The 53,402-nt window shown below is 28.8% G+C and carries 47 protein-coding genes; 36 read left to right on the top strand and 11 right to left on the bottom strand.

Annotation, left to right across the window (positions count from 1 at the left end):
- Window positions 1-405 precede the first annotated feature (405 nt).
- Together ACJDTP_RS21955 and ACJDTP_RS21950 are read left to right on the top strand one after the other, a co-directional pair.
- A complete protein-coding gene (locus ACJDTP_RS21955) occupies window positions 406-1,818 on the top strand; it encodes a glycoside hydrolase family 1 protein (RefSeq protein WP_023976463.1) in 1,413 nt (470 codons plus the stop codon).
- A 337-nt stretch (window positions 1,819-2,155) separates the two neighbouring features.
- A complete protein-coding gene (locus ACJDTP_RS21950) occupies window positions 2,156-2,905 on the top strand; it encodes a MurR/RpiR family transcriptional regulator (protein WP_171779526.1) in 750 nt (249 codons plus the stop codon).
- Window positions 2,906-2,961: 56 nt separating this feature from the next.
- On the opposite strand, the gene ACJDTP_RS21945 is transcribed toward ACJDTP_RS21950, so the two are convergent.
- Window positions 2,962-5,649: a sigma-54-dependent transcriptional regulator gene (locus ACJDTP_RS21945; RefSeq protein ID WP_039769869.1), complete on the bottom strand. Its 2,688-nt coding sequence runs from the start codon at window positions 5,647-5,649 to the stop codon at window positions 2,962-2,964.
- Window positions 5,650-6,202: 553 nt separating this feature from the next.
- Between ACJDTP_RS21945 and ACJDTP_RS21940 the strand changes: the two genes are divergently transcribed.
- The 7 genes from ACJDTP_RS21940 (at window position 6,203) to ACJDTP_RS21910 (ending at window position 11,693) form a co-directional block, all read left to right on the top strand.
- Window positions 6,203-6,523 (top strand): PTS lactose/cellobiose transporter subunit IIA, encoded by a 321-nt coding sequence (locus ACJDTP_RS21940; protein WP_012060795.1) that lies wholly within the window; start codon window positions 6,203-6,205, stop codon window positions 6,521-6,523.
- 151 nt (window positions 6,524-6,674) lie between these two features.
- Entirely contained in the window at window positions 6,675-6,986 is a 312-nt protein-coding gene (locus ACJDTP_RS21935) for a PTS sugar transporter subunit IIB (protein ID WP_012060794.1), read from the top strand.
- A 282-nt stretch (window positions 6,987-7,268) separates the two neighbouring features.
- The gene (locus ACJDTP_RS21930; protein WP_023976461.1) at window positions 7,269-8,609 is read left to right on the top strand and encodes a PTS sugar transporter subunit IIC; all 1,341 of its coding nucleotides are present in this window, start codon (window positions 7,269-7,271) and stop codon (window positions 8,607-8,609) included.
- A gap of 256 nt (window positions 8,610-8,865) precedes the next feature.
- A complete protein-coding gene (locus tag ACJDTP_RS21925) occupies window positions 8,866-9,090 on the top strand; it encodes a hypothetical protein (protein WP_012060792.1) in 225 nt (74 codons plus the stop codon).
- A gap of 477 nt (window positions 9,091-9,567) precedes the next feature.
- Complete coding sequence (locus tag ACJDTP_RS21920) at window positions 9,568-9,888, top strand: PTS lactose/cellobiose transporter subunit IIA (RefSeq protein ID WP_017211270.1); 321 nt, start codon at window positions 9,568-9,570, stop codon at window positions 9,886-9,888.
- An 80-nt stretch (window positions 9,889-9,968) separates the two neighbouring features.
- Window positions 9,969-10,277 carry a PTS sugar transporter subunit IIB gene (locus tag ACJDTP_RS21915; RefSeq protein WP_023976460.1) on the top strand — a complete coding sequence of 103 codons (309 nt, stop codon included), beginning with the start codon at window positions 9,969-9,971 and terminating at the stop codon, window positions 10,275-10,277.
- Between the two features lie 87 nt (window positions 10,278-10,364).
- Window positions 10,365-11,693, top strand: coding sequence for a PTS sugar transporter subunit IIC (locus tag ACJDTP_RS21910; RefSeq protein ID WP_039769878.1), 1,329 nt, complete (start codon window positions 10,365-10,367; stop codon window positions 11,691-11,693).
- A gap of 118 nt (window positions 11,694-11,811) precedes the next feature.
- Here ACJDTP_RS21910 and ACJDTP_RS21905 read toward each other — a convergent pair whose 3' ends face one another.
- Both ACJDTP_RS21905 and ACJDTP_RS21900 read right to left on the bottom strand, forming a co-directional pair.
- Window positions 11,812-13,656, bottom strand: coding sequence for an MBL fold metallo-hydrolase (locus ACJDTP_RS21905; protein WP_406762482.1), 1,845 nt, complete (start codon window positions 13,654-13,656; stop codon window positions 11,812-11,814).
- Between the two features lie 315 nt (window positions 13,657-13,971).
- Window positions 13,972-14,940, bottom strand: coding sequence for a glycosyltransferase (locus ACJDTP_RS21900; protein WP_406762481.1), 969 nt, complete (start codon window positions 14,938-14,940; stop codon window positions 13,972-13,974).
- A gap of 211 nt (window positions 14,941-15,151) precedes the next feature.
- On the opposite strand from ACJDTP_RS21900, the gene ACJDTP_RS21895 reads away from it, so the two are divergent.
- The 4 genes from ACJDTP_RS21895 to ACJDTP_RS21880 all read left to right on the top strand — a co-directional run bounded on the left by ACJDTP_RS21895 (window position 15,152) and on the right by ACJDTP_RS21880 (window position 20,940).
- On the top strand, window positions 15,152-16,000 hold the full coding sequence (locus ACJDTP_RS21895; protein ID WP_406762480.1) for a LicD family protein: 849 nt from the start codon (window positions 15,152-15,154) through the stop codon (window positions 15,998-16,000).
- A 531-nt stretch (window positions 16,001-16,531) separates the two neighbouring features.
- Window positions 16,532-17,515, top strand: coding sequence for a glycosyltransferase family 2 protein (locus ACJDTP_RS21890; RefSeq protein ID WP_406762479.1), 984 nt, complete (start codon window positions 16,532-16,534; stop codon window positions 17,513-17,515).
- A gap of 54 nt (window positions 17,516-17,569) precedes the next feature.
- Window positions 17,570-19,432, top strand: a complete 1,863-nt coding sequence (locus tag ACJDTP_RS21885; RefSeq protein ID WP_077837162.1) for a polysaccharide biosynthesis protein — start codon at window positions 17,570-17,572, stop codon at window positions 19,430-19,432.
- Window positions 19,433-19,434: 2 nt separating this feature from the next.
- Window positions 19,435-20,940: an O-antigen ligase family protein gene (locus tag ACJDTP_RS21880; RefSeq protein WP_406762478.1), complete on the top strand. Its 1,506-nt coding sequence runs from the start codon at window positions 19,435-19,437 to the stop codon at window positions 20,938-20,940.
- 154 nt (window positions 20,941-21,094) lie between these two features.
- Here the strand turns inward: ACJDTP_RS21880 and wecB are convergent, their stop codons facing one another.
- The gene (gene wecB / locus ACJDTP_RS21875; protein WP_406762477.1) at window positions 21,095-22,159 is read right to left on the bottom strand and encodes a non-hydrolyzing UDP-N-acetylglucosamine 2-epimerase; all 1,065 of its coding nucleotides are present in this window, start codon (window positions 22,157-22,159) and stop codon (window positions 21,095-21,097) included.
- A 541-nt stretch (window positions 22,160-22,700) separates the two neighbouring features.
- Here wecB and ACJDTP_RS21870 point away from each other — a divergent pair.
- The 8 genes from ACJDTP_RS21870 to tyrS all read left to right on the top strand — a co-directional run bounded on the left by ACJDTP_RS21870 (window position 22,701) and on the right by tyrS (window position 33,361).
- Complete coding sequence (locus ACJDTP_RS21870) at window positions 22,701-23,957, top strand: glycosyltransferase (RefSeq protein WP_406762476.1); 1,257 nt, start codon at window positions 22,701-22,703, stop codon at window positions 23,955-23,957.
- Window positions 23,958-24,440: 483 nt separating this feature from the next.
- Entirely contained in the window at window positions 24,441-25,658 is a 1,218-nt protein-coding gene (locus ACJDTP_RS21865; protein WP_078114391.1) for a glycosyltransferase family 4 protein, read from the top strand.
- Between the two features lie 110 nt (window positions 25,659-25,768).
- Window positions 25,769-26,374 carry a sugar transferase gene (locus ACJDTP_RS21860; RefSeq protein ID WP_077843885.1) on the top strand — a complete coding sequence of 202 codons (606 nt, stop codon included), beginning with the start codon at window positions 25,769-25,771 and terminating at the stop codon, window positions 26,372-26,374.
- Between the two features lie 249 nt (window positions 26,375-26,623).
- Entirely contained in the window at window positions 26,624-27,712 is a 1,089-nt protein-coding gene (locus ACJDTP_RS21855) for a Gfo/Idh/MocA family protein (protein ID WP_077843884.1), read from the top strand.
- A gap of 183 nt (window positions 27,713-27,895) precedes the next feature.
- Entirely contained in the window at window positions 27,896-28,771 is an 876-nt protein-coding gene (gene galU, locus ACJDTP_RS21850; protein ID WP_406762475.1) for a UTP--glucose-1-phosphate uridylyltransferase GalU, read from the top strand.
- 632 nt (window positions 28,772-29,403) lie between these two features.
- On the top strand, window positions 29,404-30,486 hold the full coding sequence (locus ACJDTP_RS21845) for a sensor domain-containing diguanylate cyclase (RefSeq protein WP_077843883.1): 1,083 nt from the start codon (window positions 29,404-29,406) through the stop codon (window positions 30,484-30,486).
- A gap of 207 nt (window positions 30,487-30,693) precedes the next feature.
- Window positions 30,694-31,842 (top strand): AlbA family DNA-binding domain-containing protein, encoded by a 1,149-nt coding sequence (locus ACJDTP_RS21840; RefSeq protein WP_406762474.1) that lies wholly within the window; start codon window positions 30,694-30,696, stop codon window positions 31,840-31,842.
- A gap of 298 nt (window positions 31,843-32,140) precedes the next feature.
- Window positions 32,141-33,361: a tyrosine--tRNA ligase gene (gene tyrS, locus ACJDTP_RS21835; protein ID WP_103699051.1), complete on the top strand. Its 1,221-nt coding sequence runs from the start codon at window positions 32,141-32,143 to the stop codon at window positions 33,359-33,361.
- A 269-nt stretch (window positions 33,362-33,630) separates the two neighbouring features.
- Here the strand turns inward: tyrS and ACJDTP_RS21830 are convergent, their stop codons facing one another.
- The 4 genes from ACJDTP_RS21830 to ACJDTP_RS21815 are packed head-to-tail and all read right to left on the bottom strand — an operon-like array spanning window position 33,631 to window position 34,725.
- Entirely contained in the window at window positions 33,631-33,921 is a 291-nt protein-coding gene (locus tag ACJDTP_RS21830; RefSeq protein ID WP_078114394.1) for a spore coat protein, read from the bottom strand.
- An 18-nt stretch (window positions 33,922-33,939) separates the two neighbouring features.
- Window positions 33,940-34,176, bottom strand: a complete 237-nt coding sequence (locus ACJDTP_RS21825; protein WP_406762473.1) for a hypothetical protein — start codon at window positions 34,174-34,176, stop codon at window positions 33,940-33,942.
- 48 nt (window positions 34,177-34,224) lie between these two features.
- Window positions 34,225-34,500, bottom strand: coding sequence for a spore coat protein (locus ACJDTP_RS21820; RefSeq protein WP_077855258.1), 276 nt, complete (start codon window positions 34,498-34,500; stop codon window positions 34,225-34,227).
- A gap of 36 nt (window positions 34,501-34,536) precedes the next feature.
- The gene (locus tag ACJDTP_RS21815; protein ID WP_012060766.1) at window positions 34,537-34,725 is read right to left on the bottom strand and encodes a hypothetical protein; all 189 of its coding nucleotides are present in this window, start codon (window positions 34,723-34,725) and stop codon (window positions 34,537-34,539) included.
- A 194-nt stretch (window positions 34,726-34,919) separates the two neighbouring features.
- Between ACJDTP_RS21815 and tlp the strand changes: the two genes are divergently transcribed.
- From tlp to ACJDTP_RS21785, 6 genes are all read left to right on the top strand, one after another.
- Complete coding sequence (gene tlp / locus ACJDTP_RS21810) at window positions 34,920-35,147, top strand: small acid-soluble spore protein Tlp (RefSeq protein WP_077837180.1); 228 nt, start codon at window positions 34,920-34,922, stop codon at window positions 35,145-35,147.
- Between the two features lie 432 nt (window positions 35,148-35,579).
- A complete protein-coding gene (buk, locus tag ACJDTP_RS21805) occupies window positions 35,580-36,650 on the top strand; it encodes a butyrate kinase (protein ID WP_406762472.1) in 1,071 nt (356 codons plus the stop codon).
- 299 nt (window positions 36,651-36,949) lie between these two features.
- On the top strand, window positions 36,950-38,833 hold the full coding sequence (locus ACJDTP_RS21800; protein ID WP_406762471.1) for a flagellar hook-length control protein FliK: 1,884 nt from the start codon (window positions 36,950-36,952) through the stop codon (window positions 38,831-38,833).
- A gap of 143 nt (window positions 38,834-38,976) precedes the next feature.
- Window positions 38,977-39,237 (top strand): EscU/YscU/HrcU family type III secretion system export apparatus switch protein, encoded by a 261-nt coding sequence (locus tag ACJDTP_RS21795; protein ID WP_012060762.1) that lies wholly within the window; start codon window positions 38,977-38,979, stop codon window positions 39,235-39,237.
- A 27-nt stretch (window positions 39,238-39,264) separates the two neighbouring features.
- Window positions 39,265-39,954 (top strand): metallophosphoesterase, encoded by a 690-nt coding sequence (locus ACJDTP_RS21790; protein WP_406762470.1) that lies wholly within the window; start codon window positions 39,265-39,267, stop codon window positions 39,952-39,954.
- Between the two features lie 189 nt (window positions 39,955-40,143).
- Window positions 40,144-41,022: an aldose 1-epimerase family protein gene (locus tag ACJDTP_RS21785; protein ID WP_406762469.1), complete on the top strand. Its 879-nt coding sequence runs from the start codon at window positions 40,144-40,146 to the stop codon at window positions 41,020-41,022.
- A gap of 88 nt (window positions 41,023-41,110) precedes the next feature.
- On the opposite strand, the gene ACJDTP_RS21780 is transcribed toward ACJDTP_RS21785, so the two are convergent.
- Together ACJDTP_RS21780 and ACJDTP_RS21775 are read right to left on the bottom strand one after the other, a co-directional pair.
- Window positions 41,111-42,064 carry a methyl-accepting chemotaxis protein gene (locus ACJDTP_RS21780; RefSeq protein ID WP_078114402.1) on the bottom strand — a complete coding sequence of 318 codons (954 nt, stop codon included), beginning with the start codon at window positions 42,062-42,064 and terminating at the stop codon, window positions 41,111-41,113.
- 39 nt (window positions 42,065-42,103) lie between these two features.
- On the bottom strand, window positions 42,104-42,784 hold the full coding sequence (locus tag ACJDTP_RS21775) for a DUF2225 domain-containing protein (protein WP_406762468.1): 681 nt from the start codon (window positions 42,782-42,784) through the stop codon (window positions 42,104-42,106).
- A gap of 194 nt (window positions 42,785-42,978) precedes the next feature.
- Here ACJDTP_RS21775 and yjbM point away from each other — a divergent pair, with 194 nt between their 5' ends.
- From yjbM to ACJDTP_RS21750, 5 genes are all read left to right on the top strand, one after another.
- Window positions 42,979-43,770: a GTP diphosphokinase gene (gene yjbM / locus ACJDTP_RS21770; RefSeq protein ID WP_023973943.1), complete on the top strand. Its 792-nt coding sequence runs from the start codon at window positions 42,979-42,981 to the stop codon at window positions 43,768-43,770.
- Between the two features lie 258 nt (window positions 43,771-44,028).
- Window positions 44,029-44,808, top strand: a complete 780-nt coding sequence (locus ACJDTP_RS21765; RefSeq protein ID WP_406762467.1) for a hypothetical protein — start codon at window positions 44,029-44,031, stop codon at window positions 44,806-44,808.
- A gap of 17 nt (window positions 44,809-44,825) precedes the next feature.
- Window positions 44,826-45,914 (top strand): ATP-binding protein, encoded by a 1,089-nt coding sequence (locus ACJDTP_RS21760; RefSeq protein WP_406762466.1) that lies wholly within the window; start codon window positions 44,826-44,828, stop codon window positions 45,912-45,914.
- 146 nt (window positions 45,915-46,060) lie between these two features.
- Entirely contained in the window at window positions 46,061-47,395 is a 1,335-nt protein-coding gene (locus ACJDTP_RS21755) for a vWA domain-containing protein (RefSeq protein WP_406762465.1), read from the top strand.
- 79 nt (window positions 47,396-47,474) lie between these two features.
- Complete coding sequence (locus ACJDTP_RS21750) at window positions 47,475-48,146, top strand: hypothetical protein (protein ID WP_039769897.1); 672 nt, start codon at window positions 47,475-47,477, stop codon at window positions 48,144-48,146.
- Window positions 48,147-48,272: 126 nt separating this feature from the next.
- Here ACJDTP_RS21750 and ACJDTP_RS21745 read toward each other — a convergent pair whose 3' ends face one another.
- A complete protein-coding gene (locus ACJDTP_RS21745; protein WP_017211242.1) occupies window positions 48,273-48,602 on the bottom strand; it encodes a HesB-like protein in 330 nt (109 codons plus the stop codon).
- A gap of 253 nt (window positions 48,603-48,855) precedes the next feature.
- On the opposite strand from ACJDTP_RS21745, the gene ACJDTP_RS21740 reads away from it, so the two are divergent.
- From ACJDTP_RS21740 to ltrA, 4 genes are all read left to right on the top strand, one after another.
- Window positions 48,856-49,599, top strand: a complete 744-nt coding sequence (locus ACJDTP_RS21740) for a hypothetical protein (protein WP_017211241.1) — start codon at window positions 48,856-48,858, stop codon at window positions 49,597-49,599.
- Between the two features lie 115 nt (window positions 49,600-49,714).
- Window positions 49,715-50,236 carry a dCTP deaminase gene (gene dcd, locus ACJDTP_RS21735; protein ID WP_023973939.1) on the top strand — a complete coding sequence of 174 codons (522 nt, stop codon included), beginning with the start codon at window positions 49,715-49,717 and terminating at the stop codon, window positions 50,234-50,236.
- Between the two features lie 522 nt (window positions 50,237-50,758).
- A complete protein-coding gene (locus ACJDTP_RS21730; RefSeq protein WP_039769901.1) occupies window positions 50,759-51,703 on the top strand; it encodes a 2-hydroxyacid dehydrogenase in 945 nt (314 codons plus the stop codon).
- A gap of 530 nt (window positions 51,704-52,233) precedes the next feature.
- Window positions 52,234-53,402, top strand: a 1,169-nt coding sequence (ltrA, locus tag ACJDTP_RS21725) for a group II intron reverse transcriptase/maturase (protein WP_406762464.1), incomplete at its 3' end; no start/stop codon positions are given.

Below are 53,402 nucleotides of genomic sequence, written 5' to 3'. Positions count from 1 at the left end.
TCCTATTCGAGAAATTTGGATTCACTGTAGAAAATGTTGTTGAAAAGGCTATTAATGTAGCAAAGAAATAGATGTTAAAGTAATCAAATCTACGATACAGTGTAAGCTAAGCGTTCAAATAAGACTATAATGTAAAAAATATTATGAGAAATATATAAGAAAATTTAAGGATATTATTAATGAAGCTGCTACTGGTAAAAAAAGAATTTTTGCCTGTAGCAGTTTTTTTAAAACAACTTGTTTTCTAAAAAAACAAATACCTAAAAAGTAGTATGTGTTCCTAAATTATAAAAAATATATAAAGTGGTTACAGTATATGATATATTGAATTCATAGTAATCAACTTATTTTGATTAAAAAATTTATGTTAATAATAAAAAGATAATGTGCAATGGAGGGTTTTATATGTTTCATAAGAAATTAAAAGATTTCCCAAAGAATTTTTTATGGGGAGCTTCAACATCAGCTTATCAAGTAGAAGGTGCTTATAATGAAGATGGAAAGGGATTATCCGTTCAAGATACAAAGGAACCATTTCCAGGAACACCAGATTTTAAGGTGTCTAGTGATCACTATCACCATTACAAAGAAGATGTAGCATTATTTGCAGAAATGGGATTTAAGACTTATCGTTTTTCAATTGCATGGACTAGAATAATACCAAATGGAGTAGGGGATGTAAATCCAAAAGGAATTGAATTTTATAACAATTTAATCAATGAACTATTATCACACGGAATAGAACCGCTAGTTACTATGTATCATTTTGATTTACCTGATGCTCTTCAAAGAGAAGGTGGTTGGTCAAATAGAAAGACTGCTGATGCATTTGTAAATTATGCAAAAGTATTGTTTGAAAACTTCGGTGATAGGGTTAAATATTGGCTTACAATAAATGAGCAGAATATGATGATACTTCATGGAGGGGCAATTGGAACTGTAAATGATGGAGTAGAAAATGTTGAAAAAGAATTATATAAACAAAATCATCATATGATGCTTGCACAAGCGCAAACAATGAAGTTATGCCATAATATGTGCCCAAAAGCGAAAATAGGGCCTGCACCTAATATAAGTTCAATATATCCAGCAAGTTCAAGACCAGAAGATATATTAGCGGCTAGTAACCAATCATCTATAAGGAATTGGTTATACTTAGATATGGCTGTACATGGTAGGTACAATCCAATAGCGTGGAGCTATATGGTTGAAAAAGGAATCGAGCCAACTATTGAAGATGGAGATATGGAAATATTAAAAGGTGGAAATCCAGATTTCATAGCATTTAATTATTATTGTACAGGAACAGCAGAGGAAAGTAAGATTGATGATAAAGAAGTTTCTACTCAAGGTGGAGATCAACAAATTGCTGTAGGAGATCTAGGGGTTTACAAAGGAGCTTCTAATCCGAACTTGGAGAAAACTCAATTTGGATGGGAGATTGATCCTATAGGATTTAGAAATACTTTAAGGGAAGTTTATGAAAGATATAATTTACCTATAATAATTACTGAAAATGGATTAGGTGCTTATGATAATGTTGAAGAAAATGATACTATAAATGATGATTATAGAATTGATTATTTAAGAAAACATATTGAACAGGCTAGACTTGCTATAACTGATGGAGTAGATTTGATTGGATATTGTCCATGGTCAGCTATAGATCTTATAAGTACTCACCAAGGTTTCAAGAAAAGATATGGCTTTATATATGTAAATAGAGATGAATTTGATCTTAAGGATTTAAGAAGAATAAGAAAGAAGAGTTTCTTCTGGTATAAAAAAGTCATCGAAACTAATGGAGAAGAAATTTAGTCAAAGATAATTAATATAATATTAGAATAATAGTATTAAAAAATAGATACTAATATAAATGAAATATACCAAAGTGTAAGAAATTTCACTTTGGTATATTTTGCTTTTATAATATAGCTGTAAGGAATTTTTATAAACATAGCCTTAAAAGTTTTTTTCAAATACTGTATACTTAAATTAAAAGAACTTTGATTGATAATATAATGAAGATAAATTATAGTATCCACAAAGTCATAAAATGCTAACTAGTATAGTGTTTTAAATTTTAAGACAACAATATATTTAAGTATGTGTGAATGTAAAAAAGCTAGTTATAAAGGAAGAGGTTGATTAAATTATGTTTAATTATGAAATTATCCAGAGTTTAAACGATTTAGAGTTGTCTCTATACAGATATATAATGAAGAATATTGAAAAAGTTGCCTATATGAGAATTAGAGAATTAGCTGATGAAGCACACGTCTCAACAACTACTATATTAAGGTTTTGTAAAAAGTTGAACTGTGAAGGATATTCGGAATTTAAAGTGAAATTAAAATTGTATCTTGAAGAAAATGAAAGTACTAAAGTAAATAATGATACATCTATAATAGTCGATTTTTTCAAAAAATTAGATAATAGCGAGCTTGATAGAAAATTAAATGTACTTTGCGATTTAATAAAGAAAGCAAGCAATGTAGTATTTATAGGAACGGGAACATCCGGAATACTGTGTAAATATGCAGCTAGATATTTTTCATCAATTGGTAAGTTTTCTATGTACATCGATGATCCGTATTTTCCAAGAAATTATAAGTTATATGAAGATTCAATAATAATAGCAATGTCAGTTTCAGGTGAAACACGTACGGTTATTGATTATATAAGTAATATAAAAAGAGAGAATACTACGCTTGTAAGCATAACAAATAGTGAAAATTGTACAATATCGAAAATATCAGATCTTAATATATCGTATTATGTCCAACAAGAAAGACTAGGAATTAGTGATATAACAACACAAATACCTGTATTATATATTATTGAAAGTATGGGAAAAAGGCTACATAATAAGTTTATAGTAGATTCTTCTGATTATTCTAAGTAAAACTTTAATATCCCTATAAAAGAATGTGTTTATTCTTTTATAGGGATATATTGGTATTAAAGTTTACTTTGCAATTCAGGAGCTGAATTTGATAAAAGATTCATCAAATAGCATATTTCATCATCTGATATTTCTACTTTATATTTGCTAGTTATAAAGTTCAAATTTTCTTTTATTATATTATATAGATTTATATTTTCTTCTAGATAGTTCTCTTTTTGAGGATAAACAGCTGGATTATCTTCATTTCTTAATCGTCCTATTACAAATGATAAATGGAGAATAACGCCAACCATATTTTCATCAGATAATTTAATTAAGAGTTTCTCTTGTAATATATTCAAAAATAGAGTCACATCTTTATAAAGTTCAACACCATCTATATTATATATATTTTCCTTTATAATTTTAGGTAGATTAATCATAGTTAATTTTGAATCAATTATACTTTGTAATTCTTTTAATACATTCATGTTAAATACTTCGTACATTGTATATTGTTTTATAGGTGAATCTACAGGAAAAGATGAAACTATAAAAAGTACCTCATTTTTTTCTTGAAGATTAATTATTTTTTGCTTGAAGTATTTTTTATCTAAGCAGTTTAGACAAACGACTTCAAAATAATCTTTATCTAATCTAAGATTACTTAGTAAGAAGTTTTTAATTGCAATAGCAGCTCCCTCACCAGTTAAGCATGCAGTTACTATTAAAACTTTATCAGAATCGCTAGAAGGATTACTTATATTTTTATGTATTTCTACATAAGAATTTACCATAAGAACATCATTATATATTTCGTCTAGTGATGATCCAATTAGTGCTTTTCGTGCTGCTTCTAAAACGTGTAAAGTTGAAACAAGAGATATCACTTTAATGTCTACTTGAAATTCCTTTTTTATAACATCTGCAAAAGTTGTTAAAGACCCCATATCTACCAATAAGAGATAACCAGCAGAAGTTGGATTGTCCTGAATACCAATCTTAAGGCTTTCTAATACTTTTGATGGAGCAACATCTATTGGAGCGTTTATTGGAATTATATAGTTTTCTCCAAGTAGTCTGTTAGAAACATCAGCCATTGAAGTTGCAGTTGATTCACCATGAGCAATTAGGATAACTTTTACTTTATCTTGAGATTTATCGTTAAAAGTATTATCTGGTATCAAGAATAATGTTAAGTATCCAGCTTCATCTATTGGAATTGATTTATTAATAGTGTTTTCTATGATCTCCTTAATCTCTAGTGCAACAGCAAATTCAGAAGGATAAAGATCTTTTATTCTATTTAAATTAGTGTTTATTATTATCTTGTCGCTGTTTATTCTATTAATTAATGTGTTTATATGCAGAGCAAAAGCCGTATATAAATTACTATCAAAAATTACAGGAAGCTTTCGAGTTATATGACTTACTATACTATCAATACATTTTAATGTATCTTCATCAATAATGGTTAATAAGTTTTGTTTGCTTGTTTCTTCGGAAACTTCAGAGTTATTTTTATTGAAATGTTTGGCTATATCTTTCTCAAGAATGTTCTCAATATCAATATCTGAAATTTCTAGAGACTTAAGCTTTTCAAGTTTACTTTCTATAAAATCGTAAATAGTATTATCTCCATTATTAAATATAGTGTTTGTATCTTCATTAGAACCATTAAATCTGAAATATTCAATTTCTTCACTCATAAGTTTATTCCATAAAACTCTATGTTCTTTCTCTTTATAAAGACCTTCTTTAATATAAGGAGGCAGTATTTTACTATGGATTCTTACGTCGCGTCGTATATTAGTTAAGTATTCAGAGTATGCTTTTGCACAAAGTAGCTGAACGTCGCTTTTCAACTGACCAATATTATTAGGACAATCATAAGAAAGTAATGCTCTAAGAGAGTTTAAAGATACATAAATCTCTTTATTTAAACGGATACTTTCATATTTGAAGAAACTTTTAATTAAAAATAATCTTTCATCTAAAGTTCTTTCTTTAAGAGAAGGAATATTAATAACAAGAGGAATTCTTCTTGTAAATGTGTTTAATAAAGCAGAATTTGGGTCTTCTGTTGTAGCTGAAATTATTAATACATCTGATTTTCTGGTTTCTGAATCCCCAATACGTCTAAAAGTACCTGTATCTAAAAATATGAATAGAGCTTCCTGCCCTTCAGGTGGCAATCTGTGAATCTCATCTAAAAATAAAATACCACCATCAGCCTGTTCTATTAATCCGACTTTGTCAGATTCAGCTCCAGTATACGCACCTTTTTTTACACCAAAAAGTTGAGAAGTTAATAGTTGTGGGTTATTAGTATAATCTGCACAGTTAAACACTATAAAAGGAGAATCTTCTGTTTTTACCTTCATTTCCAATGCATAATTGTGCATAAGAGATGCGAACATAGACTTTCCTACACCAGTAGCACCTAATATTAAACAATTCATACCTTTAGGTGGATATAGTATAGCTGCTTTAGCCTGTTCCACAGAATCTTTAAGAGAAATATTATTTTTAGCTAACAAATCTAACTGAGATTCATTGCTTTGAATCTTATTTTCAGCAAGAAAAAATAATACTGGTCTACCTGATGATTTATACAATTTACCTTCCTTACAAAGTTCATTTAGTTCATGGCTTAAATTAGCTCTAGTCATATTAACTAGAGGCGCTAGTGTTTTAGTATCTATTCCATCTGGAGAATTTAGCTGGAGAAGTTTTTGGTAAATCAAATCTTTTTTAGCCATTATATGTCCTCCTATATAACTAAAAATATTATAGCTACTATAAATAGATTAAGCATTTTCATACACTATGCTGAAAACACTATAGTAAGTAGACTATTATAGTAAAATTATTTATTATCAAACATTGTTTATTTAGTGTTTACATACAGTTTTAAAATTAATCAAACACTATATATAATTATAAAACACTAAGTGTATTAAGTAAACACATATCATAAAATAAATAAAATATATAACTTTTATTATAAAAATGATATAACTTTTGTGTAAAATTATATTGTCTATTTTTATTATAAGTGTTGATATATAGGAACGATCCGATAGTATGTAAAATTTAAACAGCAAAAAAATTAGAAAAAAATTTAAATATTTAATAGTGTTTGGCACAGGTATTGCTATATATATTGGCATGAAGCAATAAAGCATCAAGTAAAACTTTATTCAGTGGGAGTTTAATATATCTTCTGAATTTTAGTTTAACTTATCCAGAAGTATGTAGCCGTTAACTATATTACGGATACTATCTATTGGATAAATTGGAGGAGGAGTACAAATGGATCAATTAGAAATGGCAATAATGAATATTATAATCAATGCAGGAGATTGTAAAAATCATGCTTATATGGCTCTTAGTTTAGTAAACGAAGGTAAGTATGAAGAAGCTGAAAATGAAATGCAACTAGCAAATGATGCGTTAGGAAAAGCGCATGATGCACAAACAGAAATGCTTCAAAAAGAAGCTTCTGGAGAAAAAGTAGAGTTATCAGTTTTATTTGTTCATGCACAAGATCATTTAATGACATCTATATCAGAAAAGAATCTTATTGAACAAATTATAGAATTAAGAAAAATTGTAAACACTTTAGTAAAATAAAAAATTGAAGCTTGGAAAAGTAAATAGACAAGCTATATTTTGTAAATACTATAAAAATAAAATTCGCAAGTAACTTTAAAATTAACACAAAACTATATAAAGGTATAGAACATATTAAAATTTATAAAAGTTAAATCAAGGAGGAAAAAATATGGTTACAATCAAATTATTCTGTGCATCAGGAATGTCAACAAGTGTTTTAGTTAATAAGATGAAGGAGGCAGCTAAAGCTAAAGGTGTTGATGCAGAAATTATAGCATTTCCAGAATCTCAAATGGATAGACATTTAGATAGTATGGATGTTGCATTACTTGGGCCACAAGTAGGATATACTTTAGGAAAAGCAAAGAAACTTTGTGAACCACATGGCATTCCAGTAGAAGTAATACCAATGGTTGATTATGGAATGATGAATGGAGCTAAAGTTTTAGATCTAGCATTAAATCTTGCAAAAAATAAATAATTGAAAAATTAATTATTTTTATAAACTTAACGAATAAGAAATAATTTGCAAAAATAAACAGCATTTGTAGTTTTACATGATTAAGTAAAAATACAAATGCACATATAAAGATATATCTAATCGATTAACTTATATTCATATGTTATATGAGGAAAGAAAACCTTTAACAACAATTATAGGAAAATCAAAATAAATATGTAAGTTTATAAGTAATAATAGCAAATTTTTATTTGTAATTATTCATATTATAATCACAATTTAGTTATAAGGGGGAAATTTATTATGTCACTCAATCAAACACTGAACGAAAAAGTAGTGCCAGCGGTAATGAAATTCGTTAATCTTAAAGGTGTTCAAGCATTAAAAGATGGTATGTTATTTACTTTACCATTAAATATTGTTGGATCTATATTCTTATTAATTGCTTGCTTCCCAGTAAAAGCATTTACAGATGGTATGGCTAGCGCTTTTGGACCAGGTTGGAATGATCCGTTATTTAAATTACAGCATTCAACAATGGGTATTATGGCAGTGGTAGCTGTTATAGGTATGACTTATGTATACTGTAAAAATGAAGGTCTTGAACCTTTTTCACCAGCAGTAATTGCTTTAAGTGTATTCTTAACTGTAACAAATGATTTTGTTATGTTTAAAGCTACACCTGATGCAACTCCAATTCAAGTTGGTGGAGTTATTCCACAAGACTGGACTGGTGGATCAGGTATGATTACTGCAATTATTGTAAGTTTAGTTGTTTCATTTGTTTATTGCGCAATGGTAAAGAAAAATATTACAATCAAGATGCCAGAAGGTGTACCTCAAGGTGTTGTTAATGCATTCTCAGCATTAATTCCAGCTACAGTTATATTTATAGGTGCAACTGTTGTATATGCGGTATGTAAGTTTGGATTCAATACTTCTTTTGTAGAAATTATATATAAAGTTGTTCAAACACCATTACAAGCTGCATCAGATTCACTTCCAGGAGCTATACTTATTGCTTTTGCTGTTCCATTCTTATGGTTCTTCGGAATTCATGGAGGTATGACAGTATCAGGTATGGTAGGTGCTTTATTAACTGCTAATACTGCAGCTAATGCTAAATTACAAGAAGCAGGGACTTTAGATCTTGCTCACGGAGCTCATATAGTAACTCAACAATTCTATGATAACTTCATTAACTTAGCAGGTAGTGGTCAAACACTTGGATTTACTATATTATTATTAGTACTTGCAAAATCTGCTCAATATAAACAATTAGGTAGATTAGCACTTCCAGCTAACTTATTTAATATTAATGAACCTGTATTATTTGGTACTCCAGTAGTAATGAACCCAATAATGGGTGTACCATTCATACTTACTCCAGTAGTAAATGCAATATTACTTTATTTTGCAATTGCAACAGGAATACTTGCACCAATGGGTGGAGCATTACCACCTTGGACAGTTCCAGCTGTATTCTCAGGATTAATAATTGGTGGTCCTAGTTATGCTATAGCTCAATTAGTATTCCTACTTGTTGGAATGGCAATATACTTCCCATTCTTTAAGAAAGTTGATGCTATGTCATATGCTGATGAATTAGCAGCACAAAAACACGAAAATAGCGCTCAAGCGTAAATCAAATTAATTAGCCCTATTATTAACAATTTAAAATAAATCTAAAAACTCTAACATTTTTAATTATTGAAATTATGATTTCTGCAGTAGCAGAAGCGCAATGAGAGAATAATTGAAATGTTAGAGTTTACTCAGTATAACTTTGAAAAATAAATGATATAATATGTTAATAATCAAAGTATAAGAAAGAATTACTAAAAATTAAATTAAGATAAAGTTATTTTTTCAAAAGATTAAATAGGAGTGAGGTAGAAAGATGATATTAATAAACTGTGCATTAAGACAAGACGATATAATAAATATAGTAGAAAATATTGAAGTTGAGAATGAGAAAGTATTTAAATTTGTTAGAAAAGAAGGGATTAAGATACTTTTTGAGTGCAGCCTTAGTGATCAACAAAATGCTGCTGCAATTGCAAAACAATCAATAAAAGATACTGAACTTGGAAAAGTATTATATTTTGGAGTTAGTGTACAATAAAAATTAGATATAGTTTAATTATTTATATTGTAGATAAAAAGCATTTTCTTATAGTTAAGAAGATGCTTTTTATTAGTTCTATATAATTTGCTTAATTTCGAGTTGGTGAAATTATTTTTTGATAATTAAAATAAATTTAGTGATTAAACAGTTCTTGGAAGTGTTCAAACACTAATCACAATTATATACTTTCATCTAAACACTGGACAATGTTACCAAAACTCTAATAAGAATAATCAAACTCTTATATTAGATATTGATTATATTAAGTAAACATATAAAATGTTAATTATAATTTGAATGCATAAAATCTCTTGTAAACGTTTTTAAAAATCTAAGGTTAGGATTAATATAGATAATATTAATATATTTAAAATAATGTCTACTAAAAAGCAGAATAGTGTTTGGCACAATTTATGCTATGCAATAGAATAAAAGGAAAAATATTCTAAAAGACATTGAATGGGGGAGTGTAGAGTGGAAGAGTTAGAAATGGCAATCATGAACATTATAATAAACGCTGGAGATTGTAAAAATCATGCGTATATGGCACTTAACAATGTAAATGAAGGAAAATACGAAGAAGCTGATAAGGAAATGCAATTAGCAAATGATGCATTAGCAAAAGCACATGATGGGCAAACAATGTTCCTTCATAAAGAAGCAAATGGTGAAAAGATTGACATGTCAGTTTTGTTTGTGCATGCACAAGATCATCTAATGACAGCAATAACAGAGAAAAACTTAATTGAACAAATAATCGAACTAAGAAAAGTGGTAAATACATTGGTTAAATAATTAACAAAGAGATTAAAATTTCATAAGTACATTTATTCAAAGTTTATATAAATAAATTTATATTTCAGGAGGAATGAACCATGGTAATAATTAGATTATTTTGTGCAGCAGGAATGTCAACAAGTCTTTTAGTAAACAAAATGAAGGAGGCGGCTAAGAATAAAGGGATAGATGTAGATATTGAAGCTTTTCCAGAAAGTCAAATGGATAAAAATATAGAGGGAGTTGATGTTGCATTATTGGGTCCGCAAGTTGGATATACATTAAACAAAGCAAAAAGGATATGCGAACCTAAAGGAATACCTGTGGATGTTATACCAATGGTTGACTATGGAATGATGAATGGGCAAAAAGTTTTAGACTTTGCCTTAAAGCTAGCAGGAAAATAGTTAAAAAGTTTTTACAATATCATTTTTTATAAATTATCTAATAGACCTTGTTAATTTATATTTATTAATTTTTAAGGAGGAATTATTATGTCATCATCTGGGACAACTTTAAACGAAAAAGTATTGCCAATAGTTATGAAGTTTGTTGGTTTAAAGGGAGTTGTTGCATTAAAAGACGGTATTTTATTCACTTTACCATTAACTTTGGTAGGATCGGTATTTTTATTGCTAGCGCAATTGCCATACCAACCGTTAAATGATTGGCTAAATGTTACATTAGGTGCAGGGTGGACTGACCCGCTGTTTAAAGCAAATGGGGCAACTTTTAACATGATAGCACTTGTTGCAACAATAGGAATAGCATACACTTATGCTAAAAATGAAGGTCATGAACCTTTATCAGCAGGAATAATATCATTTGTAGTATTTATATTAACAACTAGCTCTTCAGTAACTACTAAAAGTGGAGAAACAGTAGGTGATGTCATACCAACAGCATGGTGTGGTGGAAAGGGAATGGTTACAGCAATTATAATAGGATTAATAGTTGGAGCGGTTTATTCATGGTTTATGGCAAATAAGATTACAATAAAGATGCCTGATGGCGTACCACAGGGAGTTGTAAATTCGTTTGCAGCATTAATACCAGCAGCAGTTATAGTGCTTGGAGCAACAATAGTTTATATGATATTTAAATGGGGATTACAAACAACATTTATTGAATGGATATATAAAGTACTTCAAACACCATTACAAGGTATGACAGACTCATTAGGTGGAGTTTTAGTCATGGGATTTTTAATTCCATTCTTATGGTGGTTTGGTGTTCATGGAGCAACAATAGTAAGCGGTGTAATGTCAGGAATATTACAATCAAATACCTTAGATAATGCAGCTATAGTTACAAGTGGAAAAGAATTAACAATAGCAAATGGAGCTCATATAGTAACACAGCAATTTCTTGATCAATTTATGACAGTAACAGGATCTGGTATGACAATAGGTTTAGTAATATGTATGTTATTTTTTGCAAAATCGGCACAATGCAAACAATTAGGAAAACTCGCAATAGTACCAGGAATATTTAATATAAATGAACCAATTACATTTGGAACACCAATAGTAATGAATCCATTTATGGCAATTCCATTTATAATTACTCCAATGCTATCAGGCACAATACTTTATTTTGCAATAGCAACAGGAATAGTTCCACCATTTGGAGGGGTAATGGTTCCATGGACAACTCCGGCGCCAATATCAGGACTTTTGACAGGTGGAGTTAGAACAGCAATATTACAGTTATTAGTATTAGCAATGTCATTCTTCGTTTACCTTCCATTCTTTAAGAGACAAGATAGTATAAATCTAAAAAATGAATTGGCAGCTCAACATGGTGATAATATTCAGGCATAAGAATTATTAAATAATATTATTATGACAAGGAAAGATTAAAACTTTAGGTAATTAGAATTTAAGCTTATCATTTGTAAAAAAATACAAATGATAAGCTTTTTTAAAATTTGAGTTAATATTAAGATTTACTAGCTGCTGGTTCTACATTCCAATTATCTTTAGTAGAATATACTGAAATTCCATCAGGATTATTGCTTGTCTCATATATGTTGACACCACATGTAGTTAGAACATTGTAAGATTCATTAGTAGTGCTAATAGATTCTTTAGCTCTAGAAATTATTCCTACAATTGGGTTAACATATCCGATAAATGGATACGATGAAGATGTTGGATTTCCATGATGAGGAACTTTTAATACATCAACTTCTTTTCCATCTAAGGCTTTTCTACTAAGAAAGTCGTTTTCTGCGCCCCATTCAATATCTGCAGCAAATAATTCTTGAAGATCATGATAATTCAAATAAACAAGAGCAGAGTTATTGTTTAGCAATGTATATTCTTGGTAAGGGTTAGCTGCTTCAAAGCTTGGATAATCCTTATCAGCATGAACAAATTGTAAAATATTTTCGCTATCAATATATGATTTTGGTTCAGCTGTAACTAAAGGTACTCCGCTTTTCTTTATAGCATTCATTGTTTCTGTATATACTTCATAATCATGTTTCATAATTTCTTTTTCACTGGCACTAGAAGTAGTATCATTTATACTTGTAAAGTCTTTCATTTCAAAGTATTTAGGAACCAATATTTTTCCGACATTAAAGTTTTTTAGCAAATCAATCACTCCACCAATGTGATCTGAGTGAGGATGTGTAAGCACTACGTAATCTACAACTCCTTTTCCATTAGAAGTTTTGCTAGTGTTAGATTCAGTAGCTTGTACACTACTACTAGTAGTAGTAGATTTGAAAAAATCTTTTTTTAGGTTTTGACTATTTAAAAAGTCTATTAATGTTTCGCTAGTTGTTGTATCACCAGTATCTATTAAGACAGTTTCTCCATTAGGTAATCTTATAAATGCACAGTCAGCATTGCCTACATTTAAATGGCGTACAAATAAATAGTCTTTATCATCTTTATCTGAACCTTGGTAGTAACCATTTGAATTAAAATCTTCCATAGTTCCGTTTAAATAAAGCTTTCCAGTGGCAACAGAACCATCGGATTTTATGTAATATTTGTGATTTCTAGAATTAACCCAAGTATTTACAACCATTATTCCTTTGTCATCAGAATAATATTCTTTATTTTTATAATAATAAAGACCTTTTTGAAGTTGTCCATCATCGTTAAAGAAATACCAATTATTATCTATTAATGTTTTATGAGTAGCCATGTGGCCATATTGATCAAAATAATAAGTATCCCCATTTATTTTTTGCCATCCAGTTTGCATGGCACCATCTTTATCCGTATAGTAGATATTATTATCATAAACCCATCCAGTTTGCATTATTCCATCTTTATTGAAGTAATACCAGGTTCCGTCTATCTCTTTCCAGCCAATTACTACTGAAAAATCACTATCTAGATAATATTTATCATCATAGCTGTTATCTTTAGAGGTTATATCAGGATTAACATCTTTCTCCATGAACCATCCAGTTTTTGCGAGAACTTTATCATTAACTATATAGTATTTTTTAGAATCAATAGTTTTCCATCCATATGGAATAGACACTTCTTCCTGCTTATTCGGTACAGAAGTTGCATTGTTATTATTATCTGTATCTTTTTTTGAATCTTTCTCTGATTCGTTGTTTGAAATGCTTGTACTAATATCTTTGTCAGTATTTTTTGAAGAATCTTCGTTTGTTGAATTATGTAAAGTTGATTCATTTGTTTTTTGAGAAATTTCATTTGTTTGCTGTTCAGCATATACTATTGTTTCTGTAAAAAGATGAAAAGATAAACAGATTAGAAAGAATAGTATAAAACTTTTAAAATATTTTGTCATCATTATCTTTTAACACTCCTTAAATTCAATACAAAATATTATAACACATAATCAAGCAAATTTTAAGCCAAGTATCGGGATTTATTCCGCATTATGTAAAATTAAGAAAAAATTTTTAGAGGTAATAGAAAAATAACAAGTCAATATGTTAGCTTATTTTACCTAGTGTTTCGCACAGATATTAACCTAGTAGTTTTCTATGGGATTAATATCATTCACTGTGTAACACAAAATATACATCGCATTTTGGACTTGTTATTTTTAAAAATATTTATTTACTAAAACAAAATATGAATAAAATAATTCTCTTGTTATTTTTTAACCTCTTAATATTATTTTATATAATTTAGGATTGATTTTAAATATAGAAAACAAAATTATCCAGTGAAGTTGTTTTTTATCGCTTTGAATATAAGACTTATATGTTTCCGATACTTTTTGGTTAATCAAGGTTAAATATTCAGTATTATTTTCAATATTATTAGAACATTCAAAATAACAATTTATAAGCTTAAATAAATACCATTTTAATGTTTTTGAATAGATTTCTTCATTATTTATATTTTTAATGAACTTAACTTTTTCATCGTAAACATCTATTATATCTAACCTTTTTTTATTAAACTTGCTTGTAGTTATACTGTTAGGAGTGATCCTATAATAGTACAAAGGCCTATTAGTATAAGTGATTTTATTAGCTTTATAATATAATTTATATGTAGTGCCTTCATCCTCATGAATTTTGCCTACAGGATAAGAAATATCTTTAAAGAGTTCTCGTTTATAGAGTTTATTCCAAGCTACTACTGTTTGAGTATATAAGCCATTATAGAAGTTATTTAGGCTTTCGATATTATTGTAAGAATTAATAATATCATTATCTATATGAGGTATTGAGTCATTGCTATTAGCTGTTTTAAAAAAATCGCAACATGAAATATCAGAATTATTTTCCTTTAGCAATTTTAACAAAACTTCATACATAGTTTTATCTAACCAGTCATCGCTGTCTACGAAACCAATATAATTTCCTCTAGCTATCTCAAGGCCAGCATTTCTGGCAGAACTTAGACCATTATTTTTCTTATGTATAACAATTATTCTATCATCCTTTTTAGAGAATTCATCACATATCTTTCCGGAATTATCCAATGAACCATCATCAACTAAAATAATTTCAAGATTTTTTTCAGTTTGATTTAAAATGCTATCTATACATTGAGGTAAATATTTCTCAACATTATAAACAGGCACAATAACACTAATTAAATCTTTAGTATTTTCCATAATATATTCTCCAATCTTTTACTCAGGTTAAAATTTGCTCTATAGATGGTTAAGCTGTAATAAATTATAACATATTAAGGCATAATTTAGAATTAATAATCTGTAGAAGGTATTGTAATAGAAAATTAAAAGTCAATATTTAATATGTATTATTGAGTTTTATGACTACATTGATATAATAAAAGGTAGATATGTATTAAAGGAGAAAAAGATGAACAATAATACTAATTATTCAAATTATGAAGACTTACAGCTAAGAGATGCGCAGCTAATAATGGCAAGCATTTTAAAAGATGTAAAAAAAATTTGTGACAAGCATAATATTAGATATTTTTTAGATGCTGGAACGCTTATAGGAGCGGTAAGACATAAAGGATTTATACCATGGGATGACGATATTGACATTGGAATGCTTAGAGAAGATTATAATAAATTTTTAAGTGTAGTTAAGAATGAACTACCTGATCATTTATTTTTGCAGACTCATGAAAATGATCCTAATTATGATATCTATCAAGTTCCATGCAAAATAAGATATAATAATACACTTTTTATTGAAGATAAGATTGCAGAAAATGAAAAGATGCATAATGGTTTATTTATAGATATTATACCTTATGATAGTCTTCCTAAAAAAAGATGGGTATACAATATTCAAAGAAAAATAAGCAATTTTGTATTAAGAAGTTTCATAAGAATTAGAGAAAAACCTGAAAAGCTTACATTAAAAAATAAAATTACATATTTTATTTATAATATTGTATCAAGTATTTTTACAACAAAAAGAAGACAGAAATTATTTGACGTTTTAGTTAAATGGAATGATAGAAATTCAGAATATATGGGATATGGATTGGATACAGTATGGAGTCAGTACATATATAGAAAAGAAGATTTTTTTGATTTGATAAAGGTTGAATTCGAAGGAGATTATTTTAATGCGCCTAGGAATTATGATGCTGTTTTAACACAATTGTATGGAGATTATATGACACTTCCGAAAGAAGAAGATAGAGTATGGCATGCCAGAATAATAAAAAAGTTAAAAAATACTAAATAGGCATTTTCATTTTAATGGTACAAGAATGTAGCTTTATTTATAGTAGTAAAACTATTTCTCTAAATGAGAGTATTTTTACTTAGCTACAATGAATGAAAATGAAAATTTACTTAAGAAAATGGCTTAATATTGCATATGGGCATCAATACTAGTATAATTCAAGTAGTGTTGAAAAGTTTAAAGTTATTTGACGGTACAGTATTTAAATATAAAGGTAGTTTTATATTTTTAAAATTATAGATAAATCAACTATAATCTATACTTATGCGTATACCTCACCGAAATGAATAATATACTTTTGCTCCAGTTTCTGGTTGGAATATATTTCATGGGCTAAGTATAGTTTGTTATTGGGATATCCACAATTGATGTAAAAAATGATAATTTTAACATATATATTCTTTAAAACAAAAGAATATATATGTTCATAATGTCTATTAGTCCAATATTATAGTAAGTTATGGCATTAAATAGGCCAGTATGCTGACTTATTGTTTTCTGAATATGATTAAATAAAAGGAGCGAATAGTTTTGGTAAAAGTATCTATCATTACTCCTGTTTATAATGTAGAAGAATGTATTGAAAGAAGTATTAAATCTGTTATGAATCAAACTTGCAAGGATTTTGAACTTTTACTTATAGATGATGGATCAAAGGATAAAAGTATCGATATAGCAAGAGGATTACTTGAAAATTCAAGTACAAATTATAAAATCATAACTCAAAAAAATTCGGGTGTTAGTGCGGCAAGAAACAGAGGAATAAAAGAAGCTAGTGGAGAGTATATAACTTTTTTAGATTCAGATGATTATATTGATCATAAATTTGTTGAGCGTATGTATGAAAAAGCTGAAGAAACTAAGTGTGAGATAGTTTTCTGTGATTATAGTGAGGTTGACGCTAAAGGAAATGTGCTAGTTCAAAATAGAACTAACTATTTAAATGATTTCATTAGCGGAAAAGAAGCTGCTCTTATGCAGTTAAAAGATGATATAACAATAGGAATGAGAAGTGCTATATATAAATCTTCCATTATACAAGATAATAATCTTTTATTTGATACTAAAAGAAAATATGGAGAAGATATGGTCTTTGTTGTAAAGGCACTGCTATATGCAAAAAAAGTTATAAGTGTAAATGAAGTATTGGCTTTTTATGTTATATGGGGAAATTCTGTGACTCAAAATGTATCGCTGAAGCATTTGGATTGCTATTATTCATATATTGACCTATTAAATGATATAAAAGATGATGAAAGCCTAAAGAAAATAAAAAGTTTTTTAGTTGAATTTAAAATACCTTATTCAATATCACATGTTTTTTCAGTATTAGGTAAGGATTCAAATTTCCATGAGGAACTTTTTAAGTTTTTAAATAAGGATGATGTAAGAAAATATTTAAAGAATTATAAAATGCAAAAATTGGATAAGAATAATATTAGATATTCTATTCAATGTAAGGGAATGCTGTCTTGTCCTAAATTATTAATAAAAGTTTTAGATAAAGTAAGATAATACTTTAAATTAGGACATTTTAGTGAGAATCTCTGAAGTAGGAGGGGAAGTATAGTGAAGAATTGGAAGACTTTTATAGTTATGATAATCGATATGTTTATGGTTAATATGGCATATCTTTTCTCAATAAATATAACACAAAGTGGAACTTTTACAGAAATCGCGAAAATATATACTCACGATTGTATAGCTTTGAGTCTGATATATTTAGTGTGTTTTTACTTATTTAAAATGTATGAAAGTCTATGGCATTTAACTGGTACTGACGAGTTTTTGTTAGGTGTTGGTGGAAATATTTTAGCAGGGATAATATCAATAGGGTATACTAGAATTTTAGGTAATACAATTCCGCTAAATGTTTCTGTTGTCGGAATACTTTTAAGTATTTTCTTTGTGTTGGGATATAGAATACTGTATAGAGTATATAGAAGAACGCTTTTGTACATACCATTTAAATACTCATCAGACCAAAGAAGAGTAATGATAGTTGGAGCAGGTTCGGCTGGAACTATGCTTATTAATGAAATGATGGCAAGAAGGGAACTAAAGTATAATCCAATAGTTCTTATAGATGATGATAAAAGTAAACTTGGAAAAAGAATATCAGGCGTAAAAATAGAAGGAAACAGATACGATATACCTTATATAGTTGGAGAGCAGGAAATAGATTTAATATTAATTGCAATTCCATCTCTTGATGCTAAAAATAAAGCAGAAATAATTGAAATCTGTAAGAATACCAATTGCAAACTTCAAATAATACCTGGAATGTACGAAATATTAAGTGGAGATGCTACAGTTAGTAGAATAAAAGATGTTGATTTGGAAGATTTACTTGGAAGAGATCCTATTCAACTTGATAATAAAGGAATTTCAGATTATATAGAAGGAAAGACTATATTAGTAACTGGAGGGGGAGGATCAATAGGTTCGGAACTTTGCAGGCAAATTTCCATATATAATCCTAAAAGGCTTATAATATTTGATATTTACGAAAACAATGTATATGATATACAAAATGAGCTTAGAGAAGAGTTCCCAGACATGAATCTTACTGTATTAATAGGTTCAGTTAGGGATAGAAAGAGACTTCATGAAATATTCACAAAATATAAAGTAAATGTTGTATTCCATGCAGCAGCACATAAGCATGTGCCTTTAATGGAAGATAGTCCTAAAGAGGCTATAAAAAACAATGTTTTTGGAACCTTAAATTTAGCAATAGAAGCAAGTGATGCTAATGTAGAAAGATTCGTTATGATTTCAACAGATAAAGCTGTTAATCCAACTAATATTATGGGCGCAACAAAAAGATTATGTGAAATGATTATTCAAGCCATGGATAAGCAGTCTAGGACAGAATTTGTTGCGGTTAGATTTGGAAATGTACTTGGAAGTAATGGATCAGTAATACCATTATTCAAAAGACAAATTGCTAATGGTGGCCCTGTGACTGTAACTCATAAAAAAATTATTAGATACTTTATGCTAATTCCAGAAGCAGCGCAGTTAGTGCTTCAAGCTGGTGCGTTTGCAAGAGGCGGAGAAGTTTTTGTATTAGATATGGGAAAACCAGTTAAAATTTATGATTTAGCATGCGATTTAATAAGACTTTCGGGACTTGAACCAAATAGAGATATAAAAATTGTAGTTACAGGTCTTAGACCAGGAGAAAAGCTATACGAAGAACTTTTAATGAGTGAAGAAGGCTTAGAAAATACAGTTCACAATAAAATATATGTAGGTAAACCAACATTTGAAGATATGAATAGCTTAACAATTAAGCTGGAACAATTACAAAAGTTATTGGAGCTTAATGATATATCAGAGATTAAGCATCAAATGCAAAAGATAGTTCCAACATATCACTATAAAAACGAAGATGAAGTGGCTGCAGAAAATGCGGATAAGGAGTAATAATGACGAGAGAAGATGTAATTAGAAATATATTTTTAGCTATTATATTTGCTATTAGTGGATTTTTAGGAATAGCAAATGGAAGTTATATAGTATCTATAATGTACATATTGACAGTAGTAATATTAGTAGTTTTTATTCTTAAAGATAAAGATTTATATAATATGTTCTATACACTACTTTTAATTTCTGCATTTTATGACTATACATTGTATGTACCAAGAGTGCAAAGTGTATATTTATTTCATATAGTTTTGGGAATATTTACACTTATGTCATTGTTTAGAATATTTAAAGACAGACAGATTTTAATGGACTTGGATAGAAAAGTATTAGCAATATATGTACTTTGGTTTATATATATGTGTGTTAGTATAATATGGTCGTTAAACAAAAGCTTATCAATAAAATATATAGCTATCTACTTGATGATGTTTGCGTTTATTGTAAATATGATGGTATATAACATTAATAGGGAAAGAATTAAAAAAACAATTACTATATTATTGTCGCTACTTTTACTTATAATATTAATTGGTTTTATAGAAGTTATTCTTGGAAGACAATTGCCAGTTAAACATTATGCTGATGCATTTATTGAGTTCTTGCCAAAAGATCAACAAAATCTAATAAATGCAAGACCAATAGTATTTTCATTTAATCCAAATAATTTATCTGCTACACTTGCAATGTTGTTACCAATTGGGTTTTATGCAATATACAAAGTTGAGAATATATTTTTCAAGATAGTTTGTATAATTGCTTCAATTATTGCTTTTTCGCTAATTTCAATAATAACATCAAGAACAGGTTTTGCAGCAGCTATATTTGGAGTTGTAGTTTATTTGATTTACTCAATTATAAATATAAAAAGGATAGGATTGAAGGGGATATTATGCCCATTGATTTTGGCTATTTCTCTTTTTGGAGCATTTAAATATAGTTATATGATAATGAATATTGCACAAACAGAATCTGGTCAAGAGCAAAAGAAAAATGGTCTCGCGGATAAGGTTAATGCTTTAGAAGATTCCGAAATTCAAGAAGGTGGAGAAGGATCTCTTAATGTTAGAGCGACAATAATTAAGGACGTATTAAGAGGTACAATAAAGGAAAAGCATTATCTAGGTTATGGTGTAGGAAATGTTGAACAATATATTAAGGATCAAGGAAATACGGGAAATATATATAGTCCACATTGCTATCCGGTAGAGATACTTGGTGATTTTGGATTACCAGGGTTAACACTTTATGGTATATACTATTTATATTTATTGATTCAAAATATAATTATTGGGATAAAGAAAAAAAGTGCCATGTGCTTTGCAGCTGCAACCGGGCTTATAGCATTTGCACCAGCAAGTTTTGGGCCTAGTTCCATAACATATGTATTTTCATATTGGATGCTTATGGGGTTTGCAGTAGCATGTATACAAGTTTACAAAAAGGAAAGTAGTGAGTATAAACCAACATCGTCATCCTCAATGAAGGAATATAGAATAGGATAATAGAGAGCACGAGTATTTATAAGTTAAAATATAATATAATTCAGATATTAATATATTATCAAATAAAAAATGGAAGGAATACCTTCCATTTTTTTGTTGTTTTTTAGTTGTTAAAGTCTTATATTTCAAATGTTTAGAATATGTTGATTTATACTTATCCTAAATATTTCTCAATAATTTCTGTGATTATTGAAGAACTGTCTCCACTTCCAAATGCAGAAGCAGGAGTACCAGTTGGATTGAAGTTTTCTATAGCCTCCATTATCTTATCAGAATTACTTCCAACTATAACGTTCCAACCGTTAGTTACAGTTTCAACCCATTCAGTTTCATCTCTCATAGTTATACATGGTTTCTTTAAGAAGTATGCTTCTTTTTGAACTCCGCCACTATCTGTAACTATCTTTTGAGAATTTTCCTGAAGAGAAATCATATCTAAATATCCCACAGGATCAATAATTCTTATATTTTCTCCAACATGCAAATCATAAGTTTCAATAAATTTCTTTGTTCTAGGATGTAGTGGAAGTATGATTCTCTTACCAGAGTTATTTAAAGCAGTAATGATTGAAGATAATCTTTCAATACTGTTAGTGTTTTCAGCACGATGTATTGTTGAAAGTATATAACTATTTGGTGCTAAATCAAGTTTGTCAAGTATTGTTGAGATATCTTTAGCTCTTTCTTTAAAGAGATTTATTGCATCATACATTACATCGCCGACATTATGAACACCTTTTGTAATATTTTCATCCTTTAAGTTATTTAAAGCAGTTAAAGTAGGTGTGAAAAGTAAATCGGATATATGGTCTGTTAATATTCTATTTTGCTCTTCAGGCATAGCCTTATTGAAACTTCTAAGACCAGCTTCAACGTGCGCTACAGGAATTAATAACTTGCTTGCACATAGGCTACCTGCAAGGGTTGAATTTGTATCGCCATAAACTAAAACCATATCTGGTTTTTCTTTTAAGTATATATCTTCAAGAGATATTAACATGCTACCAGTTTGATGTCCATGATTAGATGAACCAATATTTAGATTATAATCTGGCTTTGGAATTCCAAGCTCCTCAAAGAATATATCAGACATATTATTATCATAATGCTGTCCAGTGTGTACTAAAATTTCACTGTTTCCATTTCTTCTAATTTTATTAGATACTGTCGCGGCTTTAATGAACTGTGGTCTTGCACCTATAACAGTTAATACTTTCATATAATAGGCCTCCTTAAATTTTAGGTATTTATTTGTGAATTATTTATATTTACGTATAAATAAATATCAAGTGAAATTTATTTGATATGAGAATTATCTCAATCTGAATATTAGTTAAACTTATAAAAAATAATTACCACAATGTCTAGGTGTATGAAAAGTGATATTACGCTACGCAGAATTAAAAATTGATTTAGTGTAACTCGTCTAAGCGAACCTCTCAAAAGCGAATTCCTAAAGTTTATATTTTAGAAGCATAAGCTTTCGCTTTTGAGTTTTTATGTTCTATCCTTGGCCATCTCCTTGCGAGTATCTTGGCTTATTGCTATATAAAATCACTCAGCTGACTTTTAAAATAGGGCTCTCCCATAAAGAGTAAGTGCTATATCGGCTAGACATCAGATAACGTTATTTTATCATATAAAATTCATAAATGAAATAATATGGGCGATATTATAAAGTAAAAGCTTATATTCATATTGTTGAAATCAAGTATTTCATATGTTATTCTTATACTGATTATAACTCTGGAGGGAAAAAGATGAAAAACTGTTTAGTACTTTTAACTAAAGTTTTTCCTTTTGATAAAGGAGAAGAATTTATAGAAGGCGAAATAAAAATGCTTTCTGAAGCTTTTGAAAAAGTAATAGTGATAGCAACTAGTGTGGCTGATGATGCGGTACAAACAAGAAATATTCCTAGTAACTTTGAAGTACATAAAATTAAGGCTTCAAAAATAAAGCATAGTTTACCAATTAGTGCTGTGAAGCTATTTCCATTTTATAATTATAATGGATGTGTGGATAAAGAAGAACGTAATGCTATTAGTGGTTCCATAAAAAAGAAAGCTTATTTAACATATTTTACAGCAAAAGCAAACAGTGTTTTAAAAGAAGTTTTGGAAATCATTAAAAAATATAATATGGATGAGTATAGAGGGATAACTTTATATAGTTATTGGTTATATGATATTGCTTTTGTGGCAATAAAACTTAAAGAACTTTATGGTAAAAAGATTACAAGAGTAGTAAGTAGAACACATAGATATGATCTTTATGCTAATGAAAACTCGATGAATTATATACCACTTAGACATTATTTCCTAAGAAATTTAGACGCGGTATATCCGTGTTCTGACGATGGAAGTAATTATCTAAAGAAGCTTTATCCAGATTACTCAGCTAAAATTAAAACTGCATATCTTGGGACAAAAGATTATGGAACTTCGCAAGGATCAAAAGACTCAACATATAGAATTGTGAGTTGTTGCCATGTTTCTCCAGTAAAGCGTATAGATTTATTGGCAAAGTCACTGGCAACATTGAAAGATTCGGGATTAAATCTAAAATGGACACATTTTGGAGCAGGAGATGGTTTGGATCAAATTAAGGAGTATGCAAGAGAAAATCTTGATTTTATGGAGACAATTTTTCCAGGGAGTGTCAAGAATTCTGAGTTAATGGAGTATTATAAAAATGAATCAGTTGATTTATTCATAAATACAAGCAGCTCAGAAGGATTACCGGTTAGTATCATGGAAGCATGTTCTTTTTCAATTCCAACTATTGCTACTAATGTAGGCGGTACGGCTGAGATTGTTAAAGAAGGTGAAACTGGATTGTTATTGGATAAAGATTTCGATCCTGAGGAGCTTAGAAATAAAATTAAATATATGGCGGAAATATCAGAGGAAGAAAAACAAAAATTCCGTGATAGATGCCGTTCACTTTGGACTGAAAATTTTTGTGCAGATAGTAATTTTAGAAAATTTGCACATGAAATTAGAGCGGTTCAATAAAATTAATAAAAAAGTTCTGAGATATCTTTATCAGAACTTTTTGGTATATACTAATTATAGATTATCTAAGAAGAGTGTGGTAGAAAGTTTTATCTAAGATGATTGCGGATAGGTTAGATTTTAGCATTCACTTTCCAGACTCATATTTGTTCATTGAGTAAGTTCACACAGCAAAATCATAAAATGATTGGTAGAAAGTTTTATCTAAGACAATTAATAATAGGTTAAGTTTGTGGCTTTCACTTACCCGACTCACATTCGTTCGCTGGATAAGTTTGACTAGCAAAATCATAAAATAGATAATTGTGGTAGAGAGTATGAAAAGAGTATTTTGGGCAACTCTTAAGATATTTTTCAGAGGAAACTCGACTCACATACGCTCGCTGAGTAAGTTCACATAGCAAAATCATAGATTTTGATGTTCACTTATGTTATAATCTATAGCGTTAATTAACATTATAATGCAAAAAAGGAGCAATTAAGATGAATATCTTACTTATAAATCATTACGCAGGGTCTGATTATCATGGAATGGAATTTAGACCGTATTATATGGGGCGAGAATGGGTTGATATGGGACATAAAGTAGTCATACTTGGTGCTGATTTTTCACATTTACGAAAGAAAAACCCACAAATAAAAGAGGATTTCGAAGAAGAAATTATAGATGGAATTACATATGTATGGGTTAAGACTCCAGAATATCAGGGAAATGGAGTTGGAAGAATTAAAAATATATCAACATTCATGTTCAAATTGAGAATGAATTATAAGAAACTTGCTGATAAATATAGACCAGATGCAGTAATAGCATCTTCGACTTACCCTTTAGATATATATCCAGCTCATAGGATTGCAAAGAGGAGTAATGCTAAACTGTTTTTTGAGATACATGACTTATGGCCTTTAACTCCAATGGAAATAGGGGGGTATTCTAAGAATAATCCAGCTATAGTTATGCTTCAAAGAGCAGAGGATTTTGCTTTTAAAAATTGTGATAAAATTATCTCAATTTTACCTAATGCAGATAGGCATATGAAAGATAGGGGATTTAGTGCGGATAATTATGTTCATGTTCCAAATGGAATAATTGTTGGAGAAAAGAAGAATGCTCCTATGGAAAAAACTATTGAAAGATTGCAAGAACTAAAAGATGAAGGGTATTTCTTAGTTGGATACACAGGAAATCACTCACCAGCTAATGTATTAGATACTATGATTGATGCTGCGAAGAAAACTACAGATGAAAAAATAAAGTATGTATTAGTTGGAAATGGAAACGTGAAAAATGAATTAATACAATATGCTAAAACTAATAATGTAACAAATGTAGAGTTTCTAGATCCTGTACTTAAAGATAATATGGATAATGTACTAAGATTATTAGACATATGTTATATAGGATTAAAAAAGCAAAATTTATTTAATTATGGCGTAAGTCCAAATAAATTATTTGACTATATGATGGCAGCAAGACCAGTAATATATGCAGTTGAGGCTTCAAATGATCCAGTGAAAGATTCAAATTGTGGTATTACAGTACCAGCAGAAAATCCAGATGCTGTTGTGAAAGCAGTTATGAAAATTAGAAACTTAAGCGAAGATGAAAAAAATAACTTGGGCCAAAATGGTAAGGATTATGTATTGGAAAATCATACTTATCGCGGGCTTGCAGAGAAATTTTTAGATGCACTAAAATAACTTAAAAATTTATGAAGAAATTCAATAATATGAGCTGAATTGACTAAAAAGTTGTAAAATAGTTAATATAATATTATATGTTCTGAAATAAATAAATTAGGAGTAAATAGATGAATACATTCAATAAAGTAGTTAAAAGAATATTTGATTTGATATGTTCTACTTTAGGACTTATAGTTTTAAGTCCGATTTTGATAGTTATTGCCATCAGAATAAAAACAGATTCTGATGGACCTGTATTTTTTAAACAAATAAGAATTGGTGAAAAAAATAAAGAATTTGAGATTTTAAAGTTTAGAACTATGGTTGTGGATGCAGAAAAGTTAGGAAGGCAAATTACTGTAGGAAATGATAGCAGAATTACTAAAATAGGTGCTTTCTTAAGAAAATATAAACTTGATGAACTTCCACAATTAATAAATGTATTTAAAGGGGACATGAGCCTAGTAGGACCTAGACCAGAAGTTCCTAGATATGTAAATATGTATAATGAGGAACAGAGAAGGGTTTTAGAAGTTAAACCAGGGATAACAGATTTAGCATCAATTAGATATAGAGATGAAAATGATTTACTTGGAGAAGCAGAAAATCCTGACGATTTTTACATAAACACAATTATGCCAGATAAACTCGCATTAAATTTAGAATATATAAATAAAAATAATATATTTTTAGATATTTATATAATACTTAAAACAATAGTAAAATGCCTTTAATCAAAGAAAAATATAGATTTATAATTATCTCAGACAGAATTCGAAATTATTAAATAAAAAAATCAAAGAAAATTATTTCGATAGCTAATGAAGTTAAAATACTACTATTTAAAATTAGTGTCTTAACTTCTGATCTTAGCTTATGTATTTAAAATGTTGTTCTTAATACATTAGTAAAACTAACTTTAGAGGAAATTATGAACTATTGAATTTGACTAAAAGTATTTAATTTGAGAGAGGTAGATTAATATGAAAAAATTAAAATTTGCTATTATTGGTTGTGGAAGAATCTCATATAAGCATGTTGAAGCGTTAGCTAAAAATGTAGAAGAAGCGGAACTTGTAGCGACTTGTGATGTGGTTTTAGAAAAAGCGGAAGCAAAGAAAGTTGAATACATAGAAAAAACTGGAGCAGCTGAAGATTCTGTGCATGTCTATACAGATTATAAAGAAATGTTAGAAAAAGAAGATATAGATGTGGTTACAATAGCAACAGAAAGTGGTTATCATGCTGAAATTGCCATTTATAGCATGAAAAAAGGAGCTAGTGCATTAGTAGAAAAGCCAATGGCTATGTCCATTGAAGATGCTAATGAAATGATTAAGGTTGCTAAAGAAAACGATGTTAAGCTTGGAGTTTGCCATCAAAATAGATTTAATAAGCCTATACAGAAATTAAGAGAAGCTATAGAAAGCAAAAAGTTTGGAAAATTAGTTAATGGTACAGCTAGAATACTTTGGAATAGGAATATGGGATATTATGAACAAGCACCTTGGAGAGGAACTTGGGCACTAGATGGTGGTACACTTATGAACCAGTGTATACATAATATAGATTTACTTCAATGGATGATGGGTGGAGAAATCGAAAGAGTTTATGCTGAATGTGATACGTATCTAAGAGATATTGAAGCTGAAGATTTTGGTGCTGTAATAATAAGATTCAAAAATGGGGCTATTGGAATAGTTGAGGGATCAGCTTGTGTCTATCCTAAAAATCTAGAAGAAACATTAAGTATATTTGGAGAAACAGGAGCAGTATCAATTGGTGGTCTTGCAGTTAATGAGCTTGAAACATGGAGATTTGAAGGAGAAGATGAAGAAGCGGTTAAGAAGTCTGTAAATGTTAAAATAGACAATGTATATGGAGAAGGACACACACCATTATTTAAGGATGTAATAGATGCTATAAATGAAAATAGAGATCCACTAGTATCAGGAGAAGAAGGTAAGAAGGCAATGTCTATAATACTTGCAGCATATAAATCAAGAAAAACAGGAATGCCAGTAAAATTTCCATTAACAGATTTTAAAACATTAGATATGAAAGAGAATTAGCAAAGATTTTAGTTTAAATGTATTAAGTTATTGAATGCATTTAAACTATTATTTCATAAATATGTAAAAAGTATATATAAAATAGGAATACTTAAAAAATGTGTTGGGCAAAATTAATTAGAATTGTTTATTATGGCTTAATATATTTAAATTACCAATAATAAGATGAGAGGATGATATATCGTGAAAGTAAAAAAAGCTATTATACCAGCCGCAGGTCTTGGAACAAGATTTTTACCTGCAACTAAGGCACAACCAAAGGAGATGCTTCCAGTAGTTGATAAACCAACAATTCAATACATAGTTGAAGAAGCAATCGCTTCTGGAATTGAAGAAATCTTAATTATTACAGGTAGAAACAAAAAATCTATAGAAGATCATTTTGATAAATCAGTAGAATTAGAATTAGAATTAGATAAGTCTGGAAAATCAGAATTACTTGAATTAGTAAGAGATATATCTGACATGGTTGATATACATTACATAAGACAAAAAGAACCAAGAGGCTTAGGTCATGCAATTCATTGTGCAAAGACTTTTGTTGGAAATGAACCATTTGCTGTTTTGCTAGGTGATGATATTGTTGATAGTGAAAAACCATGCTTAAAACAATTAATAGACTGTTATAGCGAATATAAAACTACTATCCTAGGAGTTCAAACAGTAGCTAAAGAAAATGTTTCCAAGTACGGTATAGTAGACGGAATACATGTTGAAGATAGAGTTTATAAGGTGAAAGATTTAGTTGAAAAGCCTAATACTGAAGAAGCACCAAGTAATGTTGCCATACTTGGAAGATATATTATAACACCAGAAATATTTAATATATTAGAAAATACTAAGCCAGGAAAAGGTGGAGAGATTCAATTAACAGACGCGTTAAAGACTTTAATTGGAACTGAGGCTATGTATGCATATAACTTTGAAGGTAAAAGATATGATGTGGGAGATAAACTTGGATTCTTGCAAGCAACAATAGAATTTGCTTTAAAGAAAGATGAATTAAGAGAAGAATTTATAGATTATTTAAGTTCTAAGCCATGGGAAAATAATTATTAGAAAATAAATTAATAGTAATTAAATTAATAAATCCTAAAGTGTATTTTAGGATTTATTAATTTATAAAATATACATAACTATAGTATTTTTGATATGTATATAAAAATCTAATATCAGAAATTAAACTTTTAGAAACTAATAACGATTGGTATACTTTTGAATTAAAAATCTTATACCAAATATAATTAGTGAAATAAGTAATACAATATTTAATACCGAATTACCAAATTGTATAAATAGTGTACATATCAATAAAAATATAAATACACCTAAAAGCCATTGTATAAATCTCATTATTTTGTCTCCTCGTAAAATTAATTTTGTAATATTAGTTTATCCTAAATTGAAAGATGCAATTCATGAAAATTTTCCTAGTAATTGAAGAGAGATGAAGAATATAGTAAAAATCGTTATAAAAAAACTAATTATAATTAACCTTATTATGATTTTTTATGGCGTGTACATGCTGGACATATGCAATTTAAAGATATAGTAAAATTTACAAACAGCTTGAAGTAATTGTATTCAATTATTTTGTTACTTGTAGTATAATTGTATTAAGTATAAAATAATGGTAAATTTAAGTTGTTATATAATCATGGAGTTCGTATGATTAGAGGATGGTGGGACAAATGCAGGATTATGAGAAGCTGTATAAATCGCTAAAGATAGAATATGAAACATATCAGAAGTTTTCAGAACAACATATACAAGAACTAAATGAGAAAAACGTAAGACTAGAAAAGAGTATAGATTCTTTATCTAATATAATAGAAGTAAGCAAATATATAAATACATTTTTTAGCAGTGATAATTTAATATCTCTAATTAATGACATGATTCTTGGAATACTAGGAGTTACATATTCAACCATATTTATGATAGAAAATGGTGAGTTGATAGTTAAGGCGAGCAATATTGAGAATATGAATATAAATCTAACTTCTAAGGAATTTGTGCATATAAACAAGGGAGAGGAATTCTTAGTTAATTCTAGAAAGCCTTTGAAGCAGACTGGAGAACATAAAATAGACATACACTCAATCATGGGATCGCCAATAAAGTTGAGAGAAAAATTTATTGGATATATAGTAGTAGAACATAATCTCTATAAATTTATGAACATAGAGCTTAAACTTTTCCTTAGGTCGATTGCAAACCAGATTGCAATTGCAATAGAAAATTCTTTGCTATATAAAGAATTAGAAAAAATAAATCAAAGAGACCCTCTACTTGGAATATATAATAGGAAATACTTTTTTGAATTTTTAGAAAAGAATGAGAATAGAAAATTAAACGATAAATTTGCCATAGTAATGATAGATATAGATGATTTTAAGAAGGTAAATGATACATATGGTCATCAATTTGGTGATAAGATTTTGATTAACACAGCTAATATTGTTAAATATGGAATAGATAAAAATGATATCTTCGCCAGATATGGAGGGGAAGAATTTATTCTATATATTTCAGATTTTACTAGTGAGGATAATGTATATAGCAAAATTGAAGCTATACGACGTACAATTGAAGGTAGTAAAATTAATTTTAACGGTAGAGATGAGTCTATAACAGCAAGTTTTGGAATTTCATTTTTTCCTTTAAATGGTACAGATTTAAATGAACTTATAAGTAAGGCTGATGATTTATTATATAAAGCTAAAAAAAGTGGTAAGAATAGAGTTCTGAGTGGAAATATATTTAAAATCTAATAATAATATTATAAAGCAAACTTATTTATATTAATAAGAATGCTTTTTTATTATTTAGGCTAATAATATTTTATAGTGGATAAGTAAAAAAATTATTATTAAATTAAAAAGTGGTTATTGGCTAAATTTATATACATCTTTAAAGTATCCGGTAAAATATTTTGTAACTTGTGGTATTTATTAATAAATATATAAGGAGGGTATATTATGGATAGTAAAAAGTTACTATCTTTGATAAAAAGAGAAGAAGGAACAAAGTTAGATTTTAAATTGAAACTAGAACTTTTCTGCGAGACAGGTAAGAAAGAATTAACTAAAGATATATGTGCCATAGCCAATTCAAGTGGGGGAAGAGGATATATAATTGTTGGAGTTGAAGATAAAACTAAGAATATTATAGGCATACAAGAAAATGACATGTTTAAAGAAGAGCAGATACAGCAAATAATAACGACAAGATGTGAGCCTCCAATACCAATAGAAGTTGATTTCGTAGAGATTAAAAATAAGAAAATAGGCGTAATATCAATTTATGATGGGGGTCAAAAGCCATATCAAGTTAGAGACAATGGAGCTTTTTATATAAGGAGAGGTTCTACTACAGATGTAATGAGAAAGCAAGAATTAATTGTGCTACTGGAGGAAAATCTAAGTTTAACCATTGAAACTTGCCCTCTTATAAAAAGTAGCATTGATATTTTAAATATGGAATTAGTTAATAGATATTTCAGTAAAAAAGGTATAGAAATTAATGAAGAAAATAAGAGATTTTTACTGTTAAGTGCAGGAATAGCCTTTGAACATAAAGAAGGCGCACCTCTTAAATGCACATATGGAGGATTGCTTGTATTTTCTGATAAGAATTATATATATATTCCTAACAATATGATAAAAATCATTAATAAGTTAGAAAAAGCCAATGGAGAATTGCACATAATTCAAGGAAATCTTTTATCTATGATAGATAGTGCAGAAGAAAAAATAAAAGATATATTACCAAAGAATTATCCAATGCAAGCAATAATTGAAGCAATAAAGAATGCAGTTCTATATAGGGAGTACTTTGATTTGAATAAAATAATCGAAATAATTATAGATAGGAATAAGATTATTATTTCAAGTCCTGGTGAGTTCATAGATGAGAATGTAAAAGGGCAAAGAACTAACTATAATAAAAGAAATATTTGGTTATATGAAAAACTAATTTCTTTAGATGAGAAAAGAAGATTTTTAAATAGCGGAAGAGGATTCACAATTATTAAAAATTCTTTTAAAGGGAAAGGCAGAGTTAAATTTATTAATTCACGAGCAGAACATAGTTTTAAGGTGATATTGCCAGGCGTTGAGATTAAATGACATGGAGTTTTAATCTAAATAAGTGTATATAAAATATGAATTATTGCCAAAATTTAAGGTTGAGGATATACTATAATAAGTAATTCTAATATGAAATTTAGAATAATCTTACTCTATTAACCTGAAATGCAGTATAAGTTAAAAACTTAGGTAACAAAAAGTTATGATAAAAAGTTTAATAAATTTATGAAGCTAAAATATATTTTTTTGAGAAATACGTATAGTTTTTATAACCTGGACTTGTAATCTGCAATTAGTTTATATTAACTCAAATAAGAAAATTTTAGGAGGTACTATAATGGCAAATGTATTAGATGAGCTATTAGAGAGAGGATACATAAAACAATTTACACATGAAGAAGAAACAAGAAAATTATTAGAGAATGAAAAAATAACTTTCTATATAGGTTTTGATCCAACAGCAGATAGCTTACATGTAGGGCACTTTATAGCAATGATGTTTATGGCTCATATGCAAAGAGCAGGACATAGACCGATAGCTTTAATTGGTGGTGGAACTGCTATGGTTGGAGATCCAAGTGGTAAAACTGACATGAGAAAAATGCTTACTAAAGAAGATATTCAGCATAATGTAGATTCTATTAAGAAACAAATGGAGAGATTTATAGATTTTTCTGATGGTAAGGCAATATTAGCAAACAATGCTGATTGGCTTTTAAATCTTAATTATGTTGATTTCTTAAGAGAAGTAGGAGTTCACTTTTCTGTAAATAGAATGTTAACAGCAGAATGCTTTAAACAAAGATTAGAAAAAGGATTATCATTCTTAGAATTTAACTATATGTTAATGCAAGGATACGATTTTTATGAATTAAACCAAAAATACAACTGTAAAATGCAGCTTGGTGGAGATGATCAATGGTCTAATATGATAGCTGGAGTTGAACTTGTAAGAAGAAAAGCTCAAGGGGAAGCTATGGCTATGACTTGTACTTTACTTACAAATAGTCAAGGACAAAAAATGGGTAAAACTGTTGGAGGAGCGTTATGGTTAGATCCAGCAAAAACTTCACCATATGATTTTTATCAATATTGGAGAAATGTAGATGATGCAGATGTTGAAAAATGCTTGGCATTATTAACATTCTTACCAATGGATGAAGTGAGGAGATTAGGTGCGCTTGAAGGAGCTGAGATAAATGGGGCTAAGAAAGTTCTTGCGTATGAGATAACTAAACTTGTTCATGGAGAAGAAGAAGCTAAGAAGGCAGAAGAAGCAGCAACAGCATTATTTGCTGGTGGAGCTGATATGTCAAATGTTCCAACTGTTACTATAGCTAAAGAAGAAATTGGTTTACCTATATTAGATGTAATGGCAAGTACTAAAATTATTCCATCAAAAAAAGAAGGTAGAAGATTAATTGAGCAAGGCGGCTTGTCTGTTAATGGGGTCAAAGTTGAAGAAGTTAATAGAATTTTAACTGAGGAAGACTTCCAGGATGGTGCTGTATTAATTAAAAGAGGAAAGAAAAATTATAATAAGATAGAAATTAAATAATTTTATCATATAAAATATGTTGTTAATTGAAGGTATAAAAACTTTTAGTTAACAACTTTTTATTTTTTCTATTACTAGATAAAAGGCTAAAAGTTCTCGAATATTTATATCAAATGAGTATAAATAGTATATATGACAATATTATTTATAATACATACAAATATATTAATCATATTTTATAATGATGTATCGGCAAGTCAGATTAATATTGTGTTCAATGGAACAGCATTTATCTTCTTGCCTGACACAAAAATTCACTATATATTTTGTTAGCTCAAATTTTGAGAGTTTTCGTACTCATTTCTAAGCTGTTCCATAGGTGCCTCTTCAGCTGAATACCAACCCTTGTCTACAGCTATATCAGATAATTCAAAATGCTCAGCTACAGCTTTATCTAATTGCCCTCTTAACATTTCTCTTAATTCTGGATTTACTGCTTCAGTAGCAGCAGCAGCTAAAGAAGTCACAGCAAATTTAGAATCCTTAAGCATGTCTTGAGCAATATCTCTAGCTGCTAGAGTTGAATCATCAGTTCCTAGTAACTTATCTAAAAAAGACATATTAACTACCTCCTATTTTTATTGCATATTTAATTTATTTTCAATAAAATCTTGCATTGAATTTATATTTTCTTTTTTACTATCTAGGCATTTTTCCATGAAAGATTTTAATTCATCATCATCTACCATAGCCATGCTGGCTTGTATTTTCTTAGCACCTATAATATTAGTATCCATTAATTCTCTTAGTTCAATCATTTCGTGTGGAGCTAATCCGCTATTATTATTATTATTATTATTATTATTATTTGACATAATTTCACCTCCAAGCTAAATTAAAATCTTGAATATAATTAAGTAATATTATTGAGTTATTGAACCTATAGATGATAATTCTTTTTGAAGTTGTTGTTGAGGATCTTGATTAGCATTATACCAACCTTTATTTACTGCTATGTCTGATAATCTATAGTGGGAATTAACACAAGCAGTTAATTGACCTTTAAGTGTATCTCGTAGCTCTGAATTTGTTGTTTCTGTTAATACTTTTGCTAAAGTTGTTATTGTTGCTTTTGAACTTGTTATTAAGTCAAGAGCAATGTCTTTTTCTGATAATGAGTTATTCTTATTTTGATCCATTTAAATTTCTCTCCTTTCTATATGTAATAAACTTGCTTATGATAATACAGATTGTATATTTTTTAGAGCAGTTTTTTTAGCGGCTAAGGAATCCTTCATAAAGTTTTTTAGTTCATTATCATCTACCATATTCATGCTAGCGTTAATTTTCTTTATTCCTAGCATTTCTTGGCTTATGAGTTCTCTAACTTCTATAGCTTCATGTGGCGCTAATTGAGCTTTCATATAATCACCTCCTGACTATAATAGTATTGCACCACTAAATTCATTAATGTGTGGAAAATAAATGTATTAATATTTATATTTTTTATAGGCATCATATGTTTGTACATAATAAATTATTATCTTGTAAATAATAAAAAATGAAAATTACTTGAAGATAAGTAATTCCAATATTTAAACAAAGGAGAGATGCAATTATGAAAAACAAACCAGATAACAGAAAAGATAATGTAGATAGAATTCAATATAACATTGATAGAACTATTTTGAATTGCGAACTTGCAGATGAAATGATAGAAAAAACTGATGATCCTAAAATGCAACAAACATTAAAAGAGAAGAATGATAGAAGAGAAGAAGCACTTCGAGGCATGAGAGAAGAAATTAGAGATGAAGCATTGGATAAAGAAAGAGGATATAAGTAGAAAAAATAAGTATAATTTTAATAGCATTTAACAAAAAAATAAAGTATAAAGCATATTATTAATATATAGTATACTTTATTCCAATATATTAAGTTACTAAGTGTAAATAAAAATCACTTGTGAATTACTAATTAGTCACAAGTGATTTTTTATTTAAAAACTTATTAAATATCCTAATTATACGAAAAAAGTATTTGTTAATTAATATAGTTTCAGGTTATAATAGTAAAGTGATGAAAAGGTTTAAATTATATAGTAATTATTTCTTGTAATAATCCAATATACAGTATATAATATTATCGCCAATATAATTGTATTTTCTACAAAATTTTCATTAATGGCAGTAGCAATTAATATTTTGAATTACTATAAAATTTAATTTTACAGGTCATGTGGGAATATTGAAAATAAAATCTTAAGGGAGGAAAAAGTGTGAACTATAAATTGTTAATAATAAACCCAGGTTCTACGTCAACAAAAATATCTGTATTTGAGGATGAAAAGGAAGTATTTGGAGAAACTATAAGACATTCTTCAGAAGAGATAGGAAAATTTAAACACATCTCTGATCAACAAAACTTTAGAACAGAAGTTATATTGAAGATATTGAAAGATAATAAAATAGATATAAAAGAATTGGATGCAGTAGTAGGTAGGGGAGGACTTTTAAAGCCAATCCTAAGTGGGACATATAAGGTAAATGATAATATGTTAAGAGATTTAAAGGAAAGTGTTAAAGGAGAGCATGCATCTAATTTAGGAGCTATAATAGCAAATGAAATTTCAAAAACAATCGGTAAATCTGCATTCATAGTAGATCCAGTGGTAGTAGATGAAATGGAAGAAATAGCTAGATTATCGGGTGTTCCAGAACTTCCTAGAAAGAGTATTTTTCATGCACTAAATCAAAAGGCAGTAGCTAAAAGATACGCTAGAGAGAACTCTAAAAATTATGAAGATGTAAATGTTATCGTAGCACATATGGGCGGTGGTGTTTCTGTAGGAGCTCATAAAAAAGGAAAAATAGTAGATGTTAATAATGCTCTTGACGGTGAAGGGGCCTTCTCTCCAGAAAGAAGTGGAGGAGTTCCATCAGGTGATTTAGCTAGAATGTGTTTTAGTGGAAAATATACATTGGAAGAAATTTTAAAGAAAATAACAGGAAAAGGTGGCTTTGTAGCTTATCTTGACACAAATGATGCTAGGGTTGTAGAAAGTGCTGCACTAGATGGAGATCCAAAGTCTAAGATTGTACACGATGCTATGGGATATCAAGTTTCAAAGGAGATAGGCGCGGCAGCAACAGTACTTAATGGTAATGTTGACGCTATAATTTTAACTGGGGGAATGGCATATGGAAAGCCAATGGTTAATTTAATAAGAGAACGAGTAGGGTTTATAGCACCTGTAGTGATCTATCCTGGTGAAGATGAAATGCTTGCTTTAGCACAAGGAGTAATTAGAGTACTTAACGGAGAAGAAGAAGTTAAAGAATATAAATAGATTATTAAGTAAATTTAATAAGATAATGATAGAGGTGAGGGTTCTTTAAAACGGAAGCTTCACCTTATTTTTTATAATATTAAAATTTGAAAGTATAAATGCTATAATGTTATGTCGAATAAGAAAATACTCGGATAATATTATAATAGATTGATCATGCTGAATATTTAAATATAAATAATCAGATTGTAATTAATAACATTTTATTTTTTAGTTAACTTATGCTATGTTCATACGATAAGTATAATAGAGTAATCGATCGGGAAAGTACGAATGAAATTAGTAGGGGAGAAGATAATATGCCAGGAATTTGGAATATAAATAATGGATATAATATAAATACAAAGAAAATTTCTAGCAAGTTAACTTTTGAAGTAGGGGAACGCTTTACAGGAAGAGTAGTTGCAAAGGGAGATGGAAAAGATATTACAGTCAAGTTATCAGATGGATGGCAGTTTATTGCTGAGCTTGAAGGAAATATTAATTTGGATGATCTTAAGTTAGTTAAGTTCCAAGTAAACGGATTTGAAAATGGAAAGTTAAAATTAAAACTAGTTGATGATTCTGTAGATGAAAAATCAACTGGCGATGAAAGCTTTCAGGAAATAATTGATAAGGAAGGTCTTTCAAAGGAAGATATTGATATTTTAAAACAAATGGTTAAACGTAATCTTCCTCTAACTAGAGATAATATTAATTTGATTAAAGGATTAATTCAATTTAATGGAAAGATAAGTTCCAATCCAAAGGAAATAGATGCATTTATTCAAACGTATCTTCAAAGTAAGAATATATCTGGTAATAGTGAGGAAGGTCAAGCAGTTAAAGAGATGCTTACCAAGTTCTTGAATGAATTTAAGAATATGACACAAGATGATATACTTACATTTATAGAAAACAACTTGGATTTTTCAGAAGAAAGTATAGATAGTTTTAATAAGTTGTTTAAAGGAAATTCATCAATAGAGCAAATACTAAAAAAAATGAATGAGTCATTAAATTTTATAGAATCACCAAATAATAACTTTGAGACTGTAGTTAAAAATAAAACTATAGACAAAGAACTTGATCTAATGAAGAATAATACAGATACAACTAAAGCAATAGCATCGAAGTTGTATAATGAGAATGATCCTTCGAATAGGAAAATAAATGTTCTAGACGTATTGAAAACATTAGCAGGAAGTGAAGATAGTGAACTAAATATAGCTCAAAAGCTTGCTGATAATGAAAAGAATAATTTAAATACTCAAAAAGTAAATCTTCCATCCTCATTAATTGAGAAATTAAATAATAAAGAAATAGTTGATCTAATAAAGGAAACAATTGGTAATGGAATGACAACTAATAATGAGCCCAAGACACAAGCACAAAGTCTTATAGAATCATCAAATAAAAATAAATTAGAAATATTATTGAGTAATATTGAAGGTAGAGAAGTCAAACTTACTGATAGTGAATATAAAGAATTCAATAAATTATTGAATAATAGAATTGAAGGAAAAGATCACTATGAGGAAACAGGATCTAATGATAAAGGTGGAAATATACAGCCTAAGGAATTATCGACATCCTCTAAGGAAAACTTTGCTGATCTAAAAAATGAGGATTTACTATTAAGAAGTAATTTAGATAGCAAAGAAGCTATAAAAGCAGATATGAAATTTAAAATAGATGGAGTAAGAGATATAGTTAAGAACTTAATAGCGCATGTGGATTTAAAGGATGCTGGATATGAAAAAATAATGGATTTAATAAAAAATAATATAAATGATATTAAGGTATTCAATTCTATAAGCAATGAGTATTATTATTTAAATATTCCTATAAATGCAAATAGTCAAGAATATCCATGTAAGCTTATAATAAAAGATAATAGAAAAGATGGCAAAAAAATAGATAAAACTAATGCTAAAATGGTTGTTAGTGTTAAAACAGCTAATTTGGGAGAGGTTGATGGATATTTGACATTAAGAGATAATAGAATTGATGTGAATTTAAAATGTGAAAGCCATTTTACATCTATTTTAAACAATAATAAATCTAAGTTAGTAGATGGATTATCAACACTTGGGCTATTTGTTAATATAAGTGTATCTATGAAGGAAAAGCCTGTAGACTTAGTAAGTTGTAGAAATTTCTTTAACGATTTAACTATTTCTGCTATCGATATTAAGGTATAATAATTAGTGTATTCATTTAAAATATGCAGTTAATGTGCAATAAAGGAGCCTTAATTATAATTACTTTTAGATTCAGAAGGAATTTTAGCTTTAATTGTACATTTTAGAACTATTGAAAATATCGGTTAGGAGTGTACAGGAATATGAATCAGAGGAAGAAGGCCGCAGCATTAAAATATGAATTTAATAGCGATGCACCAGTAGTTACAGCAGCTGGAATGGGGCATATTGCAGATAAAATAATAGAAAAAGCAACACAAAATGAAGTACCAATAGTATACAATAAAGAACTAACTGATTTATTGTGTAATGTAGATGTTGGAGATGAAATTCCTACGGAATTATATGAAGCAGTAGCTCATGTAATTGCTTTTCTTACTGATTTAGATAAGAAAAGACTATAGACAGAAGAAACACGGAAGGTGAGAAAAATGGCACTTTATACTATTTCAGATTTACACTTAGGTTTTAATGTTGAAAAGCCAATGGACATTTTTGGAGACAAGTGGAAAGCGCATTCTGATAAAATAAAAGAAAATTGGCTTAAAAAGATAACTGAAAAAGATATGGTGCTTATAGCTGGAGATATATCTTGGTCTTTGAAAGAGAATGATAGTAAATATGATTTAGATTGGATAAACGAATTACCAGGTAAAAAGATTATAAGCAAAGGAAACCATGATTATTGGTGGGGAAGCATATCGAAATTAAATAAGATGTATGAAAATACCAAGTTTCTCCAAAATAATTTTTATACTTATGAAGATTATGCTATATGTGGGACTAGAGGATGGATGTGCCCAGGCGGAGATAAATATACTAGCAAGGATGAAAAAATATATACCAGAGAACAGATAAGGTTGAAACTTTCGTTAGATGCTGCGAAAAATAGTGGATTTGAAAAGATAATTGTTATGCTTCATTATCCTCCTACAAATGATAAATTTGAGGAATCTGAATTTACACGAATGATTAAAGAATACAAAGTAGAAAAAGTTATATATGGCCATTTGCATGGTCCAGTACTACTTGGAAAAGTATTAAATGGATATTTAGATGGAGTAGAATATATACTAACATCAGCAGATTACTTGAATTTTGATCCCAAAAAGATATTATGAGGCAGATAAATATAGAATAAAATTTATTCAACAAATATAAATAGAAAATTTGTTTGAGCCTAAAATTAATCTGAATAATATTAATAATAAGCAATTAGGTAATTGTATTTACATATTATTATAGATATAACTGGGATAAGTAGGTTATATCTCTTTACATAATTATAATAAGATTTGGAGTGACGTTTTATGATTTATTCCTTAGAAAATGAAAAAATTAAAATTACTGCTAGTGAGAATGGCGCTGAGCTACACTCTATAACAGGCAAGAAGGAAGGCACTGAATATCTTTGGAATGGCAATCCGGAATATTGGAAATACCACGCACCGCATTTATTTCCTATAATAGGAAAGTTAAAGGATTCTAAGTATAGAGTTGATGGAAAGGAATATGAACTACCATCTCATGGGTTAGCAAGAATTTCTCAATTTACCTTGCTAAGTCAAAGCAATGAATCTATTACTTTTGAGTTAAAGTTCTCGGATAAAAGTCTTGAAGTATATCCATATAAGTTTTCTTTGCAAGTTACTTATACTATTAAAGAAAATAGTGTAAAGGTAAGTTATAAAGTTATCAACTTGGATGATAAAAAAATCTATTTTTCAATTGGAGCTCATCCAGCATTTATGTGTCCAATTGAAAAAACAGAGATATTAGAGGATTATTATCTTAAGTTTAATGAGATAGAGAATAGCTCAATTATGTGTTTTGATAAGAATACATATTTTACCCATGAAAAAAAAGATTATCTAATTAATAGTGATATTATTGAACTTAAAAAAGATATATTTAAAGATGACGCATTAGTATTTGATAATTTAAAATCAAATAAAATTACAATAAAATCAAAGAATCATAATAAGTCTTTAAGTGTGGAGTTTGATGGATTTCCTTACATGGGAATATGGGCTCCAGTTGATGGCGCTCCATTTGTATGTATAGAACCTTGGTTTGGTCATGCTGATTATGGAGATTTTAATGAAGAATTTAAGGATAAAGAAGGAATAATGTCATTAGAAGAAGGAAAAGAATTTAACTGTAGCTACATCATTTCTATTGAAGAATAAAATTATAGTATAATTGAAATAACAAAAGCTATCTAATTGAAAATATTAGATAGCTTTCTATTATTTATTAATAAATAGATTTTAAAATCTATGATAAATGTTCTATTGAATTACTCATCTTTTTAATAGCATCTTCTTGGTTATTAAGATCTGTAATAATTTCTTTTGATAAAGATTCATGTTCTTTGAAAAGAACGCTTATGTTATCAATAGAATTAATAACAGTATCTTTTGCTTCAGAAGCAGTAGTCAAATTCTCTATGCAAGTGCTAATTTCTTCAGTGGCATCTTCTATAGAAGTTTTAATATCAGAAAAACTAGTTTTAGCTTCTTGTAGTGAGTTATGTTGAGTTGTTAATGCTGAATTACCAGAATTCATTGCATTAGAAGCTTTTAATATGTCCACTTTAATTTCTTCAAGTATACTAGTTATACTTTGAACAGCAAGTTTTGAGTTCTCTGCAAGCTTTCTAACTTCACCTGCGACAACAGAAAATCCTTTACCAGCTTCACCAGCTCTTGCTGCCTCTATAGCCGCGTTTAATGATAGAAGATTAGTTTGGCTTGCGATTTGGCTTATGGAATCAGTTATACTATTTACAGACTCTAGTTTTGATACTAAAGCATTTACTGTTGAAGTTGATATTGTGAAAGCGTCTTCAAGCTCATTTAGAGATGTATCTAAATTTCCTATTGTATTTAATCCTGTATCAGCCAATTTATCAGTATCTAACACTTTAATGTGAACATTAGTAATGTTAATTGCTAAGTCTTCCATATTAGCACGAAAACCTGATAAAATATTCTTTACATTGCTTATTTCTCTATTTTGAGCTTCAGCAGAAGATACTAATTCTGATGCAGTAGATGAAGCGCTCTTTATAGAATTATCAATTAAAGAAGCTTTTTCTCTTAAATCATTGATGTTGGTTAAATTTTTTTGACTAGCGTTAGTATTGTTTTCCCCACTGTTAGAAACATCTGATACAATAGTTTCTGTCATAGTAGTATTTTTATTACTGTTTTTGTTAAAAAATCCCATGTTATATTCCCCCTTGAAATGATAAATAAAAATATATTTTTATGTGTTGGCAGTTTTAATTAAATCTTTTCCAACGCGAGCCATCTCTTTAATTTTATAAGAAGAATTTGTATTAACAATAGTTTTAGAGTACCATTGTAATGCATCTTGATTATTTCCTAATCTTCGGTTTAATTCTCCCAAAAGATACATTAAAGAATCTCTTTGTAAGCCATATATAGGAAAAATCTCAGTCATATAAGCAGTATTGAATCCTTCGAGAGCTTGTTTTAAAAATAAAGTTTCTTGAATACTATTATCCAATAATCTATACATCCAAGCAATTTTTAGAGAAATCATCCCTTTTGTACTGTCTGGTAAATCAATAAGCATGGCATTTAATAAGGCCAATTTATAGCGTTCAATTGCTAATTTTTCATCTAAGATATGTGGATATTCTCTCGGTTTCCATTTTGGTGTTACGTTGCTTAAAACAAGTTCTTTTTTATGCAATTTTAGTTTTTCGAAATCTGATCTCATTGCAGCGTAGCCGCACGAATTACATATTAATACATCATAAAAATACGGATTTACTACAGAGTATCTTATAAAGAAATCTGAATCCTTAGAAATAACTCGTGGTGACTTAGATTTAACTGTTTTAGCTTTAAAATGTGAATTACAAACAGGACAGATTATCTGTTTGTCAAAAAGATGATTTAATATACTCGTATCACTCATTTTCAGTCACCCCATCAAAAATACAATCTAGAATAAAATTCTATATTATACATTGATTATAACATATTAAACGCATTCATATGAATATTTTTTAAATAGTTTATTTATTATTAATTACACTTAATTTAAAGTTTTTGATATAATAGATAAGGATGAAATTGAGAAATGATAGTAATGTATTAAAGGGTGATATAATGGCAATGAATGATTGGAAGGTTTTCTTAATGCCTTATGAGCAAGCAGTAGATGAACTGAAAGTTAAGTTAAAATCAATTAGAAAAGAATATAGAAAAAAAAATGAATATTCACCTATAGAGTTTGTAACAGGAAGAGTAAAAGAAGTATCAAGTATGTTAGAAAAAGCTAACAAATTTGAAATACCAATAGATAGGATTAGATATGAACTTGAGGATATTGCAGGTATAAGAATAATGTGTCAGTTTGTTGATGATATAGACACAGTTGTGCAGATATTAAGAGAACGTAAAGATATGCAAATACTTTATGAGAAGGATTATGTAAGGAATGTCAAAGAAAGTGGTTATAGAAGTTATCATATGATAATAAAATATCCTGTAAATATGGCAGAAGGATTAGTTGAAATTTTAGCTGAATTTCAAATAAGGACATTAGCAATGAATTTCTGGGCAACTATAGAACATTCTCTTAATTACAAATATAAGCAACATATACCAGAACAATTAAAGGAAAAACTTAAAAGATCTGCGGATGCAGCATTTAGATTAGATGAAGAAATGTTAGAAATCAAAGATGAAATTAAAGATGCGCAAAAGTTGTTTGAGGTTAAATCGCATTTAATTTCAAATATAATGAATTTACTATTAACTTTAATTTCACTAGGTAAGGAAACAGAGGCAGCCAGATTCCAAAAAACTTTAAATAAGTTAATAGAAGATGGCGAAGTTTGGGAGCTAAATAGTTTATTGTTTTCTGTTAAAAGAGAAATTGAAAAATATACAGATTAAGAATTTTTGTATATTTAGTTCATAAGGAAAATTATGTTTTATTGTTCAAATAACTTAAAATATAGCTGTAGATTTTCAATATTTAAAAGAAATATCTGCAGCTATATTTTTTTATAGAATATTAAATATTTATTAAGTACCAGCGAAGTAGACTGTGTTTATTAATCAAGCATAGTGAATATGTCGGCAATATCAAGTATAATGTTTTATATAGAAATAACATAATATGAAATTAATATATATAATAAGGAGATAAAAATGGATAGAGATCAACTATTATTGAGATTGAAAAACAATCCTGAATATATTCAGGAACTAGACAAAGTTGATGAGGAATTAGAATTATTTATTGTTAAGAATAATGGTAACAATATTAGATATATCAAGAACCCTAGCAGAGATGTACAAAAACAAGCTGTTGCAAATACTCCATTGTCAGTAAAATATATTAAAGACGTTAATGAAGAAATCGCTATAATGTGTGTTAAAAGCTTGTGGAACTCTTTAGAGTTAATAAATAATCCTACTGAAAAGGTGATAAAGGAAGCTATTAAGACTAAAGGATGGGCTATACAATTTGTAGAGAATCCTAGCGAGGAACTTCAATTATTAGCTGTTAGTAGGGACTATGATGCAATTAAATATATAGAGAATCCTTCTGAAGAAATTCAGCTTAAAGCTATAGAAAACTACTATGTAGCAATTAGATTTATAAAAAATCCAAGCCTTAGGGCGAAAATAAAAGCTATAGAACTAAATGGGGAAGCTATAAATTATATTTCTAACTATGATTTAGATGAAATAAAAAAATTTATATATAAAAATATAAATGTAGTTAAGTATATTTATGAAAGCATAGATGTAGAACTAGTAGTTGAGGTGCTTCAAGAAAAAATTAGACAAGATAATATTAGTAAGAAATACATTGAAGATTTTCTAGAGTTAGAGGTTTTGGAGATGGATAAAATTAATTTTGTTAGAGAATATGGAAGCACCAACGCTAAAAAGTTTCTAGTAGATTATAAATTATCTATATAAGAGTGGAGGCGAAAAGATTGAATTATTCAGAGTGTTTAAACACAGTAGATTTAATAGTTGCATCAAATGATGTACCTTTAATTATAGGAGAAAGTGGAGTTGGAAAGACTTCATTAGTTAAGCGCATAGCAAAAGAAAATGGGCATTACCTTGTTACAATAGATGCTAACTTACTAAAAGAAGGGGAAATAGGAGGACTTCCTGTAGTTGAAAATAGAACGACTATATATGCAACACATAGTAAGCTTATTGAAATCAAAAAAGCATTAGATGAAGACACAAACAGAAATGTCATTTTATTTATAGATGAATTGAATAGATGCGATCATGCTGTAGCACAAGAACTTATGAATCTTATATTAAATAGAGAGATTAATGGATATATATTAGATGAAAGAGTTAAAGTAATAGCTGCAATGAATCCTTCTAATAAAAATGATGGATTTAATAGTAGTCAATATGATGTTGTTGATATGGATCCAGCTCAAGAAGATAGATTTGTTTGGGTAAGGCTTGATTCTGACATTAAAGAATGGATTAAGTGGGGAATGAGTAAGGATGGAAATATTGACGAACATATAATAGAATTTTTGTCTACATTTCCAGAATATCTACATACTCCTGATTCAGAAGAAACAATAAAAGCTACTCCAAGAAGCTGGGAGAGAGTATCAAAAGCATATAAAATATTTGTGAAGAATAAGGGGAAATACTCTTTAGATACTTTACTGAATGTTGTAAAAGGAAATGTTGGAATTAGTATTGCAAATGATTTTGGAAATTTTTTAATCAATCTAAAAACACCTTTAGTAAAGGTTGAAGATATATTCAGCAATGATATTTTAAATTTTGAGCTAAAGGAAAAAATAGAAAAGGAAAATCATTCTAGATTATATATATTGTCAAAAAATTCGTTAAGATATTTAGAGAATATTTCTATAGAAAGAAATTTAAGGCTATTTTCAGAACTTCTAAACTTATATCCAAGAGATTTGAGGCTTGGTATCATGAAGGAAATAAAAAGAGATTATACGGAAAATGGATTATATGAAAAGCTACTGGCTACTGAAGAGTTTTTAGATACATTTTTTAATATATTTAAGTGAGAATTCAAATCTATGATTTGGTTTATCGAACTTACTCAGCGAACGAATGTGAGTCGAGTTTCCTTTAAAAAGTAAAGTTACACCTAAAAATTGCTATTACAAATTAAGTTTATTGCAAGCAATCAATAAAAGAGGGGGAGGAGAGTATGGATTTTGAAGAAAAAAGACAGCAACTTTTAAAAGAAGCCTATCAATTGAGTGAAGATGATAAATTTAGTGATAATTATAAAAGAAATTTCTTTGAGCTAGTAGAGGATATTATATTATATTTGTTGCAAACTCAAGATGTTTTTTTTGGGCAATTCATGCTTAGAGTTCAACGGAAAATAAATACTACCTTAACAGCGCCAATATCAACTATTCCAAAGCGTGATAGATTCGAGATGTATTTTAATCCATTTTTATTTTTGGATTGTAATAGAAAAGAAATGGCAGCATTATTTAAACATGAAATATATCATATAATGAATTCTCATTTTGAAAGAGAAAGAAAATTGAAGGATAGATTTAGTAAAGAAGCGGTAAATGTTGCTTTAGATATTTCAATTAATCAGTATATAAAAGATTTACCACCCTTTAGCAAAAGGCTTTATGCAGTTAACATGGAATATAATTTATCACTTGAGGAAAATAGAAGTGTCGAGGAATATGCAGAAGAAATTCATAAATCAATTAAGTCTAGAATAAAGCAAGATAAAGTTGATAAAGATGATGATTCGAAATATGAAGTGGATATGTCAAAAGTCCATGATTTGTGGGAAAGTGCTCAAATAAGTGATGAAGATATTAGTAATTTGACTAAGAAAACGGCTCTAAGTGCTTATAATGAAAACACTCCAAAAGGATTAGAAAACATAATTTTAGCGTACAAAGAAAAGGCAGAAATACCTTGGCAACTTGTTCTTAAAAATATACTCCCAAGTGTGAAATCAGGATATAAGAGGACAATAACAAGAAGGGATAGAAGACAGCCGGAAAGATTAGATTTAAGAGGGAGGTTACCTAAGAGTCAAACTGAATTAATTGTAGCAATAGATATAAGTGCTAGCATGAAGGACAGTGATATGCATAAGATACTAGTGGAGATATTGTCTATAACTTCAAATATTAAGAATAAAATCACAATTATCGAATGTGATAGTGAGATTAGAAAAGTATATGACTTAAGAAATGAGAATGACATAAGAAAGAGAAGCAAAGATAATGGATCTACGAAATTTACACCTGTATTTAGGTATATAAATGAAAATAATTTAAGAAGTGCTGTATTAATATATTTTACAGATGGTGTTGGAGAAAGAGAGCTTGAAGTAAAGCCAATTAACAAAAAAACTATATGGGTTGTATCTGGAAATGAAGAATTATCATTAAAAAATCCTTATGGAGAGATTAAAAGAATAAATACTGAAAAGAAGGAAAGCTCAGGTGGGAATATCGGATTGGAAATGGTAAATGAAGCTATACACGACTGGGCTAGATAGGGAAATTATTAACCAATTTTAAATAGGCAAATATAAGGTAATATGTTAAAATAAATTACAGTATAGAGGAGTGATATTCTTGACCCAAGGAATGAAAATTACAGATTATACAAGGTTTTTATCTATACTTCTTGTAGTAAGTATAATACTTAATATATATGTAGTATTTAAATTAAATAATTATAAATATAAACTAGGTCAGGAATCCTATACTAAGATAGAGGATTTTAAGCAAAGAAATGAAAGCAATATGGATATATTGTCTAAAGGAATTGAAGAGAATAGTTTAAAAAATGAAGATTTAGTAAAGCTTTATAAGAATTATGATGAAATGTCTAATGACATAATAGAATTATGGCAACAGTATAGAGCATACACTCAAAATGCAATACCGTTTTTCTCTAAGGTAATTAAAACTGATAAGATAATGGAAAATAATATAAATGAAAAGATAAAGGAGTATATGTTGTCTACTGTAAGTAAAGAGATGAAAAATGAATCAAATAAAATAAGGCTAGAAAGTGAAGATTTACAATCTTTTAAATATATGTATGAGATTTCTTCAAAAACATACGAATACTTTAATGAATTTAATGAAGAAAATTTAAATGGAGCTACAGGTGAAGATAAGGAAAGTAAGGTTATAAAAAATCATTATTGGATAGATCTTTTGGAAGGTATATATAAAATAAGTGATGACTATGGGAATGTGCAGTGGAAAATAGAGTCGGTTGATAGTACAAATAAGTAAAGTGATTAACTGTAGAGTAAGAATTAAGCTTTTTGTAAGGGGAATGTTAGATGGTATAAGAACTCAGAACAACAAAAAAATGTAGAATAAATATTCTTCATTTATTCTACATTTTTTATTATGATTTTAGTGGCATCCTGAGCAAGAACCACCACATCCGCCTTCAGGCGCTATAACAGGCTTTAAACTTAAGCCATTACCTTCATTTTCATCAGAAGAAAGTATTATAAATCCACCAAATTGTTCTATTAGGGATTTTTCGTATATAAATGAAATATCATTCATTTTTTCAACCTCGTCGGCATCAGTAGCTTCTGAAAGAGATATGTTAAAAACTGGACCGCTACATGCATAACCAGCAAAATTTATTCTAATATTGAAATCAGTTATTTTATTTTCTTCTAAAAAAGCTTTAAATTCATTATAAGCTTCTTCACTTATATTAACATTTTTCATATATAAACACCTACTTTATGAAATATTAATGATATTAAATCATTAAAGTAAGTATAGCATATATATATTAAAATAAAAAGTTAATATTAATAGTTATATTATGTCTAAGAATGTGCTATTATATTATGGTTTATTGAATATATAATGTTAATAAATAAATTATACAATATTATACATAAATTGGAAAATGTGCTATAATAATATAGAACTATTAAAGATTTTGCATTAAATATTGTAAGAAGGGGAATTAACTATGAAACCATATAATAAAAGTTTTGTGTTCCAAGAGATAAAGCGATATAGTGACTTAATTAATCAAGGAACTTGTGGCGACTATAAAATAGTTAAAGATACCATAATAAAGCAAGAATTACAAGGTTATATGTATGAAAATGAAGAAGAATATGATATAGATATAATTCAATTATATAAAAATGGCAGTGATTTAATGAAACTAACACCAGAGACAGTTGAAAGTTCATATGGAGCAATTTCTTTTGCTCACGGAAAAGTTGGTGTAATTGGACTTGGCATTGGATATGTAGTTCAAGAAATTGCAAAAAAAAATAGTGTAGAAGAAGTAATTGTATATGAAATTAGTGAAGAAATAATAAAATTATATAATAATAATTTTCCTAAAAATAAAAAAATACGGATAATAAAAGGGGATGCCTTTAAAGCAAAAAAAAATAAATTTGATTTCTTCTATGTAGACATATATAAATGTGAGTTAAGTTCTAAAATAGTTAAGGATTATAAGATTCTAAATGAGCTTCACGAAATTGAAGAATATGCATTTAGAGGATTAGAACATTTTTTATTAAGTTGTAAATATGAGGATATAGTGTGGATTTATATACCTGAAAATTGGATTTCAATGAGTAAGAAAGCATATGAAGCTCTTGATGCTTCAGGATATTTAAATAGCTATAAGCCTTTAGATGAAGAGAATGTTAAAAAAGTATTGTTTGAGTTTAAAGAAATCTTAAATGCATAAATTTTCTTATATATTGTGATATTATTGGTTAGGCATTTAGAATTTATTAGATTTAATACATTAAAATAATACATTATGAACTATTTATTAAAGTATATAGCTTGGAGGAGAACTAATGATATTATCAGGAAAAGAAATATTAAAAAATATTGGTAGTAATATAATAATTGAACCTTTTGATGAGGAAAAAATAAATCCTAATAGTTATAATTTGTCTTTGCATAATGAATTATTAGTTTATGAAAATGATATTTTAGATATGAAAACTCCAAATCCAACAAAAGTTATAAAAATTCCGGAGTATGGATTATTATTAGAACCAGGTAAATTATACTTAGGTAGAACAAATGAATTTACGAGTACTAGTAAATATGTCCCTATGCTTGAAGGACGCTCTTCAACAGGTAGATTAGGGTTATTTATTCATGTTACAGCTGGATTCGGAGATATTGGATTTTCAGGCTACTGGACGTTAGAAATTTTTTGCGTTCAGCCAATAAAAGTTTATCCTAACGTAGAAATATGTCAAATATATTATCATGATATCCATGGAGAATATGATTTATATAGCAGTGGAAAATATCAGAATAATAAAGGAATACAGCCAAGTTTAATGTATAAAGATTTTGAAAGATAGTTGTATTTATGAGCAATACGTTCTAAAAATTTTAAGCATCAAAATCTGTATTAAGTCATCAGGCAATGCAAGGTAAGCACTCTTATAACGAATGAATTATATTGCTCAAAATCTATACATTGTTATTTTAAAACTAAGTTCGTAAATATGTTCAACTTACTAAGTCTTATTTATAATAATAAAATTGAGATTTATTAAGTTGAAACAACAAATACGATATGCAAATATTATCTGCAAATTCATGTAGTTCATCATATACTGATATTTCAATTTTATTTCCGAAATTGCATTCAGAAATATCACTTATATGTTGGTTAATATGAAAAAAGGTTCGGATGTTTTTTTAGATACTCTAGAAGAAAATATCCGAATCTTTTTTTATCTGAGGATAATTAAAATAAAAAATTTCACATATATCTATTCAAAAGATTCTGATGGGGATGTATCATATATAATATAGATAAAGCGCTTTTAACAAATCATTTTTAAATATAAATTAATATATAAAGGAGAATGAAGTAAATGAAATTAGTGATATTAGAGCCATTAGGTGTAAATAAGGATAAGTTATTGGGAATGGCAAAGAATAGTTTAGGAAATGAAGTAGACATAATATATTATGATACAAGAGTAGAAGATACCGAAACATTAATAGAAAGAAGCAAAGATGCTGATGCTGTAGTAATATCCAATCTTCCATATAAAAAAGAGGTAATAGAAAACTGTCCAAATTTGAAAATGATTTGTGTTGCGTTTACAGGAGTAGACCATGTTGCAATGGATTACTGTAAGGAAAGAGACATTTTAGTATGCAATTGTGCTGGATACTCAACTGCTGCAGTTGCAGACTTAGTATTTGGTATGGTTATTTCTCTATATAGAAATATTATACCATGTGATAAGGTGACTAGAGAAGGTGGAACGAAGAATGGGCTTGTGGGATTTGAACTCGCAGGAAAGAAGTTTGGAGTAGTAGGGGCAGGAGCTATAGGTATGAGAACTGCCGCAATTGCTAAAGCATTTGGATGTGATGTATACGCTTATAGCAGGACTAAAAAAGATGTTGAAGGAATCGAATTTGTAGATTTAGATACATTAATGGCTACTTGTGATATAGTATCGCTTCATGTTCCACTAAATGAAAGCACTAAAGGATTAATAAATAATGAAAAATTATCATTAATGAAAGAAAGTGCAATTTTAATAAATACAGCACGAGGTCCTGTTTTAGATAGTTCAGCACTTGCGGAAGCTTTAAATAATGGCAAAATTGCCGGTGCGGGAGTAGATGTATTTGAAATTGAGCCACCAATTCCTACAGATCATGTATTGTTTGGAGCAAATAATTTAATAGTTACTCCTCATGTTGCATTTGCAACAGCGGAAGCTTTCGAAAAGAGAGCAGTTATTGTTTTTGATAATATAAAAAAATGGTTAAAAGGTACTCCGCAAAATGTAATTAAATAAGTCAATTTATATATGTTAATTTAGAATTAGAAACCTGGGAAGAAAAGCCTTGATGCTTTTCTTAGATAGTATAAATAGAAATCCCTTTTGAGGGATTTTTATTTTTTTAGTGTGCCCAGCATGGGCACGTACTAATCGGTGAAAGTCCGTAATGGGGGCTGATAGTGCCAACCATTTAGCTAACGGCAAGGGTGTCCATCGTGAGGTGGAATCTGAAGGAAGCCAAAAGCAAAACCTTGGTCTGAGGTACACGAATCACATATGAGGCTCAAAGCTATGGGCAAACTTGCTAGACAAAGTAAAGCCCCATAACTATCCGAAATAGCTAGAGTAAATGTGGCAGATAGATGAGGTGAAAGTGCGTGCTCTTACCTGGGGAGGTCTGATAGATGCGTACCAAATGAATTAAATTTCTAGGATACAACCTATATAGTGATATATAGCTGAACTATCAGAAGTCAGCAGAAGTCATAGTAACTCCGCTAATCGCGATAGCGGATGAAGGACTGAACGTTAGGAGGTTTACAACTTTGGATAAATCAAAGAATTTGCAAAGAAAGCAGAAAACTCAATATAGAGACCAATTGATGGAAGTAGAAGTGGAACTTCAAGGTAAATCAAAGGTGCCGAGTAATTCTATGGTTTTACCAAATAGAGAAAGCGTAAACGGTGGAGCATTTGATAATAGTAGATTACTTGAAGAAGTTCTAGAAAGAAATAATATGATTTTAGCGCTTAAAAGAGTAATTAGCAATAAAGGGAGCCACGGTGTTGATGGAATGAAGACCGATGAACTTCGTGAGCATATCAAGAAACACTGGGAAACAATTAAAGCTAAGCTACTAGAAAATAAGTATAATCCGTCACCTGTAAGGAGAAAAGAAATATCCAAACCAGATGGTGGAGTTAGACTTTTAGGGATACCAACTGTACAAGATAGATTGATTCAACAGGCTATTGCTCAAGTATTATCTAAAATATATGAACCACTATTTTCAGAGAATAGTTTCGGATTCCGTCCTCGCAGAGGAGCAAAGGATGCTATAACGAAATCAAAACAATATATAAATCAAGGCAATAGATGGGTTGTAGATATGGATTTAGAGAAATTCTTTGATAAAGTTAATCATGATATTCTCATGAGTAAACTTGAAAAGAAAATACAAGACAAAAGATTGTTATCATTAATAAGAAAGTATCTTAAAAGCGGAATTCTTATTAACGGCATCTCGATAACGAGTGAAGAAGGAACACCACAGGGTGGTCCATTAAGTCCATTATTAGCAAACATAATTCTAGACGAACTGGATAAAGAACTTGAAAAACGAGGTCATAAATTTTGCAGATATGCAGATGATGATAATGTATATGTCAAAAGTAAAAGAGCAGGGCTTAGAGTAATGAAATCTATGACAAATATAATTGAAAATAAACTAAAACTTAAAGTAAATAAGGATAAAAGTGCAGTGGACTTTGTATCTAAAAGAAAATTCTTAGGATTTTCTTTTTACTTTTCGAAAAGCGGAGCAGAAATAAGAATCCATGAGAAATCTATAAAGAGATTTAAGGAAAAGATTAAATTCTATACTAACAGAAACAAAGGAAGTAGTATGGAATATAGGCTACTAAAATTAAATCAAATCACAAGAGGATGGATTAATTATTATGGAATTGCTAACGCACGCGGAAAGCTAATTGA

It is taken from the genome of Candidatus Clostridium helianthi (assembly GCF_045310795.1).
Lineage (GTDB): Bacteria > Bacillota > Clostridia > Clostridiales > Clostridiaceae > Clostridium > Clostridium helianthi.
The sequence above is the reverse complement of the archived record's forward strand: the minus strand, read 5'-3'. Positions and strand labels throughout refer to the sequence as shown.

What these genes read in the sequence shown, in the direction of transcription:
- ACJDTP_RS21950 (WP_171779526.1), top strand. Translation starts at nt 2,156, where the DNA reads ATGTTTAATTATGAAATTATCCAGAGTTTAAACGATTTAGAGTTGTCT.
- yjbM (WP_023973943.1), top strand. Translation starts at nt 42,979, where the DNA reads ATGGCAATGAATGATTGGAAGGTTTTCTTAATGCCTTATGAGCAAGCA.
- tlp (WP_077837180.1), top strand. Translation starts at nt 34,920, where the DNA reads ATGAAAAACAAACCAGATAACAGAAAAGATAATGTAGATAGAATTCAA.
- ACJDTP_RS21780 (WP_078114402.1), bottom strand. Translation starts at nt 42,064, where the DNA reads ATGGGATTTTTTAACAAAAACAGTAATAAAAATACTACTATGACAGAA.
- ACJDTP_RS21945 (WP_039769869.1), bottom strand. Translation starts at nt 5,649, where the DNA reads ATGGCTAAAAAAGATTTGATTTACCAAAAACTTCTCCAGCTAAATTCT.
- ACJDTP_RS21915 (WP_023976460.1), top strand. Translation starts at nt 9,969, where the DNA reads ATGGTAATAATTAGATTATTTTGTGCAGCAGGAATGTCAACAAGTCTT.
- ACJDTP_RS21910 (WP_039769878.1), top strand. Translation starts at nt 10,365, where the DNA reads ATGTCATCATCTGGGACAACTTTAAACGAAAAAGTATTGCCAATAGTT.
- ACJDTP_RS21845 (WP_077843883.1), top strand. Translation starts at nt 29,404, where the DNA reads ATGCAGGATTATGAGAAGCTGTATAAATCGCTAAAGATAGAATATGAA.
- ACJDTP_RS21895 (WP_406762480.1), top strand. Translation starts at nt 15,152, where the DNA reads ATGAACAATAATACTAATTATTCAAATTATGAAGACTTACAGCTAAGA.
- tyrS (WP_103699051.1), top strand. Translation starts at nt 32,141, where the DNA reads ATGGCAAATGTATTAGATGAGCTATTAGAGAGAGGATACATAAAACAA.
- ACJDTP_RS21905 (WP_406762482.1), bottom strand. Translation starts at nt 13,656, where the DNA reads ATGATGACAAAATATTTTAAAAGTTTTATACTATTCTTTCTAATCTGT.
- ACJDTP_RS21775 (WP_406762468.1), bottom strand. Translation starts at nt 42,784, where the DNA reads ATGAGTGATACGAGTATATTAAATCATCTTTTTGACAAACAGATAATC.
- dcd (WP_023973939.1), top strand. Translation starts at nt 49,715, where the DNA reads ATGATATTATCAGGAAAAGAAATATTAAAAAATATTGGTAGTAATATA.
- ACJDTP_RS21815 (WP_012060766.1), bottom strand. Translation starts at nt 34,725, where the DNA reads ATGAAAGCTCAATTAGCGCCACATGAAGCTATAGAAGTTAGAGAACTC.
- ACJDTP_RS21855 (WP_077843884.1), top strand. Translation starts at nt 26,624, where the DNA reads ATGAAAAAATTAAAATTTGCTATTATTGGTTGTGGAAGAATCTCATAT.
- ACJDTP_RS21795 (WP_012060762.1), top strand. Translation starts at nt 38,977, where the DNA reads ATGAATCAGAGGAAGAAGGCCGCAGCATTAAAATATGAATTTAATAGC.
- wecB (WP_406762477.1), bottom strand. Translation starts at nt 22,159, where the DNA reads ATGAAAGTATTAACTGTTATAGGTGCAAGACCACAGTTCATTAAAGCC.
- ACJDTP_RS21755 (WP_406762465.1), top strand. Translation starts at nt 46,061, where the DNA reads ATGGATTTTGAAGAAAAAAGACAGCAACTTTTAAAAGAAGCCTATCAA.
- ACJDTP_RS21790 (WP_406762470.1), top strand. Translation starts at nt 39,265, where the DNA reads ATGGCACTTTATACTATTTCAGATTTACACTTAGGTTTTAATGTTGAA.
- ACJDTP_RS21865 (WP_078114391.1), top strand. Translation starts at nt 24,441, where the DNA reads ATGAATATCTTACTTATAAATCATTACGCAGGGTCTGATTATCATGGA.
- ACJDTP_RS21930 (WP_023976461.1), top strand. Translation starts at nt 7,269, where the DNA reads ATGTCACTCAATCAAACACTGAACGAAAAAGTAGTGCCAGCGGTAATG.
- ACJDTP_RS21785 (WP_406762469.1), top strand. Translation starts at nt 40,144, where the DNA reads ATGATTTATTCCTTAGAAAATGAAAAAATTAAAATTACTGCTAGTGAG.
- ACJDTP_RS21860 (WP_077843885.1), top strand. Translation starts at nt 25,769, where the DNA reads ATGAATACATTCAATAAAGTAGTTAAAAGAATATTTGATTTGATATGT.
- ACJDTP_RS21870 (WP_406762476.1), top strand. Translation starts at nt 22,701, where the DNA reads ATGAAAAACTGTTTAGTACTTTTAACTAAAGTTTTTCCTTTTGATAAA.
- ACJDTP_RS21925 (WP_012060792.1), top strand. Translation starts at nt 8,866, where the DNA reads ATGATATTAATAAACTGTGCATTAAGACAAGACGATATAATAAATATA.
- ACJDTP_RS21800 (WP_406762471.1), top strand. Translation starts at nt 36,950, where the DNA reads ATGCCAGGAATTTGGAATATAAATAATGGATATAATATAAATACAAAG.
- ACJDTP_RS21820 (WP_077855258.1), bottom strand. Translation starts at nt 34,500, where the DNA reads ATGGATCAAAATAAGAATAACTCATTATCAGAAAAAGACATTGCTCTT.
- ACJDTP_RS21900 (WP_406762481.1), bottom strand. Translation starts at nt 14,940, where the DNA reads ATGGAAAATACTAAAGATTTAATTAGTGTTATTGTGCCTGTTTATAAT.
- ACJDTP_RS21765 (WP_406762467.1), top strand. Translation starts at nt 44,029, where the DNA reads ATGGATAGAGATCAACTATTATTGAGATTGAAAAACAATCCTGAATAT.
- ACJDTP_RS21955 (WP_023976463.1), top strand. Translation starts at nt 406, where the DNA reads ATGTTTCATAAGAAATTAAAAGATTTCCCAAAGAATTTTTTATGGGGA.
- ACJDTP_RS21840 (WP_406762474.1), top strand. Translation starts at nt 30,694, where the DNA reads ATGGATAGTAAAAAGTTACTATCTTTGATAAAAAGAGAAGAAGGAACA.
- ACJDTP_RS21740 (WP_017211241.1), top strand. Translation starts at nt 48,856, where the DNA reads ATGAAACCATATAATAAAAGTTTTGTGTTCCAAGAGATAAAGCGATAT.
- ACJDTP_RS21745 (WP_017211242.1), bottom strand. Translation starts at nt 48,602, where the DNA reads ATGAAAAATGTTAATATAAGTGAAGAAGCTTATAATGAATTTAAAGCT.
- ACJDTP_RS21730 (WP_039769901.1), top strand. Translation starts at nt 50,759, where the DNA reads ATGAAATTAGTGATATTAGAGCCATTAGGTGTAAATAAGGATAAGTTA.
- ACJDTP_RS21935 (WP_012060794.1), top strand. Translation starts at nt 6,675, where the DNA reads ATGGTTACAATCAAATTATTCTGTGCATCAGGAATGTCAACAAGTGTT.
- ACJDTP_RS21880 (WP_406762478.1), top strand. Translation starts at nt 19,435, where the DNA reads ATGACGAGAGAAGATGTAATTAGAAATATATTTTTAGCTATTATATTT.
- ACJDTP_RS21825 (WP_406762473.1), bottom strand. Translation starts at nt 34,176, where the DNA reads ATGTCAAATAATAATAATAATAATAATAATAATAATAGCGGATTAGCT.
- ACJDTP_RS21830 (WP_078114394.1), bottom strand. Translation starts at nt 33,921, where the DNA reads ATGTCTTTTTTAGATAAGTTACTAGGAACTGATGATTCAACTCTAGCA.
- ACJDTP_RS21940 (WP_012060795.1), top strand. Translation starts at nt 6,203, where the DNA reads ATGGATCAATTAGAAATGGCAATAATGAATATTATAATCAATGCAGGA.